At 64.9% G+C, this 56177-nt stretch carries 56 protein-coding genes and 3 pseudogenes (2 of these 59 cut by a window edge); 38 read left to right on the top strand and 21 right to left on the bottom strand.

All coding sequences use genetic code 11. From position 1 onward, the window contains the following. Positions 1-930, top strand: partial view of an acyl-CoA dehydrogenase family protein gene (locus tag MRBLWH7_RS17030; protein ID WP_341996649.1) — the 3' portion only. 300 nt of this gene lie to the left of the window's left edge; the window shows 930 of its 1230 coding nt (coding positions 301-1230); its start codon lies off the left edge, out of view; the stop codon is at positions 928-930. A 63-nt stretch (positions 931-993) separates the two neighbouring features. On the opposite strand, the gene MRBLWH7_RS17035 is transcribed toward MRBLWH7_RS17030, so the two are convergent. Next, on the bottom strand, positions 994-1161 hold the full coding sequence (locus tag MRBLWH7_RS17035) for a hypothetical protein (RefSeq protein ID WP_341996650.1): 168 nt from the start codon (positions 1159-1161) through the stop codon (positions 994-996). Between the two features lie 486 nt (positions 1162-1647). Between MRBLWH7_RS17035 and MRBLWH7_RS17040 the strand changes: the two genes are divergently transcribed. Next, complete coding sequence (locus MRBLWH7_RS17040) at positions 1648-2034, top strand: RidA family protein (protein ID WP_341996651.1); 387 nt, start codon at positions 1648-1650, stop codon at positions 2032-2034. An 85-nt stretch (positions 2035-2119) separates the two neighbouring features. Here MRBLWH7_RS17040 and MRBLWH7_RS17045 read toward each other — a convergent pair whose 3' ends face one another. The 4 genes from MRBLWH7_RS17045 to MRBLWH7_RS17060 form a co-directional block, all read right to left on the bottom strand. Further along, on the bottom strand, positions 2120-2725 hold the full coding sequence (locus MRBLWH7_RS17045) for an SDR family oxidoreductase (protein WP_342002108.1): 606 nt from the start codon (positions 2723-2725) through the stop codon (positions 2120-2122). After that, a complete protein-coding gene (locus MRBLWH7_RS17050) occupies positions 2623-2904 on the bottom strand; it encodes an SDR family NAD(P)-dependent oxidoreductase (protein WP_341996654.1) in 282 nt (93 codons plus the stop codon). The genes MRBLWH7_RS17045 and MRBLWH7_RS17050 overlap by 103 nt, the downstream gene beginning before the upstream one ends. Then, positions 2808-3707, bottom strand: a complete 900-nt coding sequence (locus tag MRBLWH7_RS17055; protein WP_341996655.1) for an N-acyl homoserine lactonase family protein — start codon at positions 3705-3707, stop codon at positions 2808-2810. The genes MRBLWH7_RS17050 and MRBLWH7_RS17055 overlap by 97 nt, the downstream gene beginning before the upstream one ends. 197 nt (positions 3708-3904) lie before the next feature. Then, complete coding sequence (locus MRBLWH7_RS17060; protein WP_342002199.1) at positions 3905-4213, bottom strand: hypothetical protein; 309 nt, start codon at positions 4211-4213, stop codon at positions 3905-3907. Between MRBLWH7_RS17060 and MRBLWH7_RS17065 the strand changes: the two are divergent. The 3 genes and pseudogenes from MRBLWH7_RS17065 (at position 4095) to MRBLWH7_RS17075 (ending at position 6276) form a co-directional block, all read left to right on the top strand. Then, positions 4095-4740 (top strand): annotated as a pseudogene (locus MRBLWH7_RS17065) (tripartite tricarboxylate transporter permease). The gene MRBLWH7_RS17060 and the pseudogene MRBLWH7_RS17065 overlap by 119 nt on opposite strands. Beyond that, complete coding sequence (locus MRBLWH7_RS17070; protein ID WP_341996657.1) at positions 4734-5207, top strand: tripartite tricarboxylate transporter permease; 474 nt, start codon at positions 4734-4736, stop codon at positions 5205-5207. Before MRBLWH7_RS17065 ends, MRBLWH7_RS17070 begins: the two are co-directional and overlap by 7 nt. A 16-nt stretch (positions 5208-5223) precedes the next feature. Beyond that, positions 5224-6276 (top strand): isocitrate/isopropylmalate family dehydrogenase, encoded by a 1053-nt coding sequence (locus MRBLWH7_RS17075; RefSeq protein WP_341996659.1) that lies wholly within the window; start codon positions 5224-5226, stop codon positions 6274-6276. Positions 6277-6333: 57 nt separating this feature from the next. Here MRBLWH7_RS17075 and MRBLWH7_RS17080 read toward each other — a convergent pair whose 3' ends face one another. Further along, entirely contained in the window at positions 6334-6525 is a 192-nt protein-coding gene (locus MRBLWH7_RS17080; protein WP_341996661.1) for a hypothetical protein, read from the bottom strand. Here MRBLWH7_RS17080 and MRBLWH7_RS17085 point away from each other — a divergent pair. From MRBLWH7_RS17085 to MRBLWH7_RS17120, 8 genes and pseudogenes are all read left to right on the top strand, one after another. Continuing rightward, positions 6492-7214: a cupin domain-containing protein gene (locus MRBLWH7_RS17085; protein WP_341996663.1), complete on the top strand. Its 723-nt coding sequence runs from the start codon at positions 6492-6494 to the stop codon at positions 7212-7214. The two genes, MRBLWH7_RS17080 and MRBLWH7_RS17085, sit on opposite strands and share 34 nt — an antisense overlap. A gap of 503 nt (positions 7215-7717) precedes the next feature. Beyond that, positions 7718-9862, top strand: a complete 2145-nt coding sequence (locus MRBLWH7_RS17090) for an acetate--CoA ligase family protein (RefSeq protein ID WP_341996664.1) — start codon at positions 7718-7720, stop codon at positions 9860-9862. A gap of 154 nt (positions 9863-10016) precedes the next feature. After that, positions 10017-10816 (top strand): annotated as a pseudogene (locus tag MRBLWH7_RS17095) (leucine zipper domain-containing protein); the annotation flags it as partial. 577 nt (positions 10817-11393) lie between these two features. Then, on the top strand, positions 11394-12881 hold the full coding sequence (locus tag MRBLWH7_RS17100; RefSeq protein WP_341996667.1) for an ABC transporter substrate-binding protein: 1488 nt from the start codon (positions 11394-11396) through the stop codon (positions 12879-12881). 38 nt (positions 12882-12919) lie between these two features. Next, the gene (locus tag MRBLWH7_RS17105) at positions 12920-14605 is read left to right on the top strand and encodes an amidohydrolase family protein (protein WP_341996669.1); all 1686 of its coding nucleotides are present in this window, start codon (positions 12920-12922) and stop codon (positions 14603-14605) included. Positions 14606-14694: 89 nt separating this feature from the next. Then, positions 14695-15159, top strand: a complete 465-nt coding sequence (locus MRBLWH7_RS17110; RefSeq protein WP_341996671.1) for a DUF3237 domain-containing protein — start codon at positions 14695-14697, stop codon at positions 15157-15159. 125 nt (positions 15160-15284) lie between these two features. Further along, entirely contained in the window at positions 15285-15875 is a 591-nt protein-coding gene (locus tag MRBLWH7_RS17115; protein ID WP_341996673.1) for a TetR family transcriptional regulator C-terminal domain-containing protein, read from the top strand. Between the two features lie 174 nt (positions 15876-16049). Beyond that, positions 16050-16577: a hypothetical protein gene (locus MRBLWH7_RS17120; protein WP_341996675.1), complete on the top strand. Its 528-nt coding sequence runs from the start codon at positions 16050-16052 to the stop codon at positions 16575-16577. Between the two features lie 116 nt (positions 16578-16693). Here the strand turns inward: MRBLWH7_RS17120 and MRBLWH7_RS17125 are convergent, their stop codons facing one another. From MRBLWH7_RS17125 to MRBLWH7_RS17170, 10 genes are all read right to left on the bottom strand, one after another. After that, positions 16694-17530 (bottom strand): ABC transporter ATP-binding protein, encoded by an 837-nt coding sequence (locus MRBLWH7_RS17125; RefSeq protein ID WP_341996677.1) that lies wholly within the window; start codon positions 17528-17530, stop codon positions 16694-16696. After that, a complete protein-coding gene (locus tag MRBLWH7_RS17130) occupies positions 17527-18540 on the bottom strand; it encodes an ABC transporter ATP-binding protein (RefSeq protein ID WP_341996679.1) in 1014 nt (337 codons plus the stop codon). Before MRBLWH7_RS17130 ends, MRBLWH7_RS17125 begins: the two co-directional genes overlap by 4 nt. Then, on the bottom strand, positions 18537-19400 hold the full coding sequence (locus MRBLWH7_RS17135) for an ABC transporter permease (protein ID WP_341996682.1): 864 nt from the start codon (positions 19398-19400) through the stop codon (positions 18537-18539). Before MRBLWH7_RS17135 ends, MRBLWH7_RS17130 begins: the two co-directional genes overlap by 4 nt. Further along, a complete protein-coding gene (locus tag MRBLWH7_RS17140) occupies positions 19397-20404 on the bottom strand; it encodes an ABC transporter permease (protein WP_341996684.1) in 1008 nt (335 codons plus the stop codon). The genes MRBLWH7_RS17135 and MRBLWH7_RS17140 overlap by 4 nt, the downstream gene beginning before the upstream one ends. Then, a complete protein-coding gene (locus MRBLWH7_RS17145) occupies positions 20401-21813 on the bottom strand; it encodes an amidase (protein WP_341996686.1) in 1413 nt (470 codons plus the stop codon). The genes MRBLWH7_RS17140 and MRBLWH7_RS17145 overlap by 4 nt, the downstream gene beginning before the upstream one ends. After that, complete coding sequence (locus MRBLWH7_RS17150) at positions 21803-22282, bottom strand: hypothetical protein (protein ID WP_341996688.1); 480 nt, start codon at positions 22280-22282, stop codon at positions 21803-21805. Before MRBLWH7_RS17150 ends, MRBLWH7_RS17145 begins: the two co-directional genes overlap by 11 nt. A gap of 103 nt (positions 22283-22385) precedes the next feature. Beyond that, entirely contained in the window at positions 22386-24101 is a 1716-nt protein-coding gene (locus tag MRBLWH7_RS17155; RefSeq protein WP_341996689.1) for an ABC transporter substrate-binding protein, read from the bottom strand. 145 nt (positions 24102-24246) lie between these two features. After that, on the bottom strand, positions 24247-24957 hold the full coding sequence (locus MRBLWH7_RS17160) for a helix-turn-helix domain-containing protein (RefSeq protein ID WP_341996691.1): 711 nt from the start codon (positions 24955-24957) through the stop codon (positions 24247-24249). Beyond that, a complete protein-coding gene (locus tag MRBLWH7_RS17165) occupies positions 24954-25448 on the bottom strand; it encodes a flavin reductase family protein (RefSeq protein WP_341996693.1) in 495 nt (164 codons plus the stop codon). The genes MRBLWH7_RS17160 and MRBLWH7_RS17165 overlap by 4 nt, the downstream gene beginning before the upstream one ends. Further along, a complete protein-coding gene (locus tag MRBLWH7_RS17170; protein ID WP_341996695.1) occupies positions 25445-26692 on the bottom strand; it encodes an acyl-CoA dehydrogenase family protein in 1248 nt (415 codons plus the stop codon). The genes MRBLWH7_RS17165 and MRBLWH7_RS17170 overlap by 4 nt, the downstream gene beginning before the upstream one ends. 631 nt (positions 26693-27323) lie before the next feature. Here MRBLWH7_RS17170 and MRBLWH7_RS17175 point away from each other — a divergent pair. Then, the gene (locus MRBLWH7_RS17175; protein WP_341994761.1) at positions 27324-28592 is read left to right on the top strand and encodes an IS256 family transposase; all 1269 of its coding nucleotides are present in this window, start codon (positions 27324-27326) and stop codon (positions 28590-28592) included. 98 nt (positions 28593-28690) lie between these two features. Further along, positions 28691-29092 (top strand): L-rhamnose mutarotase, encoded by a 402-nt coding sequence (locus tag MRBLWH7_RS17180; protein ID WP_341996696.1) that lies wholly within the window; start codon positions 28691-28693, stop codon positions 29090-29092. 364 nt (positions 29093-29456) lie between these two features. Here MRBLWH7_RS17180 and MRBLWH7_RS17185 read toward each other — a convergent pair whose 3' ends face one another. Continuing rightward, on the bottom strand, positions 29457-30080 hold the full coding sequence (locus tag MRBLWH7_RS17185; protein ID WP_341996698.1) for an NADPH-dependent F420 reductase: 624 nt from the start codon (positions 30078-30080) through the stop codon (positions 29457-29459). A gap of 123 nt (positions 30081-30203) precedes the next feature. On the opposite strand from MRBLWH7_RS17185, the gene MRBLWH7_RS17190 reads away from it, so the two are divergent. After that, entirely contained in the window at positions 30204-30746 is a 543-nt protein-coding gene (locus MRBLWH7_RS17190; RefSeq protein WP_341996700.1) for a MarR family transcriptional regulator, read from the top strand. Between the two features lie 2 nt (positions 30747-30748). On the opposite strand, the gene MRBLWH7_RS17195 is transcribed toward MRBLWH7_RS17190, so the two are convergent. Further along, positions 30749-31321: a hypothetical protein gene (locus MRBLWH7_RS17195; protein ID WP_341996702.1), complete on the bottom strand. Its 573-nt coding sequence runs from the start codon at positions 31319-31321 to the stop codon at positions 30749-30751. A 412-nt stretch (positions 31322-31733) separates the two neighbouring features. On the opposite strand from MRBLWH7_RS17195, the gene MRBLWH7_RS17200 reads away from it, so the two are divergent. From MRBLWH7_RS17200 to MRBLWH7_RS17210, 3 genes are all read left to right on the top strand, one after another. Continuing rightward, positions 31734-32540, top strand: a complete 807-nt coding sequence (locus tag MRBLWH7_RS17200; protein ID WP_342002110.1) for a sulfite exporter TauE/SafE family protein — start codon at positions 31734-31736, stop codon at positions 32538-32540. 504 nt (positions 32541-33044) lie between these two features. After that, positions 33045-33713 carry a GntR family transcriptional regulator gene (locus MRBLWH7_RS17205; protein WP_342002112.1) on the top strand — a complete coding sequence of 223 codons (669 nt, stop codon included), beginning with the start codon at positions 33045-33047 and terminating at the stop codon, positions 33711-33713. Between the two features lie 13 nt (positions 33714-33726). Continuing rightward, the gene (locus MRBLWH7_RS17210) at positions 33727-35028 is read left to right on the top strand and encodes an aldehyde dehydrogenase family protein (protein ID WP_341996704.1); all 1302 of its coding nucleotides are present in this window, start codon (positions 33727-33729) and stop codon (positions 35026-35028) included. A gap of 282 nt (positions 35029-35310) precedes the next feature. On the opposite strand, the pseudogene MRBLWH7_RS17215 reads toward MRBLWH7_RS17210, so the two are convergent. After that, positions 35311-35431, bottom strand: a pseudogene (locus MRBLWH7_RS17215) (DDE-type integrase/transposase/recombinase); the annotation flags it as partial. A 358-nt stretch (positions 35432-35789) separates the two neighbouring features. Here MRBLWH7_RS17215 and MRBLWH7_RS17220 point away from each other — a divergent pair. Genes MRBLWH7_RS17220 through MRBLWH7_RS17240 form a run of 5 tightly spaced genes read left to right on the top strand, consistent with a single transcriptional unit; the run spans position 35790 to position 40175 of the window. Beyond that, positions 35790-36647 carry a sugar ABC transporter substrate-binding protein gene (locus MRBLWH7_RS17220; RefSeq protein WP_341996706.1) on the top strand — a complete coding sequence of 286 codons (858 nt, stop codon included), beginning with the start codon at positions 35790-35792 and terminating at the stop codon, positions 36645-36647. Next, the gene (locus MRBLWH7_RS17225; protein WP_341996708.1) at positions 36644-38137 is read left to right on the top strand and encodes a sugar ABC transporter ATP-binding protein; all 1494 of its coding nucleotides are present in this window, start codon (positions 36644-36646) and stop codon (positions 38135-38137) included. Before MRBLWH7_RS17220 ends, MRBLWH7_RS17225 begins: the two co-directional genes overlap by 4 nt. A gap of 12 nt (positions 38138-38149) precedes the next feature. Continuing rightward, on the top strand, positions 38150-39142 hold the full coding sequence (locus tag MRBLWH7_RS17230) for an ABC transporter permease (RefSeq protein WP_341996710.1): 993 nt from the start codon (positions 38150-38152) through the stop codon (positions 39140-39142). 21 nt (positions 39143-39163) lie between these two features. Then, the gene (locus MRBLWH7_RS17235; protein WP_341996713.1) at positions 39164-39484 is read left to right on the top strand and encodes a Dabb family protein; all 321 of its coding nucleotides are present in this window, start codon (positions 39164-39166) and stop codon (positions 39482-39484) included. Next, positions 39474-40175: an enoyl-CoA hydratase/isomerase family protein gene (locus MRBLWH7_RS17240; protein ID WP_341996714.1), complete on the top strand. Its 702-nt coding sequence runs from the start codon at positions 39474-39476 to the stop codon at positions 40173-40175. Before MRBLWH7_RS17235 ends, MRBLWH7_RS17240 begins: the two co-directional genes overlap by 11 nt. A 20-nt stretch (positions 40176-40195) precedes the next feature. Here the strand turns inward: MRBLWH7_RS17240 and MRBLWH7_RS17245 are convergent, their stop codons facing one another. Further along, positions 40196-40936 (bottom strand): FCD domain-containing protein, encoded by a 741-nt coding sequence (locus MRBLWH7_RS17245; protein ID WP_341996716.1) that lies wholly within the window; start codon positions 40934-40936, stop codon positions 40196-40198. A 174-nt stretch (positions 40937-41110) separates the two neighbouring features. Between MRBLWH7_RS17245 and MRBLWH7_RS17250 the strand changes: the two genes are divergently transcribed. The 4 genes from MRBLWH7_RS17250 to MRBLWH7_RS17265 all read left to right on the top strand — a co-directional run bounded on the left by MRBLWH7_RS17250 (position 41111) and on the right by MRBLWH7_RS17265 (position 45462). Continuing rightward, on the top strand, positions 41111-41875 hold the full coding sequence (locus tag MRBLWH7_RS17250; protein ID WP_341996718.1) for a 1-deoxy-D-xylulose-5-phosphate synthase N-terminal domain-containing protein: 765 nt from the start codon (positions 41111-41113) through the stop codon (positions 41873-41875). Beyond that, on the top strand, positions 41868-42872 hold the full coding sequence (locus MRBLWH7_RS17255; RefSeq protein ID WP_341996720.1) for a transketolase C-terminal domain-containing protein: 1005 nt from the start codon (positions 41868-41870) through the stop codon (positions 42870-42872). The genes MRBLWH7_RS17250 and MRBLWH7_RS17255 overlap by 8 nt, the downstream gene beginning before the upstream one ends. A gap of 42 nt (positions 42873-42914) precedes the next feature. Beyond that, positions 42915-44231, top strand: coding sequence for a Xaa-Pro peptidase family protein (locus MRBLWH7_RS17260; RefSeq protein ID WP_341996723.1), 1317 nt, complete (start codon positions 42915-42917; stop codon positions 44229-44231). A gap of 526 nt (positions 44232-44757) precedes the next feature. Then, the gene (locus MRBLWH7_RS17265; protein ID WP_342002114.1) at positions 44758-45462 is read left to right on the top strand and encodes an alpha/beta hydrolase; all 705 of its coding nucleotides are present in this window, start codon (positions 44758-44760) and stop codon (positions 45460-45462) included. On the opposite strand, the gene MRBLWH7_RS17270 is transcribed toward MRBLWH7_RS17265, so the two are convergent. Continuing rightward, the gene (locus tag MRBLWH7_RS17270) at positions 45457-45828 is read right to left on the bottom strand and encodes a RidA family protein (protein WP_341996725.1); all 372 of its coding nucleotides are present in this window, start codon (positions 45826-45828) and stop codon (positions 45457-45459) included. The two genes, MRBLWH7_RS17265 and MRBLWH7_RS17270, sit on opposite strands and share 6 nt — an antisense overlap. Positions 45829-45964: 136 nt before the next feature. Between MRBLWH7_RS17270 and MRBLWH7_RS17275 the strand changes: the two genes are divergently transcribed. From MRBLWH7_RS17275 to mftD, 10 genes are all read left to right on the top strand, one after another. Beyond that, on the top strand, positions 45965-47194 hold the full coding sequence (locus MRBLWH7_RS17275) for an acyl-CoA dehydrogenase family protein (RefSeq protein WP_341996727.1): 1230 nt from the start codon (positions 45965-45967) through the stop codon (positions 47192-47194). Positions 47195-47240: 46 nt separating this feature from the next. After that, positions 47241-47627, top strand: coding sequence for a RidA family protein (locus MRBLWH7_RS17280; protein WP_341996729.1), 387 nt, complete (start codon positions 47241-47243; stop codon positions 47625-47627). 255 nt (positions 47628-47882) lie between these two features. Further along, on the top strand, positions 47883-48629 hold the full coding sequence (locus MRBLWH7_RS17285; protein ID WP_341996731.1) for an MBL fold metallo-hydrolase: 747 nt from the start codon (positions 47883-47885) through the stop codon (positions 48627-48629). 343 nt (positions 48630-48972) lie between these two features. After that, a complete protein-coding gene (locus MRBLWH7_RS17290) occupies positions 48973-49989 on the top strand; it encodes a Gfo/Idh/MocA family oxidoreductase (RefSeq protein ID WP_341996732.1) in 1017 nt (338 codons plus the stop codon). 492 nt (positions 49990-50481) lie between these two features. Then, entirely contained in the window at positions 50482-51687 is a 1206-nt protein-coding gene (locus MRBLWH7_RS17295; RefSeq protein ID WP_341996733.1) for an ABC transporter substrate-binding protein, read from the top strand. Beyond that, a complete protein-coding gene (locus MRBLWH7_RS17300; protein WP_341996735.1) occupies positions 51680-52471 on the top strand; it encodes an ATP-binding cassette domain-containing protein in 792 nt (263 codons plus the stop codon). Before MRBLWH7_RS17295 ends, MRBLWH7_RS17300 begins: the two co-directional genes overlap by 8 nt. After that, positions 52458-53186, top strand: a complete 729-nt coding sequence (locus MRBLWH7_RS17305; protein ID WP_341996737.1) for an ATP-binding cassette domain-containing protein — start codon at positions 52458-52460, stop codon at positions 53184-53186. Before MRBLWH7_RS17300 ends, MRBLWH7_RS17305 begins: the two co-directional genes overlap by 14 nt. After that, positions 53183-54067 carry a branched-chain amino acid ABC transporter permease gene (locus tag MRBLWH7_RS17310; protein WP_341996740.1) on the top strand — a complete coding sequence of 295 codons (885 nt, stop codon included), beginning with the start codon at positions 53183-53185 and terminating at the stop codon, positions 54065-54067. The genes MRBLWH7_RS17305 and MRBLWH7_RS17310 overlap by 4 nt, the downstream gene beginning before the upstream one ends. Then, on the top strand, positions 54064-55203 hold the full coding sequence (locus MRBLWH7_RS17315; protein ID WP_342002116.1) for a branched-chain amino acid ABC transporter permease: 1140 nt from the start codon (positions 54064-54066) through the stop codon (positions 55201-55203). The genes MRBLWH7_RS17310 and MRBLWH7_RS17315 overlap by 4 nt, the downstream gene beginning before the upstream one ends. Before the next feature lie 20 nt (positions 55204-55223). Next, a protein-coding gene (gene mftD / locus MRBLWH7_RS17320) for a pre-mycofactocin synthase MftD (RefSeq protein ID WP_341996742.1) crosses the window boundary here: on the top strand, positions 55224-56177 show its 5' portion. It continues 252 nt past the right edge of the window; only the first 954 of its 1206 coding nucleotides appear in the window; its start codon is at positions 55224-55226; its stop codon lies off the right edge, out of view.

Here is a 56177-nt window from a genome sequence, read left to right on the forward strand (position 1 = left end):
TCAGGTGCCTGGGTTACCGGCCTGATGGATGAGCGGGCGCAGGAGGACGTCTGGGGGGCCGCCGGCGGTATCGACTCCCTCATCTCGATCGTTCTCGCGACGACCTCCGACGCCGTCCCGGTCGAAGGTGGGTATCGGGTCACCGGCAAGTGGGCCTACGGCACCGGAAGCATGCATGCCACGTGGTCTCTGCTGGGCATCCCGATCAAGAACGGCGCCGGAGAAGTCGTCGACGCAGGTCTCGCTCTGATCCCTACCTCGGAGCTGAGCTACGACGATAACTGGTACGTGGCAGGAATGAAGTCAACCGCGAGCGTCACGCAGATCGCCGAGGACGTCTTCGTGCCCCACCACCGTGTATTTCCGCTCACCGCGGCCGTCGAAGGCGGGTACCTCGGCGACAACCCCGAGGCCTCGTACCGCACGGTCTTCATCCCCTCGCTGTTCATGAAGCTGGTGGGACCGCATCTCGGCATGGGCCGCGCCGCAATCGACTTCGTCTCGTCCATGTCGGAGCGCAAGGCGATCGCATACACGGGTTATGAGAAGCAGGCGGACTCCGCGATATTCCAGTCCGTCATTGCAAAGGCGAACGTGGAGCTGAATGCTGCCGAACTCGTCGCCCAGCAGATCGCCGACGAGATCTACGCGGCCGCCGTAGACGATTACTACGCCCCCTACGCCAAGCGCATCGAGATGCGGGCGAAGGCGGGATGGATCGTCGACACCATCGCCAACATGATCAAGGACCTGATCAGTGCCCATGGCTCCGGCGGGTTCGCCGACATGTCACCGCTGCAGCGTATCTGGCGAGACCAGGCCACGGCCGCAAGCCACGGCCACATTCTGGCCGCAAGCGGCTACGAGGCGTACGGCAAGATCTTGCTCGGCCGGGAACACGACGCCCGGTTCGTGCTGCCCATCGTGTAGGTGTCCTCCTTGAGGATCAAGAACGGGAGCCGCTGATGTCGTTCATGCCCGAGAAGTCGGGGATCACAGCTGACCAGTTCCGGTTCGCATTCCGATCCCATCCCGCGGGCGTCGCGTCATCACGGCGGATACCGGCGATGGACCGGTTGCGATGACGGTGAGATCGGTGGCGTCCATCGCCATCGATCCGCCGACGCTCATGTTCTCGGCGTCAGCGATATCGTCCGGCACGCCGACCATCCTCAGGGCCGAGACCGTCGTCGTCCATCTGCTCGCCCTCCGACCAGGTCGCGCTCGCCAAGCTGCGAGCCCGCCCCGGTGCGCAGCGTTTCGGACACGACGTCGATTGGGGCGCCTCCCGACCGGGGAGCCCTACTATCCGGCGGCAACCTGGTTGCGCGGACGCGTTGTGCAGCGAGTCGACATCCATGGGTCGACTTTGATCATCGTGGAAGCGATTGAAGGGAAACCTCGAGACGGGGCCGACCACGTCGACCCGTCACCGTTGTCTACCACAACCGGTGGTGGCACGTCCTTAGCAGCAACTCGGCTCTCCCCGAAGCCAGTGCTCCGTTCTACATCGTGTACGGACGCGACGAATAAGTAGGTGCGTCGAGCACGATGACCCACCACCGCGCGGTGTGCCCTGGTGTGGCCGAGTGTGCCACGCCAGAGACCCAAACCCCGGTGCGCTCGCATCCGACCTAGGAAAAGTTCATGGCCAACGAACGAATCAGCCGGATCCCGGCCCCCGCTGTCCCGGGAATCGCTGACAGCACGCGTGTCACGGCCGGTGACCTTGTATTCATCTCCGGCCAGGTGGGTTTCGAGTCTGACGGTTCCGCGCCGACGGACTTCGCGCGCGCCGTCGAGTTGACTTTCGGCGAGGTAGAGCGCGCCCTCCGCGCCGCGGGGGCGACCTACGAGGATCTGGTTCGCGTGAACGTCTATGTCACTGATCTCGACCAGGAGAAGCTCGCCATCTACCGTGAGACGCGCGATGCCATCGTCAAGGTTGCGGGGCTGGTGGCAAGCTCTCTGATCGGCGTCCACTCGCTCTACAACGGCGCGACGATCGAGATCGACGTGGTCGCTGCGGTGTAGCCATTCGGTGAGACGCACGAAGCCGACAACGCGGAGCGCCCGCCCCTGCCGAGCAGCGGGCGGGCGCTTCATGCGACGACGAGGATCAGCTGATCCGCCACCCGCGGTCGATGTTCAGGTTATGTGCGGACACGCCCCTATTGAAGAGCAGGAACTTGGTCGCGTCGACGATGTCTTCCATCGTCGCCAGCTCACGGCCGGACGTGCGCGTCCGGTACCCGTCGAGCACGGAGTCCGACTTCGACGCCCAGAAGGGACTGTCGCCGATGATCCCGGGGTGAAGGGAGTTCACCCGGATCGGGGCCAGCTCGAGCGCCAGGGTGTTCATCAGACCATCCACGCCGCCGTTGATGGTCGAAACCGTGGTCGATCCAGGATACGGGGCATCCTTCGCGCGCCCTCCGAACAGGACGATCCCCGTCGCGACGGATGGTTCGAGTCGATCCAGGAGGGCATGGATCGTCTCGGTGTAGCCGAGAAGCTTGAGGGTGACGAGCCGCCGTGCGCGCGCGATGTCGAACTCTCGGATCGTGTTGGCGTCCCGTTCGATCGCGCTGAGGACGACACCGTCGAGACGCCCGACATCCTTCAGCTGGTTCGCGATGCCTTCCGGCTCGGGGAGACGTCTAGAGCGAAGCCCTGGGCGCCGTTGCCGAGTTCGTCCGACGTGCGCTCGGCCGACGCGATCGATCGACTGGTGACGATCACCTTGTCGCCGCCCGCGCTCAGGTCCTTCGCCAGCTCGAGTCCGATTCCGCTCGAGCCGCCGACGATCAGGTCAGGAGCGTGCCGCCCTGTGCGGGCGCTCGAGATGCCTCGCCCTCGAGGCGATTGACCTCGATCACGTAGTTGCCGCTCTCGGTCACCCACGACTTGCGACGCTGCACGATGTCGATGTCGTGCCCCGGTATGATTCGGCTCGTCTCGCCCTTCAGCTCGTCCTTGAGGGTCTTGTAGAGGCGGATGAGGTTGAAGTTGTTGCCCTGACCGTAGCCGGGGGTCCACATCTGCTCCACGTTGGAGTACCAGTACACGGTGTCACCGGCGACGACGAACGGCCCGTTCTGGGTCTCCACCTTGAACCACTGCGATCCAAACGTGTGCGAGTCGCGAGCCAGACGCGCGGTCACACCCGGGAGAAGTTCGGCGTCGCCATTGACGAAGCGGATGCGGCCGTCGGCAATTCCCTTCGACGCGCGTGCGAGGTCGGTGGGATCGAACGACGAGAAGATCCAGGCGCGGTCCGCGTCGGTGGGCATCTGGTTGGCGTAGTCCACTGCCTGAGACCATCCGACGTACTCGTCGAACTGGACATACAGCTGTGCGTTGGGGAACGCCTCAAAGTTGCCCATGTGATCGAAGTGCATATGCGACACGAGAATGACGTCGATGTCCTCGGGGGTGAGATCGACCTTCGCGAGAACCTCTGCCGGGCTCTCCCAGCTCTGGAACGGGTAGCGGTCGAGCCAGTAGTCGTTCCTGAACCCGCAGTCCACGAGCGCGACGTGCTGCTTGCCCCCCACCTCGCCGCCGATCAGCAGGGTGTACAGCATCGGGATGCGGATGGTGCCCTGGTTGCTAAAGGGGCCGGACCCACCGAAGAAGTCGTGAGGCATCGTTCCTTGACAGAACTCGAGGGAGTAGATCGCGTAATCGGTCTTGCGTTCGCTCATGATCGGGCCGGCCTTTTCTCGGGTTGTCGGGCTATGCAATCGTTTGCATAAGCAAACCACTGCCTATGCGTGCAGTAATGCTATACGTGCTCCGGGTGGTTGGCAACGCCTGATCTGGCGGCCTCACTCCGCCTGCGGCGGCCGCATCGGGAGTGGAATGCACCCAGTCGTCGTGTAGGCTGCACGTCCACTCCTCCTTAACGGTTCAGGCCGAACACTAGTGCCGCATGTCTGCCGGCACGATCGCCACCGCTGCGCTTGCATTCGCCGCCCGATACGTGGTCGACGTCGCCATCCTGCTCGGACCTGCGGACTACCTCGCGCTCATCATCGTCGCCTTCATGACCGTCGGCGCCCTGCTTCGGCGCGTCCGCCTCGCGCGGCTTCGTGAGTGTCGGCCTCGGCCTCGTCATCGGCCTCATCGGCTTCGACGCCCATAGCGGTGCGGCACGCTTCACGTTCGGCATCCCGCGGCTCCTGGACGGCGTCGACACGGTGGTCATCATCGTCGCACTCTTCGCCATGGGAGAGGCGATCTACCTCGCAGCGAAGATGCCAGGGCAAGCCGCAGGTCATGGCCATCAACAAGGGCAAGCATCGGATGTCGCGCGAGGACTGGAAGCGGTCCTGGCCGGCGTGGCTTCGTGGCACGGCGATCGGCTGGCCTCTCGGGGCGGTCCCGGTCGGCGGCGCGGAGGTGCCGACGTTCCTCTCCTACGCGGCGGAGAAGAAGCTGTCCAAGAACAAGGAAGAGTTCGGGCACGGTGCGATCCAAGGCGTCGCTGGTCCCGACGCCGCGGACAACGCCAACGCCGCCGGCGCCCTGATGCCGCTCCTCGCGCTGGGCCTTCCGACCTCGGCAACTGCTGCCGTGATCCTCGTCGCGTTCCAGCAGTACGGCATCCAGCCGGGCCCTCGTCTCCTGGACACGCAGCCTGAACTGGTGTGGGGTCTGGTCGCCGCGCTGCTGATCGGCAACCTGATGCTGCTCGTGATCAACCTGCCGCTCGTAGGCATGGGGCCAAGGTGCTGAAGATTCCGACGCCTTATCTGTACGCCGGTGTCATCACGTTCGCCCTGCTGGGCGCGTACAGCATCAACGGCTCTGTGTTCGACGTGTGGATCCTGCTCATCGTCGGCACCCTCGGCTACTTCATGCGCCAGTACGGCTTCCCGATCGCGCCGCTCATCATCGGCGTGATCCTCGGGCCGGTCGCCGAGCAGCAGCTGCGCCGCGCATTGGCCATCTCCGACGGCGATCCGTCCGCGCTGATCGCATCACCGTTTTCGATCGCCTGCTACCTGATCGTCATCGCCGTCGCGATCATCCCGCGCTTCCTCAAGCGGTGGGAGCGTCGGGTGGAGGCCGAGGTCGGTGTGGAGGAGATCGATACCGGCTTTGCAACGGCGACGTTGCGAACCGTCGACAAGCGCACCGTGCGACGCGAAGCCAAGGCCGACGCCAAGCCCAGCACTCCCGAGCAGTCAGACGACGAGTAAGGAGGACACCCTGGACATGGTTCTACCCGGCGACGGGATCGGCCCCGAGATCACTACCGCAGCACTGGAAGTTCTCCGCGCAGTCGACTCGAAGCACGAGCTCGCACTGAACATCGAAATCGCCGACATCGGACTGAAGACCTTCGCTGAGGTCGGCCCTACCCTCCCCGAGTCGGTGCTGACCCAGCTCAGATACACCAGCGGGGTGATCCTCGGCCCCGTCTCGCACCACGAATACCCACCGAAAGCAGAGGGCGGATACAACCCATCCGCGGAGCTGCGCGTGCAACTCGACCTCTTCGCCAACGTGCGGCCCTGCCGGTCACGATTCGACATGTCGATCCTGCGTGCCCCGATGGATCTGGTCATCGTGCGCGAGAACACCGAAGGCTTCTACTCCGACCGGAACATGTACGCGGGGTCGGGGGAGTTCATGCCCGACCGGGACAGTGCGTTCAGCATCCGCAAGGTCACCGCCCGCGCCTCCGCACGGGTCGCCCGGGCGGCCTTCGAGCTCGCCCGGGACCGACGCAAGAAGGTCACGGCGGTGCACAAGGCCAACGTCGTGAAACTGTCCGATGGGCTGTTCCTGCGCGAGGTGAGGCGCGTGGCGGAGGAATACCCCGACGTCGAGCTGCATGAGCTCATCGTGGATGCTGCTGCCGCCGCCCTGATCCGTCGGCCGGACTCGTTCGAAGTCATCGTCACCACGAACATGTTCGGCGACATCCTCTCGGACGAGGCGTCCGAGCTGTCCGGCAGCCTCGGTCTGGGCGGGTCGCTGAACGTCGGCGACGACCTGGCGATGGCGCAGGCGCAGCACGGCTCTGCGCCCGACATTGTCGGCCGTGGCATCGCGAACCCGACATCACTCCTCTTGTCGACTGCGATGCTGTTGGACTGGCGCGGACGCCGGGACGACAACGCGTCCCTCACTGCGGCGGCGGCCGACATCGAGTCCGCGGTGGAGGCGACGCTGGCCGATCCCTCGACCCGTACCGGCGACCTCGACGGGCCGCTGTCAACGCGCGAGTTCAGCGAGCAGGTGGTGCGCGCGCTCCATGACTGAGCGCGCGAAGGGTGGCCCCCGCCGTCTGGCGGGGGGCCACCCTTCTTGACTGACCGATCAGAACGGAGCTGGAACGCCTTGTTCGGCCGCGACGCGCTGCAGATCGACGATCGTCTGCTCCGGCAGGACGATCCCGCCTTCCTGCAGGGTGCGCTCAGCCGTGCGGTCTTCGAGCTCTCCGGGGTAGAAGATTTTGTCGAAACCCTGCGCGAGAGGTGTCGCCTTCACCTCGGAGACGAGGGTCGCCACCCGGGCCTCGTAGTCGGCTGGGAGGGGCGCGCACCATCCCGCTCGTTACGGCCGCGCGGGGTGCGACGACCTACCTCAACGGCATCACGATCTTCGGACCGGGTGCGCAGATCGCCCATCATGTCCACAACGTCGCCGAACCGGTGATGGTGATCCAGGGGAACGCCGTCGTCGACATCGACGGGGAACGCACTGCGCTGCGCACGTTCGACACCACCTTCGTGCCCGCCAACGTCGCCCACCACTTTGAGAACGCGTCAGAAGCCGAGGACATGCGGATCTTCTGGACCTACGGATCCCTGGACGCCACCCGCACCATCGTCGAAACCGGCGAACACGGCCGCGTCGACGGCGAGGGGACCGCCGAGCTGACCAGCAACGTCCCGCGAGTGGTGCGAGAGATTGCCGTCATCAACGTCAAGGCCGGGCACGAGGACGCGTTCGAGAACGCCGTCGCCGAGGCCGCCCCGCTGTTTCAAACCGCCGGCGGGGCTCGCACCTTCTCCCTGGACCGCTCCGAGGAGCACCCCACCCGCTACCGGCTCACCGTCGCCTGGAACAGCATCGAGGGCCACATCGTGGGATTCCGCAACTCGCCCGCGTTCACCCGCTGGCGTGAACTCATCGGCGACCACATCGACGGCACCCCCACCGTCGAGCACACCCGCCATGTCCTGACCGCCTTCTGACACCCCTCAAGGAGAGGGAGTATCCCCAGGACGCACGTCTTGGGGCGATCGACGAGCCCGGGTTGGGCGCGCGCATCGTCATTGACGGCGAACGTGCGGTCGCCGCCGAGGCGTGCTCGACTGCGACTAACGAGGTGGAGATGTTCAGCGCCGACCACATCGTAGTGGCGAGGGACCGTGAGCATGGGCAACCGGCGTACCAGCACGAGCTCCATCCGGGTGTTCGCGGCAGTGGGGGACGACCGGCGTCCGGTACCGGCGCCTCACCGGCATCCGCCTGATCTACACGGGGCCGCGCAGCACGCGCATCGTCGTAGGGTATACGGCGGATCCGCGCACGCCCGACCAGCGCCTTGCTACCATCGCGTGTCTTCTCGTAGACGAGCCGGCGGCACGCGGTGCGTATCGCCGTTCGGAACCGATGCGTCCCGTTTTTTTTATAGCAGATGATGTAAAAACACGGCATAATCAAGAGATCGTTGTTCACTCTCGAAAGGTCTTCTGTGGCCGAGCACACATGTGCCCTCCCGATTTCGCTTGCGGCAGTCGCAAAGCCCGCAAGCGTCGCGATCATCGGTGCGTCCAGTTCACGTTCGTACGCAACCGGTAACCAGGTCATCCGCAACCTGCGCGCCAGCAGGTACCCCGGTCGGATCGTTGTCATCAACCCGGCGGGGGGGTCCATCGAGGGTGTGGACGCGGTGACAACGGCGAGGGCAGCCGGGCCGGTGGACCTGGTCGTCGTCGCGGTGGGTCCGCGCGCGGTGGTCGCCGCAGTGCGTGACGCGCGCGAAGCTGGAGCACGAGCGGCCCTCGTGATGAGCGTGGGAATGACTGCGGGTGACCTGCTCGAACTCGCGTCGTTCGCGCGTGACTCCGGCATGCCGGTGCACGGGCCGAATTGCATGGGCTTGATAAACGTCGGTGACGACGTGATGCTGTGGGCCGATGAGGGAATTCTCGCAGGGCTTCCTGCCGGTCCGGTCGCTCTGATCTCGCAGTCTGGCTCCGGCGCCATCTTCGTGGCGCGCTCGATGACCGGCGTGGGATTCACGCACGTGGTGTCCACGGGCAGCGAGGCGTGCATCACCACCGCCGAATACATCGACTACCTCGTCGACGATGAAGCGACAGGCGTCATCGGCCTCATCATCGAGTCTGTGGGCGCGCCCGAGCGCTTCGCGCGGGCCGTCGCCAGGGCTCGCGAGGCAGGTAAGCCGATCGTGGCTCTGAAGGTGGGTCGAAGCCAAGCGGGCGCCCGCGCGACGGTCGCGCATACCGGTGCGATGATGTCCGAGGACGGCGTCGTCGCGGCCTACTTCGATGGCATCGGCGTGCCGCTTGTCAAGGATTACGACGCGCTCGCCGCCACATTGGAGTTGCTCGCGCATCATCGCGACAAGCCCTTTGGAAGCGCGCGAGTTGCGGCGATCACGATTTCCGGTGGTCAAGCCGCCCTCACGGCCGATTTGGCGGACTCTGCGGGGGTGACTCTCGCTCCCTTGAGCGCTGAAACACGAATGAGACTTCAGGAAGCATTACCGGGCGCAGGGGTCAACAACCCCCTCGACGCAGGCGGCAGCGAGGCCGCTGAGGACGAGTGGTACGGCCGCTGTCTCGATCTGCTCGCTGATGACCCGACGGTCGATGTCGTGCTCGTTGTCACCGACTCCCAGGCTAGCTTGAACGATGTCGAGATCAGCTACGAGGATGACATCGTGGCTGACGCACGCGCGGCAGCTCTGCGGCACGCCAAGCCGTTCGTCTTTGCTTCGAGTTCGTCTCTTTCCATCCATCCGAGCCGCATCGCTTCTACGGACGATCCGTCTCCTCACATTCGAGGGATCGGCAACGCCCTCACGGCGATCGCCGCCGCGGCTGCAGCCCTTGCGCCGGCATCCAAAGAAGCGTCGAGGCCGGCGGGTATCCCGCACGGTCGGGAACTCGAGGAACTCCGAGATCTCGTACGTTCTTCCGGCGGCAGAATCGCCAACGACGTCGGCGAGAGGCTGCTGTTCGCATACGGCATCAAGACGGCGGAGTCGTTGAGGACGAGTTCACTCGAAGAAGCCGTGGATTGGGCGGACGCGGCCGGATACCCCGTCGTCTTGAAAGTCGACTCGCCGGACATCCCACACCGCACGGATGTCCGGGGAGTGGTTGTCGGGATCGCAAGCTCCGCAGCGCTGCGAACCGAGTGGGCTGAAATGTTCGAGCGAATCCGCAAGTCAAGGCCTGACGCAGCGCTGATCGGTGCCGAGATCCAACGCCAATTGCCAGCCGGCATCGAGGCTATCGTCGGTGCCGTAAGAGATCCGGCCATAGGCGCGACGGTCGGCGTGGGGCTCGGCGGTGTCCTTGTCGAGCTTCTCCGCGATGCCGAATCGGTATTCGCTCCTGCCTCGCCCGGCGCTGTGAAGGCGGCCCTCGGCAAGACCCGGCTCGGCCGGCTGCTCGATGGTTACCGCGGCATCACTCCGACCATCGACCACGGGCCGTTGATCGACACCGTCGTGCGAGTGTCCTGGCTCATGCAGGATTTCAGCGGACTGATCGCCGAGCTGGAGGCCAATCCCGTCCTCATCGATCCGGAAACCGGCAGAGCGTTCGCTGTGGACGTGTTGCTCGTGCCTACGCCGCGCGCTTGAGGCGACCCGGACGCCTAGACGGTACGCCGTCTAGGCGTACTGCCCAGGGACGTTGGTTGATCTGCGACGACTCGCTGTAGTCGTTCGGGTGTGAAGAGGGCCTCCTGCGTTGGAGTGGAGCTGCTTAGGTTCCGTTCCGACGAGGAGGCCCTCGATGTCCCACGCTAGGGCCGCCCTGACTCCGATCCAACGCTTGCGGATCGGAAGGCTGATCGTCGACGAGGGGTGGCCTGTCGCGCACGCGGCGGTGTTCTTCCACGTCTCATGGCCGACCGCGAACCGCTGGGCTCAGCGGGGTGCGGCGATGGGTGCCGCGGGGATGCAGGACAGGTCTTCGCGCCCGCACCGGTCCCCGAACCGGGCGTCTGCGCAGACGGTGCGGCGGATCGTGCATCTGCGTCGGAAGAAGCGGCTCGGTCTGGTCGGAATCGGCGGCGTGCTCGGCATGCCGGCCTCGACCGTCCATGCGGTTCTCGTCCGGGGTCGGCTGCACCGGTTGCGGCACGTCGATGTGCGCAGGGGAGCCGATCCGCCGTTACGAGCATGCCTATCCGGGCGCGATGATCCACGTTGACGTGAAAAATCTCGGCAACATCCCTGACGGCGGCGGCTGGCGGATGGTCGGAAAGCAGCAGGGCGATCGGAACCGATCCGCCACACCGGGCAAGGAGCGCAGCCCCAGACACAGTGGCGTGCTGATGCGGCATGCGTTCGTGCACACCGTGATCGACGACAACTCCCGCCTCGCCTACGCGAAGATTCATGACGACGAGACCGCGGCGACTGCTGTCGGGGTGCTTCGCCGGGCGACGTCATGGTTCGCCAGCCGCGGCGTGATCGTCGAACGGGTGCTCTCCGACAACGGTGCCGCCTACAGATCGCACGCCTGGCGCGACGCCTGCAACGAGCTCGGCATCCGGCCTAAGAAGACCCGTTCCTACCGGCCGCAGACGAGGCCACCCCCTCCGCGCCACCCCTCGACAAGGTGCAGCAGTCCATCGATAGGGCCGAATCGCTCCCGCAGGGGTCCGCGAGCGCGAACACTTCTTCTTCCTCGGTCAAGTCCGCCTGCGCAGTGGCGATCCGCGGGTCCAGGGACTTGGCCTTGACAAGTTTCTCGGCGTCGCGACCCATCACGACGACACGAGCGCCCGCGGCCGCGAGCGCAGTTGCAGCGAAGAATCCGGCGTCGCTGGTTCCCCCGGCCAGCACGACCGTTCGACCGTGAACACCGGTGCTGCTGCTACTGCTCATGGAGTTCAGCGTAGGGCGACTGGTTGCGTTTTACATAGCAACTGTTCTATAAAAGTGACCAACGCAAACGACGAAGGTGGGCGGGAAGATGGAGCGAGAGATGTGGCGGCATCAACCGCGTCGGCGTAGTACCGCGCACCGCGGATCGGCCGCGCTCCTGCTGTGCGGGATGGTAGCCCTCGCTTCGGCGGCATGCGCGCCCGGAGCACCACAGACCACCACAGAGGTTCCGGTGCTCAGCCGAATGCCTGCGGGGCAGGAATCAGTCTCTCAAATAGTGTGGAATCTTCCCGAAGGCGAGCCACCCACGCTGGATCCGAAGGACGCGGCGACGTACTCGGGAGCGACGGTGGTCTCAAATCTTTGCGATCCCCTCCTCGCAATTGACGAGGACTACAACCTGCGTCCCAATCTCGTCAGTTTCGCGGCACCGGACCCGCTCACGCTCATCTACACGCTGGAACCAGAGGCGACCTTCTGGAATGGCAGCCCCGTCACGGTTGACGACATCGTTTTCAGTCTGACGCGAGCCGCTGACCCCGCTTCGATCACGTCGTTTCTCTTCGCCAACGTGGCGAACATCGAGGCGACGACAGAACGTGAGGTGCGGGTGACGTTCTCTCGGCCCGACGTCATGTTCAATGCCGAGATGGCGACGTTCGCCGGCTCGGTCGTGGAACGTGAATACGCCGAAACCGTCGGATCGGCGTTCGGAACACCCACGGGCGGAATCATGTGCAGCGGCCCGTATTCGCTCGCCTCCTGGGAACCCGGCGACAGCATCGTCCTGGAAAGGAATCCCGCGTACTGGAACAAGGAGATTCCGTCGCTCGTAGAGCGAGCGAAGTTCACTTTCGTCACCGACAGCACGGCGTCGACGCAAGCTCTTTCCACAGGCGAGATCGACGGCTCGTACCAGATCGATCCGTCCGCGATCCCGGTTCTCAAGGACGCCTCCGCAGGCAGTCTCGTCTTCGGGCCTTCGATGGAAAGTCTGCAGCTCTACGTTGCGCGCCCCGACGGACCCCTCGCCGAGGTCGACCTGCGGCGGGCACTGCAACAGAGCATCGATCGCGCGGCGCTTGCAGCGACGGTCTACAACGGTGCCGCCGAGCCGCTGTACACCGTGCTCACGCCGCGCACCTGGCCCAACGCGCAGCGCGAGACCTATTCCGGGGCGTACGCCAAGTGGGCGGAGCAACGTCAGTATGATCCGGACAGGGCTCAGTCGCTGGTTGACGAGTCGTCCTACAGTGGCGATCCCCTTGTGCTGGGCATTCCAGCGGGTCAGGCGACGATCTCGAGTGTCGCTCAACTCCTTCAGCAGCAGTCGAAGGCAGTTGGTATCAACATCAATATCAAAGACATTCAGCCGCTCGACTACGCCACCGCGGCGTACGACGAACCGACGCGTACGCGGCTCGGGTTGGATCTGATGATCGGGACCTCCTTCAACGCCGCCGCTGAGCCGCTCGAGCCGCTCGGGTTCACCTTGTCCGAGGGTGCTCCGTACAACTACACAAACTTCAGCGATGCTTCGGTGTCGGCGCTTCTCGAGGAGGCGCGCGGGACGCTCGACGCGGATCGTCGAGCAGAGCTCATCGTCGAAGCTCAGGACATCGCGGAGGATTCCTCCGCCACCGTCCCGCTGTTGAGTCTTTCCACCACGACGTTTGTGAATTCTCGTCTGGGGGGAGCGATCACCTCGTTCGCTTACATGTCAATGCCCGCGATCGCGTATCTCGGCGGGGTGACGGCGCAATGAGGACCGTTCCCACATCGAATCCTTCGAGTGCTCGCCCGATGGTGAACCACGTTCTCACCAACGGCATAGTTCGAACCTCCGACGAGGCCGTGCCCCACGGCGACACTCTCATCGTCCGCAACGGCCGTGTCGACTGGGTGGGAGAGCGCGCCGATTCTCCCGATTGGGGGGAACTTCCGGTTGTGGACCTGGGCGGGAAGACAATCATTCCTGGAATGATCGATGCGCACTCGCACCCTGCGCTGGTGGCCATGAGCCAATGGCACATCGCGCTCCCGCGCACGGATGATCTGGACGAGCTCCTCGGGTTCATCCGTCACTACGGTCAGCTCCATCCGAAGGAGGAGTGGCCGTACCTGTACTTCGAGTATTACTCGCCGGCAGTGTTCGGTGAAGGGGCTCCCACTAAGGAGCTGCTCGACCAGGCGATCTCGGATCGTCCGGTGCTGTGTCAAGACGCCGGGGACCACGCGAGCTGGGTGAACAGTCGGATGCTCGAGATGCTCGGGATCGACAAGGGGACGCCCGATCCCGAACCCGCTGGCCTTGAACGATTCGTCCGCAGCGAGTCGGGGGAGCCGACTGGTTTGGTCCTCGAAAACGCGCACATCCCCCTTCTGCCCGTCATGTACGAGGCGCTCGGTTGGTCGCCGCCCGAGTATCCCACGCCTGAGACGATCACTCCGGTCCTCGAGTTCCTCTCGAGCAAGGGAGTGGTGGCGATCTTCGACGCGCTGATTGAAAGCCCAGAAGTCATCGACGCGATGGTGGAGATCGACCGGCGGGGCGATCTTCCAATGCACTATGAGGGAGCGATCCGATTCCGATCGCTCGCCGACCTCCCGGACGCCTTGAAGTCGGTGCGTCACCTCGACGCGAAGCGGGTGTCAGAGCGGACACGGATCCGCACCGTGAAACTGTTCTTGGACGGCACGAACGAACTGGGGAGCGGCGCGGTTCTCGAGCCGCTGCTCAGCGACGACAACTCGGGCGAGTTCGGCGCGATCCAAATGGAGACGGACGAACTCAGCGAGTGCCTCGAGCTGTGCAACCGCGCCGGAGTGGATCTTCATATCCACATGGTGGGAGACCGCGCCTTCCGGACGGCGTGCGATGCGGTCGAACGGGCGCAGCGATCACCAGCACGCACTGACCATCCGTGGAATATCCAGGTCACCTTCGCCCATTGCGAGCTGATCGATCCGTCGGACATGCGTCGCCCCGCTGAACTCGGGATCATCATCAACTGGACGAATCATTGGTCGGGCGGGTACTTCGGCGACGAAGCGATCCACCACCTCGGTGAAGCGCGCTGGAACCGTATGTACGACTTCAAGGTTGTCGCGGACGCCGGCGCGACGCTGACGTTCTCCAGCGACGTCGTCTCCAGTGCCGAACTTCATCGGGCAGACCCGTTCTTCGGAATGCAGGTCGCGGCCACCCGCGTGGATCCCGAAACACCGTTAGATCCCTCCCGATGGCCCGCGGCGGCACGCCCTCAAGCCGGTTCCGCCCTCGGCATCGAGAGACTCCTTCGGGGCTACACGTCAGACGCCGCGCAGCAGCTTCGGATCACGAAGGAGTTCGGCACAATTTCGCCCGGGAAGCCTGCGCACCTCGTCGTCCTCGACCGCGACCCGTTCTCGACGCCCTCCCTCGAACTCGCTCAGGTCACACCGACCGCCGTGGTCTTCGACGGACGCGTCGTCTCGGGATCCCTGTGACATTCGCGATCGCAACGCGGACGCTGCGGTGACTTGTCGCGCGTCCTCCCCGTCAACCTCTGATTCTGCACCCCACTCAAGGAGTTCCCGTGACCAGTGTTCCCAGTCCCGCTCTGGAGTTCGTCTTCGAACTCTTCATCGATGTCGAGGAAGGCTGGCACATCGGACGTGGCCCTGATGAGAAGCTGTGGTTCACACCGGTGACCGGTGGGCGCATCTGCGGCCCCCGGCTCTCAGGATCCGTGGTGCCCGGCGGTGGCGATTGGTCGACCAAGCGCCTGGACACTACGCAGGTCGAAGCACGCTATCTCATCCGCGCTGAGGACGGCTCTATCATCGACATCGTCAATCGTGGCTACTTCCGGGCCAGCCCGGATGTTGAACGGCGGCTGGATGCGGGGGAACGAGTCGACGAGAACGAGTACTACTTCCGCACAGCGTTCACGTTTCGTACTGATGCGCCAGCGCATCGGTGGTTGGCAGAGAGTCAGTTCGTGGGTTTCGCACGCGATGAGGAAGGCCAGATCCGTATCCGCGTCTACCTGCTCGCTTAGCTGCAGAGCGGTTCCGAGCATCTTCGAGACGCATCGCCGCTAGCATTGGGCCGCCGGGCGGCCAGCGGTCGCTCATGGAACGGCGAGCGGCAGCATCAGGACTTCGAACGGAGGACCCGACCGAAATGCCCAAGATCGTGGACCACAAGGAGCGGAAGCACGAGATCAGTGTCGCGGCGATGCGTGTGCTCGCCCGGAGCGGACCCGATGGTCTGACGTTGCGGGCGCTTGCACGCGAGCTGAATGGCTCGATCACGTTGGTCACACATTTCTACGCAGACCGTCAGACGCTCCTTGAGGGAATCATCGACGAGCTCTCCACGAACTACGACGAAGATCTGGCATCGATTCCGGCGGGCAGCAACAAGATCGAGGATCTCCGTGCTTATCTGCTCTGGATGGTCCCCCAGACCCCTGAGGAGGTCGATGTGGAGCGCTGCCGAGTCGCGCTCGTTCACTCGGCCGACAATCCTGCTATCGCGCGGTTCTTCGCATCTATGGAGGCGAAGGCGCGCGCGGCATTCGAGGAGCGGCTCGAGGGGCTCGTTGCCCCAGCTGAGATTCGCGGGGCGATTGATTTCCTCCGTGCCCTTGTCAACGGTGCTGTGCTCTCTGCCGTCGAGCACCCCGAGATCTGGACTCCGGAACGGCAACTCCACGTCGTCGACTTGGGACTGAGCGCGCTTGGCCTGATGCGCATGAGGGCGCAGGGGTAGACGGTAGGTAGTGGCCGCCTTCTGGTGAGGGCTGCGACGGGCCCCGTCACAGGCTCGGGGGTCAACGGGCAGAGGTGGTCCGCCAGCCCTTCCGACAATCGTGAGAGGCACGTGCTCACTGAGCGCACGTGTGTGGAGCTGATGTGCGAGCCTCCTAGCAAAACGAGCGCACCGTTGTCCGACGCGCTCGAGGTTGCCCCGGGCGAAATCGCGATGGAGACTGAAGTGGAGTCGCCACTGACCGCGGATCACCAAGCACCCCCCAACGCAAGGTTGCCCGATAAAGCCCCGATGGAAGGAGTTCGCGACATGTCGTATGCGCAGGTTCTGCAGACATACATGGATGCGCTTGGCCGGAGTGACTATGTCACTATTGCTGGGCTATTCACTGCGGCTGGAAAGGTGCGCTCTCCCTTCTTGGGCGAGATGGCCGCCGAACCGTTCTTCGATCGCCTTGCGCAGGCATCCGAAACGAACGTGATCACGCCGATCGACATCTTCCTCAGCGAGAGTGGGGCGCCCAACGCTGTCGCCTACTTCCAGTACGACTGGACTGTGAGGGACGGCACATTGATCAGCTTCAAAGTCATGGATCTGTTTCACTTCGCTCCTGAGAGCGATCGGATCACGTACCTCGACATCGTCTACGACACGTTTCCGATTCGTGACTCCCATGGGAACAAGTACGAGTCGCCGATGTGAGATGACGGGCGGCGCCCCGGTCGGGACCGGTTGTTCACCGGCCTTTGGTCCACGGTAGATCACGCTAGTTGTGCCGACCCTGCGCGCCGAGATCGATCGCCCGGGCCCAACACTTGTCAGACACGCCCTCGCTCTGGGGACGCGTCGCGTCGCGCGACCCGCATCCGCTCCGGCGGACGCCAGCCCCGGCTGGGAACAGACGCCACAAGCCGTTGCGTGTATGGGTGTGAGGGGGAGGTGAGCACGGCCTCGACGTCGCCCTCCTCGACGATCTCACCGTGGCGCATCACGATCACCCGATCGCAGACTTGTCGCACAACCGCGAGGTCGTGTGAGACGAAGAGGTATGACACGTCACTCTGCTGCCGCAGTTCGACCAAGAGATTGAGGATCTGTGCCTGGACACTGACATCGAGCGCGGAGACTGCCTCATCGAGAATGACGAGCTCCGGGCTCGGCGCGAGCGCGCGGGCGATGGCAAAGCGCTGGCGTTGGCCCCCCGACAGCGCGCGAGGGTAGGAATGTGAATGCCGTTCTTCCAGCCCGACCCGCTCTAACAGCTGAGCAACGTACTCCGCGCGGGACAAGCCGGCGGGGGCGCCGTTCACCGCGATGACCTCCCCGAGGCAGTTGCCCAGCCGCTGACGCGGGTCCAGTGAGCCGAACGGATCTTGGAATACCATTTGCGCACGTCTTGCCTGGACACGACGACTAGCCAGGTTGCGTGGCGGTCGCACAGGAGTACCTCGGAACAGGATCTCGCCCGAGGTGGGCGGTTCCAGCCCCGCAATCATTCGCGCCGTCGTCGACTTCCCTGACCCCGACTCGCCCACCAGGCCGAGCGACTCGCCCGGAAAGATGGTTAACGAGACGGAGTCGACTGCTCTCACCGATCCTGAAGCCGTGTGAAAACTCTTCGTCAGGCGTTCAGCCGTCACGAGTGCGTCGGTCATGTGTTCACTCCCTCGATCGCTGGCGACAATTCGTGAGAACGAATGCAGGCGCTGACTTGCTGCGTCGCCGCCTCGGTGAGCGGTGGGTCTGTGGCGTAGCAGCTCGAGATGGTGAACGCGCATCGGTCTGCGAACGCGCAGCCGTGGCCGGCCGTTGCCGCGGACGCCGGGACGCCGGGGATACTCAGCGGGAGTCTGCGCACCTTGGCGCTCGGGCGGGAAGAGAGAAGCGCGGCCGTGTATGGATGCCGGGGATGCTCTGTCACCCGCTCGGACGGACCCTCCTCCACGATTCTCCCTGCGTACATCACCGCTATCCGATCCGTGGCGGCGGCCGCGAGGTCGAGGTCGTGAGTGATGAACACCAAACCCACGCCATGAGTCTTCGTGATGTCGGCGAATATGCTCATCACCTCGGCTTGCACCGTGACGTCGAGAGCGGTAGTCGGCTCGTCGGCAAGGATGAGCTGGGGCTCGGTCATGAGGGCTGCAACGATCATGACTCGTTGCAGCAGGCCGCCGGATAGCTGGCTCGGGTACTGCGACATACGACGTGCGGGATCCTGCACCCCCACCTCTGCAAGGAGTTCAAGCGCCCGTGCGGTCGCAGCGCGTCGAGGCATTGCCCGCGTCGCCACCACCGCCTCTACGAGAAAGTCGCCCACGGTCCAGAGAGGGTTGATGTGCGCTCGCGGATCCTGATGGATCATCGCTACACGCCGTGCCCGGAAGTCGACGAGTTGGCGACGATCCATTTCGAAGATGCTCTGATTGCGGAAGTCAGCGCGACCCGAGGCGACCATCCCAGCCGGCAGCTGCCGCATGATGGCGCGCATGGTCATCGACTTTCCAGAGCCGGACTCGCCGACGATCCCGAGAGCCTCGCCGGGCTTCACGTCGATGTTGACGCCCCGCAGTATCGGGGTGGTGTTGCCCTTGGCTCGCATTTCTACGCGCAGATCGCGCACCGACAACAGGGACTCCGCGCCACGGGCCAGAGAGATCGTCATGCCGCCCTCCCGACGACGCGGGCGAGTCGATCGCCCAGCAAAGTGAACGCGACCACGGAGATCACGATCATCGCTCCGGCCGCGAACGTCTGCTGCATGTTTCCGGATAGCAGCTCGGACCTTCCGGCTACGACCATCGCACCCCACTCTGCGGTTGGAGCCTGAATACCGAGTCCGATGAACGAGAGCGCCCCGAACTCGAGCAGGGCGACCCCGAAGCTGAACGTGGCCTGGGCCAGGATCAGGGAGCTCAGCCCGCGCACGATGTGCATATTGATCCGAGCCGACGAGACGCCTGAGAGCGTGAGCGCCTCGATGTAGGGTTTCCGTCGCTCCACCAAGGCAGACGACCGGATGATGCGGGCAACATACGGGGCGCTCGCTATCGACATAGCGATGACCGGGGCCCAGAACCCAGTGCCGAGGATAGTCACAGCTATGAGGGCGACAAGGATGCCGGGCACGGCGATCATCACGTTGAGCGTTCCGCCCACCCCGGCGTCAACGGCCCCGCCGAACCAGGCCGAGAGCACCGCGAGGGCGCAGCCGCTGAGCATGCTGAAGACGACGATGAGCGCAGCCGCCGCGTAGCTGATGCGCGCGCCCCACAGCAAACGAGAGAAGATATCGCGCCCGAGAGAGTCCGTTCCGAGGACGTGAGCGGGGGAGGGGCTTTGATTGGCTGCCAGGATGTCGGTGGCGTCCGGCGGATAGGGCGCGATCCAAGGACCCAGGATCGCGACGCTGAGAAGAGCCACACAGAAGAGGATCAGGATCAACAGGTAAGGATCTGCGGCGCGCAGCCGCAGTCTGGTGTGCGCCAGCGTTGGAGTCGCCGGGGTCGTGATAACCGGGTTCATGTGGCGCGCCTTCCTCGTCGAGCGGTTGGATCGATCGCGAAGTGAATGAGGTCGACGAGAGTCATCATCGCGACGAAGACCGCAACGATCAGCACGCTGATTGCGGCCACCACGGGTACGTCCTTGCTCGAGACGCTCCGCACGAGCAGCGACCCGACTCCGTCGATGGTGAACGCGCTCTCCACCACGACGCTGCCGGCGACGAGCGCCGCGAGCGTCAACCCGGCTGCGGTGACTATGGGGATTCCGGCGTTGCGAAGGATGTGCTTACGGATGATCAGCGAACGCGGGAGACCGCGACCCTCCGCGGTACGGACGTGCTCGTTCGTACGCTGCTCACTGACCGCTGCCATCGAGATCTGCGCCATGTACGCGATCCATGCGATCGACAACGCTATTGCGGGCAATGTGAGGTGCCAGATGCGGTCCGGACCCGGCGCACCCGCTCCATAGGTCGGGAACAAGCGCAGATTGACCGCGAACACGCCAAGAAGGGCCGTGGCGGCGACGTAACTGGGAATCGAGATGAGAACGGCGATCAGAACCACCATGACGGGTTTGATCTTGGTGCTGAGCCCTCCGACCAGGCCGAGCGCGATCCCGACGATCAGGATGAGGATCCCGGCATAGACCACGAGAGAAGCCGTCGTCTCGATGCGGGGGAGCAGTACCGTACCGACTGCATCTTTGTACGTGTAAGAGGTTCCCAGATCTCCCGTCAGGAATCCCCCGAGCCAATTCGCGTAACGCACGATGAGCGGATCGTCCAGCCCGAGCTGCTCCCGCAGTTGGGCCCGCTGCTCGGCGGAAGCCTTACCCCCGAGGATCTGTGTCACCGGGTCACCGGGGGTGAGTGTGAGCGCGGCGAACACCACGAACGAGGTAAGCAAGATGGTGGTGATCGGCCCGATGATCCATCGCCACGCGTTTGACAGGATCGTCCTCCCACGGTCGATTCCGGACCTCTTCTCGGCGGCCTGCACGCGGCTCGTCACCGTGGTCACGGCAGGAACTCCGGGTGAATGTCTCGCCAAGGAGCGATCTGCTCCCAAGCCCGCGCAAGACGCAGCAGCTCGAGATCCTGGTGCTGAGGGGCGTGCAGCTGCATGCCGATCGGCAATCCTTCCGCGCCGAATCCGGCTGGCACAGTGATCGCAGGAATGCCCGCATGGGACGCTGACTCGGTCAATCGGTGAAAGTCGATGGCAGGATAGCGCACTGCGATCTCGTCGACGTGAGTCGCCCCTCCCCGCGCGCCGGGGTGCGCGAAGGGCGCTACCGGACTCGTGGGCGTGATGAGGAAATGATGATCTCGGAAGACGTCGTTGTAGGTGCGCGTGATCTGGCCGCGTGTCACGGTGCACGCGTGCAAGTAGCTTTCGAGCGTTACTCGGCGTGCTGCATCACGGACTTCTCGCATCGCCGGATGTGGCAAGGGTGCATCCTCAGCGAGGAAGAAGGGGCCCCAGAAGTCGATGAAGTACTCGACTGGATCGGGAAGATCCAGTCCGATCTCCGACACGATGGCGCCGGCGTCGGCGAGGCGAGCGACTGCCATTGACACAGCTTCTCGGACCTCCGCAGCCACCGGGCCGGCGGAGGGAGTCAGTGCGACGGCGATCCGCACCCCAGACAGGTCCGGTTGAGCCGATAAGGTCGCCGCAACGAAATCCTTCCGCGCAATCGGTGTCGAATGCGGGGATCGTGGATCGAATCCTGCGGTCACCTCGAGCATCAGCGCGATGTCGGCGACCGTTCGCGACAAGGGCCCGTCCGTCACAGCCGTATCCCAGGGCTGATCGCCCGGGATCCAGCGCATGGAAGGCTTCAGCCCGACGACACCGCAGTAGGAGGCCGGAATCCGAATCGAGCCACCACCGTCCGAGCCCCACGCGAGCGGAGCCATACCCGCGGCTATCGCCGCAGCGGCGCCGCCGCTCGAGCCGCCCGCCGTGTAGCCGAGCCTCCAGGGATTGTTGGTCACACCCGTCAACGCGCTTTCGGTCACGCCCAGCATCCCGAACTCGGGTGTGGTCGTCTTACCGATGAGAATGGCGCCAGCACCGCGCAGGCGGCCCACGGAGATGGAGTCTTCCTCGGGCACATGGTCCGCGAAGGCGGTGCTGCCGAACGTCGTGCGCACGCCAGCGGTTGGCGCGAGGTCTTTGACGGTGAGCGGGACGCCGAACAGCGGCGGCAATTCGTGCGCGTCGACCTGCATCACGCGCCTGTCCGCCCGTTCGGCGGCGCTCATCGCCCTCTCGAAGATGACTGTGACGAAGGCGTTGACTTGTGACTCGTGGTTCGAGATCTGCGCCAGCGACGCGGCGACGGCCTCACTGGGCTTGATCTCGCGCTCGCGTATCAGTGTGGCGATCTCGTGCCCGTCGAGCCAGGCGAGTTCATTCGCCACGGCCGGCCTCCCGTTCGTCGACTCTCCAGAGGACCTTCCAGGTCGCCACCAGCGCCGGCTTCGATACTCCTTCGACTTCCATCTGACAGTCGTAGGTGACGAGCACCGCCGAACCGCGATCGTCCAACCCGCTGATCTCTCCCTGAACCCTCACGCGATCCGCTGTCGTGACGGGATGAGTGAATCGAACATGGTCGAGGCCATAGTTCCAACCCTCCCAACGATCTGATTCGATGAAGGACACCTGGCCTACCAGATAGTCGAGGAGCGCGAGAAGGTGGAACCCCTCGACTAGTCCTTCCGGGTAAGCCGAAAGGTCGAACTTCGCATCTTCCTGGGCGAGGTAGGCGGCCTGTTCGAAGTGCTCGATAGCCGCTTCGGACACGCCGATCCAGGAGCTGACGAATCTCTTGCCGACCAACTTCGCAACGTCGCGCCACTCGGCGCTCGCGGTCTGAATTGTCGTCACCCACGGCCCATCTTTGTGTGTCGAATGCTATTCAACTCTCCGGTGGTCCGGAGGCGCGACCACCGGAGAGCTGGAATGGATGTCGGGATCAATGCCGGGGGGATCAGCGCCCGCCGACGAAGGCGAGCGAAGGAAGGTTGGTGTATACCCAAGAGGTGATCACGCCCCCGATGCGGTCGTTCACGAAGTTGACCTGGTAAGGATTCACGATCGCGATCGTGCCTCCGTGTGCTTCGTAGACCGACTGAATCTCGAGTGTCCGCTCTACTCGCTCGGCGGGATCAGCTGTCGTGATCGCCTCCTCGAAGAGCGTGGAGAGGTCATCGTCCGCGAAGCCGTCCCAGTTGTACAGACCATCCGGCAGGTAGTAGTAGCGGATCGACGTCAGCGGCTCCTGAATCACGTCGCCGCTTACCCCGAGAAGCAAGTCACTTCCCGCGCGGGCCGCGGGGTCGTACATCGCCTGCGCGTACTCGAGCGGCTGCAATGAGTTGATCGACAGGTCGAGCCCGACGGACTTGGCCTGCTCCTGGAGAAGCTGTGCGATCTTCGACGCCGTCTCATCGCCGCTCGCGACGATGACCTCCAGCTTTTCCCCCGTCGCGCCCGCCTCTTCGACGAGGTCTCCAGCCTTCTCCGGGTCGTAGGAGCGATCGCCGGCTATCGTGCTGTACGTCTCGAGTGCCTGCTCACTTTCTGCGGCCGGCCACGAGTTGGGGCTGATGGCTGTTGCCCACGGCTGCGCGGCTCCGGAGAACACGACGCTCGCGATCGCATCGCGATCGACCAGGTGCTGGAAAGCCTCGCGAAGCTTCGGTTCGTTTGCGAGCACACTCGACGGGTCGGCTACGCGAAGGCTCCACACCGAGGTGGTGTCGCCGAAGTACAGGGCGCCGACCTCGGTGTTCGTGAGAGCCGGCACCGCGGTGCTCGGAATCTCCCAGCCGCCGTCGACCTCCCCCGTCGCGAACGCCTGGGTCATCGCCGACGTATCGGTGATGAATGTCATGCGCACGCTCTCGACAAGGGGCGCCCGCTCCGCGTCCCAGTAGTTTTCGTTCTTGGTGATCGTGATGTCTGTACCGGGGTTCCATCGACCGAGCTCGAAGGGGCCGGAACACATCAGTCCGACGCTGGGAGTGCCGACGTTCTCGCCGGCTGCCTCCGTGAAGGCCCGTTGCATGATCGCGCCGCCCACTCCCGCCATGGTGGGCAGGAACCCGGCATCCGGTGCACTGAAGTCGACGGCCACCTCGGTCGGCGAAAGCGCCGTGATCGATGCGACGCTGGCGTAGGTGGGAGCGAGGTACGAGGCAGGAGAGGCGGCGAGATTCATGCTGAAGACGATGTCCTCAGAGGTGAGAGGTGTGCCGTCCCAGAAGGTGGGTTCGCCGCGAAGGGCGAAGACTGCACGGGTGGGCGTCTCCATCTCCACGGTAGCCAAGCCAGGGATGATCGCTCCCTGCTCATCGACCGAGAGGAGGGAATCGCAAAGGTTGGAGACGAGTGCCATCCCCGAGTATGTGGGGACGTTGGGCGGGTTCAAGGTGGCGGGTTCCCCGGAACCCATGTTCCACGTCAACGACTCGACCGGTTCCGAGCCGCTCGGAGACTGGGGCATCGTTTTCACGTCTGTGCTCGCCTCCGGAGCGGGCGTTGCGGCGCATGCGGTTGCGGCGAATCCGATACAGGCGAGGGTGACCGTCGCCAGGACTCCCGCCCGTGTGGTTGCGTGTCGACTCTTCATGACTCTCCTATGGGGGAAACGGCGCGACGCAGCGAGTTTGATGTGGTGCCGATGTGGAGATTCGCCGCTCACGTTCTCTACTTCGAGAACCTCGGTCGCGTAGTCGGGTTTGGTGTTGGTCCGATTCGGGAATCGGTCTATTGATAGCTTGCGCCAGCAACGCCTTGATGTAAAGACTGATGTATAAACCGCGATGTAAAATCTTTATTTCGTGATATCAGATCGCCGCGTCAAGATGCCGCGCGGCTTCCTCGAGGTGCTGCTCCGCAATACGAGGATCGAGCTGACCGACTGACATCACGGCGACGAAGGCATCGGTGCCAATGATGGGGATGCGCACGAGCTTCGCCGCGGTGAACCCATGAGCGGATCCGTCTCCAATTCCGAGCGGTGGACGATCCTCACGCGAGGTGGCCTCACTGGCGCTCTCACGAGCGCGGATCGCCTGCACAGCCGTTCGCACGCTCGAAGATCCGTCGTGGACGAATCCAGTTGGGACGGAGAGGTGGATACCTGGCACCGCCGGTTGCGCGCTGGCCACCGTTACGAGAATGCCGTCTGTGTCCGCGACCAGCACGGCCGTCGAGCCGGAGGCGTCCGCGAGGCGCTGAAGGGGAAGTCGGACGATGCTTTCCAAGGGCTCTGCCACGGCTCGAGCCAGTGCCGTGATCCCGAAGCCGAGATAGTAGCGCTTCCGGGTGTCGCGACGGATGAACTGCTCACGGAGGAAAGGGCGTAGAAGCCGGTACAACGCGGTCCGTTGAGTATCAAGTCGCGCCGCGAGTTCGGAAGCGGTGAGTCCCTCGGGCTCGGCGTACAGCTGCCAAAGAAGCGCCAGTGCGCGTTCCAGCGTGCTCGACGAGTCGCTCTGTTGCATTCGACTCATCTCTCCGCCTTCGGTCCCGGCGCGAGCGAACAGAGTTGTCATCCGTTCAGCGCCGTCAGCTGGCCCCCGTAGAACAGCAATGGGGATCCGTCGCGGGAACCACAGCGCTGCACTTCGCCCAGAACAATCGTATGATCGCCGGCCTCATGGCGTGCCCATGGCGCGCAATGGAACCAGCCGATGGCATCCGTGACGAGCGGAACACCTATTGAGCGATCCCACTCTGGCGCTCCGTCGCGAGACTTCGATGCGAATGCGCGAGCGACGTCCGAATGGTCGGCCGAGAGCACGCTGACAGTGAACGGCCGGTCCAAGAGGGCCGCATGAGAGCGCGAGTTCTTCTGGATCGAGACAAGCAGCAACGGCGGGTCAAGCGAGATCGAGGTGAGAGAGTTGACGGTCAAGCCGTGCGTGCCTGCGTCGTCTTCGTACGCGACGACGGCGACTCCCGTAGCGAATCGGGCGAAGGTCGCGCGCAATTCCGTGGCGATCTGCGGGGGCTCCAAGCGGACGGCCTCCATGACGGCGTTCACTTCTTCCTCGTCGGGAGGTCGACTCGGATGTTCGCACGATCTGCGAACTGCGGATGCGGCGGGTAGATCGCCGACATCTCGATGTTTTCGATGAAGGGCCCGCCCTCCATGTCTTTGGTCATCCAGTACGCGCCAACCGATGGCTGCTGGTTCTGAGCGATGATGATGTGATTCGCGGCGGTGGACATGTCGCGGTAGATCCGACCCAGCCGCGATCCCTTGAAGACGCCTCCGACACCGCTTTCGAGAAAGAGCGAGTTCACCACCTCCCGCATCTCGTGCACGATGAAGGTGTTCATCTCCGCCATCAGCACGCGCAACTCGTAGTCGATGTATCGGTTTTCCTGCGCACTGGCGAAAGCCCGGGTGAGCACATCGTTCTGGAAGAGGCGGCACGAGCGGATCCGAGCATCCGCAGTCGCGATCTTGATGTGCAGGTTCTCGTCGGTAGCGAAGCGAAGTTGTCGGTAGGATCCGCGCCGGGCCTTCAGATGCGTCTGCTTGATGAGTTCTTCCATCGCGGCGGTAGCGAGCCCGATGGCGTGCGCAGAGTGGGCTGCCTGAATGAACGGGCCCTTTTCGTGAGGAGTTCCGTAGGTGATTCCCCAGATGCCTCGTTCGTCGACCATCTCAGCCGGAACGAAGACGTTGTCCACGGAGAAATCTCCGCTGCCCGTGCCCCGAAGACCCAGTCCGTCCCACGTGTCATAGAGGGTGACGTCCTCCCGGCGGAAGTAGGGCACCACAAACCAGGGCGCGCCGTCCTTCGGTGAAAGCACCTCTTTGCCGTCGTCGTCATGTAGAACGCACAGACCGAATAGGTGGGTCGCCTCAGGGGATCCGCTCGAGAAGGGCCACCGCCCCGAAACCCAGTAGCCTCCCTCGACGGCCCTAGCCACGCCGCCCGCACGCCCGCCATTGCCGGCGATGATCCAACGCTCGTCCGCGAGGATCCGCTTCATGGCGTCTCTGGAGGCCCAGGTCTGCCCTGTGTGGAGCATGCAGAGCCATCCGACCGAACCGTTGATGTGGGAAAGCGCCTCGACCGCTTCCAACCAATCGACTGGGTGACTCTCGAGTCCGCCGAGTTCCTTCGGGAGGAACGCGCGGTACATCCCGCATTCGTAGAGCGCATCCGTGATCTCATCCGGCACGCGGCGCTCGTTCTCGATCACGTCCTCGGCGTCACGGACGAGATCGAAGAACGGTGTCACCCGCTCAAGCATCGAAGATTTCGTGGGCATTGCTGCTCCTCCTGTTGCAATAGTGATACACACGGGCCTGGATGTATCACTATAGCGACACCGACTGTTCGCGCAAGGGTCAATTCTCGTTGCGCGCGCACGACGTTCCGGGCTCTCAAGCACGCCCTCGAACTAATCACCGGTGCGATGGCGCGGCGGAGTGGCTGGACGGCGGGGTGTCCACCCGAGCGCGAGCACGCGTCGCAATCGGCGAGTCACTGTCACGGTTGTGGGCGCGATTCCGACCCTGGCTCACGTTCTCGTTCGTCCACGGCCGCAGAAGGCCCGCGCAATGAGATCGAGCCTTCGCGTCGTGATCGGACTACGGCCCGGCCCCTTCGGAACACGGCAAGACGACATACAAGTACCTCCTTCGAGCGGGTCCTTGTTGCGGTTCGTCACCGGAAGCCACCAGGTCGCAACGGCCTCTTTCTCGACCGTCGCCGACACACGCCACCGACGCTCTCGGTCAGGGGTCTGCTCGATATAGTGGGGCGATCCCCCCGGATCGTCGGGGGTGAGTCCCATAGCGTGGTGTCACTTCCCGCGGGGCCCTCGTTGTCGTAGACGATGAAGGGCCATCGTGGGATGACCAGTTGTTTCCGGCAAGAAGCAAAGCAGAGATCCCACGATGACCCACCACCAGTCTGCCCTGACGACCCTGATCGGCGAAGTCCTCGCCGATCCCGACCTGGCCCACTCCGACGTCTTCCGGCGGATGCTGCAGGCCGGCCTGCAGGATCTGATCAACGCGGAAGCGACCATGAAGATCGGTGCCGCCCCACACGAACGCACCCCGGAGCGCACCACCCGCCGCAACGGCACGCGTCCGAAGACCCTCGCGACCCCGGCCGGCGAGGTCGACCTGCAGATCCCGAAGCTGCGGGAGGGGTCGTTCTTCCCGTCGCTGCTCAGCCCCCGCCGCCGGGTGGACAAGGCGCTCTACGCGGTGATCTGTCAGGCCTGGATCGACGGGGTGAGCACTCGGAAGGTCGACCAGCTGATCCGCGCGTTGGGCAACGACACCGGCATCTCGAGGTCGACGGTCTCTCGGATCTGCGCCGAGATCGACGAGGCGGTGCAGGAGTTCCTGCACCGTCGGATCGACCACACCTGGTTCCCGTATCTGTTCCTGGACGCCACCTACCTCGACGTCCGCCACCGCGGCCGCGTCGTCTCGCAAGCCCTCGTCGTCGCGACCGGCGTCTCCGGCGATGGGCGGCGGGAGATCCTGGGCATGAGCCTTGGGGACGCGGAGACCACCGACTTCTGGACCGAGTTCCTCCGCGGCCTCCGCGACCGCGGCCTGAAGGTCGCCACCGACGCCGACCCGGAAGGCGTCGCCCTGGTCACGTCCGACGCGCACGCTGGCCTGAAGGCCGCGGTCAAAGCGATCCTGCCCGGAGCCGGGTGGCAGCGCTGCCGGGTCCACTTCGCCCGCAACGTCACCCAACGCCTGGGCTCGGCCCGCTCCAAGCCGGTCAACGCGCTGATCACCACGATCTTCGCGCAGACCACCCCGGAGGCCGTGCTCGCCCAGTACCAGCAAGTCACCGACAGCCTGCGCTCCTCATTCCCCGAGATCGCCGCCATGCTCGAAGCCGCCGAACCCGACCTCACCGGGTTCGCGGCGATGCCCCGCGAGCACTGGCAGAAGATCTGGTCGAACAACCCCATCGAACGCCTCAACCGCGAGATCAAACGCCGCGCCGACGTCGTGCAGATCTTCCCCGACCGCGACTCCGTGACCCGGCTCATCGGCGCCGTCCTGCAGGAACAGCACGAGGAATGGCAATACGGCGAACGCCGCTACTTCTCCGACATCTCCATGCGCAAACTCGTCCACACCCTCCACGCGCACACCGAACCCGCCCGCCCCGAGCTCTACCTCACCGCCTGACCCCCACCCATCAAGGAGCAAACGGAGTGACACCACTCAACGGGACTTGACCATCGTCGGTGCTCAACCGGAGATCCGCGAACGGGCGTGGAGTCAACGTGGCCCAAGCGGAACGTCGAATTGCCCGAGCGTGGCAGATCGCAGTTGTCGTCGGCACCAGCTCGAACGAGCGGGACGGCACGGATATCCAGCGCATCTGCTTCACACTGCAGCTCAAGCCCGACCGCGTCGACGACTATCTCGAAGCACACGCGCGGGTCTGGGCGGAAATGCGCAGTGCACTCTCCGAGAGCGGGTATAAGAAATTCAGCCTCTTCGTCCGGCGCGACGACGGGCTGATAGTGGCCTACATAGAGACAGAGGACTACCAGCGGGCAACCGCGAACATGGCGCTCAGGGAAGTGAACACCCTCTGGCAGGAGAGTATGGACGAGTACTTCGAGCAAGGCCGGCCCGACCACCGGGCCGAGCCCCTCGAGCAGTACTTCCACCTCCCTTGAGCGACCGCAAAGGACAAGCATCACCTCTCCGTCGCGGAGCCGAATCCCCGCGAGCCTCGTCCCGTCGGGGCCCCGCCTCTCGCGGGCTTCAGATGCCCTGGCGAACATCGCACTCGTGCTGGTGCATCGCGGCGAGGTAGCGCGCGGAACGCAGCTTCTGTGGGATCCGGCCCCTCAAAGACCGGTCCGAACCACCCTCAGAATGTCCGGAATTGACAGCACGCTATGGGACTCACCCTCGGACCGCGCTCGCCGAGCGCGGTCCGACCCTGGGACGCGAACACGACCGCAGCCCCGACATCCTGATTCAGCCATCCCGCTGTCGTGAGACACCGGGGCGAGACGAACGCGCCCGACGGTCGCTCTAATTGCGGAGCGCGAAGCCGCCATCCCAGCCGACGATTCCCTGGGCGGCGAGAGTGATCTGTAGGAAGGCGAACGCTTCCAGTTCCCGGGCACGCTTGAGTGAGCCGATCGACGCAGCTCTGACCCCCGCGGCTGTAATGAGGTCGATCAACGCCTGCTTCGCCGAGTCATCGTCGCCGGCGACGAGCACCGTGGTAGGCAGGTCGCCGATCTGCCCCGTTGCGATCGTCCCTGCGAAGTTCGTGTTGAACGCCTTGACGACATGCGCGCCCGGAAGCTGCTTCTGGAGCTCGGCCGCTGCCGACGAGTCGGCGGGAACGGTCAGCTCATCGAACGTGGCGAAATTGACCGGGTTGGTCACGTCAACGACCACCTTCCCGTCGAACTGGTCGCGATACTGCTCCGTGAGTTCCGCGAGCGCGGCGTATGGCACTGCGAGCACGACGATGTCTCCCGTGAGGGCGTCGCCGACCGCACCGGCGATCGCCCCGACACCCGCGGCGACACCCGCGGTCTTTTCCGAGTCGCGGCCCAGCAGCTGCACCGAGGCGCCGCCCCTCGCTGCGACCGCAGCCACAGCTGATCCGATGTTGCCCGTGCCGATCACGGTCACATTCGTCATCGTAGATCCTTTCAAGCGATCAGAGAGGCGCATTCGCTGCTCCGGGCAACGATCCTACCGAGACTTTGTTGCCTAGGCAAATAGATTGAGTACTCTGCTTTCATGGGTATGGTCGTTCCGCGGATGAATGCGACCCAAGCACGCGCGTGGATCGCGCTCGTTTCCCTGGCTGAGTCGCTGCCTCAGGCGCTGGACACGCAGCTGATGACGGACGCCGGGCTCATCAACTTCGAGTACGGGATCCTCAGCGTCTTGATCGCCGCGCCCCACCGGACGCTGCGGATGGGCGATGTGGCTTCCGCGCTCGGGTCACCGGCGCCCAAGCTCTCCAAGGCCGTCACACGTCTCGAGCGGCGAGATCTCGTCGAGCGCCTTGCCTGCCCGGATGACGGCAGGGCGATCAACGTGCACCTCACGCGCGAGGGCCGCCGGGCCTGGCTCGCTGCCACCCCGTCTCACGTCCTTCTCGCACGTGACACACTCCTCGCCGACCTCGACCACGACGACCTGTCTCAACTCGCGGCCCTCCTCGAACGAGTCCTCCACCGGCTTGATCCGGATTGGGAGCTCGGGCAGGTGCCCATCCAGGTGCAACCCAGATCAAGGAATAAGGAAGAGATCCTTGTGGGCGACCAGCCTCCCGAAGAGAGTGCCGGCTACGTGTGAGGTCAGTCGGGACGGAGCCGCGGTCGCCCGTGGAAGGGCGGATCTCTCACCGAGTATGTGCAATTCGCGGTTGTGGTACGGGAGTGGCTTCGGCTCACCGCTCGTGTCGATGCTCGTGCGCGGGCGGGATCGACGGCCCTGCCGTGAGCCGACGCGTTATACCTCGACGGATTCATCGACCGCGAGCTTGACGACCGGGCGACGTCGGCGACGAGGTTCAAGAAGTACATCGCGTACTCCTGACCGGCCTCACTGAGCTCGAGCTCGTGGACCTGGTAGGCGCGTGTCGGATCGATGCCGCGGAGGAAGTCGATTCCCTGCCGGACGGAGGTCCACGGACCGCTCGTCGGCATGAGAAGCGTCTCGACCGGGACTCCGGGGAGCTCGTACGAATCGCCGGGGTGGTAGACCTTTCCGTCGATCAGGTAGGAGATGTTCGCCATCTCCGGCATATCGGGGTGGATGGCCGCGTGGATGCCACCGAACGTCTCGATCGCGAACGGGCCGATGGTGAACGACTGACCCGATGTCACCTCGGTGAATCGATCGACGTGGTCGCCGACGAGCTCGGCCACGCTGGACGGTCCGTAGACCCGCAGCCGGGGATTGCCGGCGAGCCCTGCCCGCAGGGCGCCGCGCCGAACGAGCCCGGCACCACCGCCGCAAGGTGTCCCGCAGCGGAGGCCAGCCAATGCGTCGAGGCGACCATGCCGAAGGTCCCGACGAGTTCCGGACGGGTAGTGAACTGCATACGGTGATCCGTTTCGATTCCTCGAGCGCGCCCGGTCGCGCGTGTCTGGAGGCGCCGGAGCAGGTGATTCTGGGGACCGCGATCTGAGCTTGGACGGGATCGTATACTAAACCTGCTGACATATACGACGCCACCGTGCGCAGCGGAGTTGAGTGAGATCGGTGGCGGGCACTGGGCGACGCGATATTTCTGCTGTGCGTCAGGCTGTCGACGTGACGTGTGGGAGGGCCATCACTGTGAGCAAGCGACGCAGAGGCGAGGACAAGTCGCCGAGAGGCGTGCGCTACTTCGTAGTGTGCGCGGGGATCGGCTTGCTCGCCGGAGCCTTGTCCGGGATGTTCGGCGTCGGGGGAGGAACAGTGATCGTGCCTATGCTGGTCCTGCTCCTGGGCTTTGACCAGCGGCGCGCGGCAGGTACCTCGTTGGCGGCCATCGTGCTGACTGCGCCCGTCGGGGTCGTCGCGTACGCGCTGAACGGCTCGGTGAACTGGGTCGCGGGCCTCATCCTCGCCGCGGGCGCCGTCGTAGGCGCCCAGATCGGCACGTGGCTGCTGCCGAAGGTGTCGCAGACGGCGCTGCGGTGGGCCTTCGTCGCCTTCCTCCTCGGTGTGATCGTGAGCCTGTTCCTGGTCGTCCCCTCCCGTGAGGCCACCCTTGAACTCTCGTGGCTCAGCGGTGCGGGACTGATCGTTTTGGGCCTGGGAACCGGGATCGTCGCCGGTCTGATCGGGGTGGGCGGTGGCATCGTCGTGGTGCCGACGTTGATGCTCGCGTTTGGGATGAGTGATCTGACTGCTCGGGGCACCTCCCTTCTCATGATGATTCCGACCGCCGTGTCGGGGACCGCAGGGAATCTGCGGAGAGGCAACGTGGATCTCTACGCCGCCGCGACGGTCGGCGTCGCGGCGTGCGCGACAACGGCCCTGGGTGCATGGGTTGCGACATTGCTGGCCCCGCAGGTCGCGAATGCGCTCTTCGCCGTCTTCCTCGCATTCATCGCCATTCAGATGGCGGTGCGAGCCGTCCGCGGCGCGAGGGCCTGAGCAGCTGAGCACGGGTGATCGCCATGGCAGGCGATCCGAGAAGTCGCACCGATCGCCGGCGGAGAATTCATAGGATGGTGGCCGCTCTCACACGCCCATTGGGGAGAAGCGCTGTCCGTCGCGGGTGCGCCGATCTCTTGTCGAAAACTGAGTCGAAGCGCGAACTTAGCCAGCAACCTCTTGTCGCTGTCCCCGTGGACCACTACATTGGTCAAAAGCGCATGCCGTATACGAATCGCAGCAACTCAGGCGGTTCGTTGCGACTGGCCGGATCTGCCGCGGTCATTGTCCTCGTCTGCGATATCTCTAGCGCGGGTGCGCTCGTTGCGGAAGAGGCGGACATCCTCAACGTCTCGTCGTGCGTCCGCGAGACTGACTACGAACCTCAGAAGGATCTCACATCGGATTTCTCCCCGGTGACCCGCCCGGGTTCCTGATCGAGCACGGGCGGGCGAGGAGCGCCTAGAGTGAGCTGTCGGTCGTACGGAAGGGGTCGACGTGACGATGTCGGCGATTCGCGGCCGGACGTTGGTCGAAGCCATCCGAGAAATGGTTATCGCCGGCGAGCTGGCTCCGGGGTCGCGAGTCACCGAACCGCTCCTCGCGAAACGCTTCGGCGTCTCGCGCGTGCCGGTGAGAGAGGCGTTGAGGGTACTCGCGGCGGAGGGCTTCATCGACCTGCGACCGTATGGTTCCCCGACTGTCCAGGTTCTGACCGACGACGTCGTTCGAGAGGTCAACGACGCGCGCAACCTTCTGGAGCCGAACGTGGCGCGGGAGGCTGCACTGCACCGCAGGGACGCGGATTTGGTGACGATTCGGTCGATCCTGACCGAGGGAGACGAGGCGATCGCTGAGAGAGAGCTTCACCGACTGAACCGCATGAACTCGCGCTTCCACAACGCTGTCGCCTCGGCGTGCGGCAATTCCGTCCTCGGGGCCTTTGTCCACGTATTGTCCAACCGCTCCGAGTGGATCAATGTCGCGACGATCGCTCAGACCTCGGAGCTTCTCTGGGCAGATCACCGTGAGATCTATGCCGCGATCGCCCGGGGCGACGCGCCGCTCGCCGAGGCCTTGATGGCCGCGCACGTGCGGCGAGCTACCTCGGTAGATCTGCGAACAGAGCCGGCAGTGCTCGCTCCTTCCGCTGAGGAATCTACGCAGATGTGACGGTTGCGTGTGCATGTCCCGGAGGGTGGAGCCTTGGTCGGGCGTCGCTTTCGCCGCATTGGGGTGGGATGGCCGCGCACGTCTGATGCGTGCCGCCGCCGATCTCATCGAGTCCGAGATCGAAGAGCTGGCGGGTGTGATCACCGCCGAGATGGGCAAGCCGATCGAGCAGTCTCGCGCGGAGGTCGCCAAGTCCGCCTACACGATGCGCTTCTACGCCGAGAACGCCGAGGAGTTCCTCAGCGGGCGCGAGCTCGATGACCCGGCGAAGGTCTCGGCATCGGCGGCGCGCACGCGATTCGAGCCGTTCGGCGTCGTTCTCGCCGTCATGCCGTGGAACTACCCGATCTGGCAGGTGGTCCGCTTCGCGGCGCCCGCGCTGATGGCGGGCAACGCCGGTGTGCTCAAGCACGCTTCCAACGTTCCGCAGTCGGCGGTGTACATCGGCGAGCTGTTCGCACGAGCCGGGTTCCCTCAGGGGGCCTTCTCGACGCTGCTGATCGGGTCGCGCCGTGTCGAGGCAGTGATCCGTGATCCCCGCGTCGCCGCAGTGACGCTGACCGGTTCCGAAGGCGCCGGCCGCGCGATCGGCGCGACCGCGGGCGATGTGCTGAAGAAGGCCGTCCTCGAGCTCGGAGGCTCGGATCCGTTCATCGTGATGCCGTCGGCGAAGCTCGACGATGCCGTGGCCACGGCTGTCAAGGCGCGCACGAGCAACAACGGCCAGGCCTGCATCAACGCCAAGCGGTTCATCGTGCACGAAGACATCTACGACGATTTCGCCCGCCTTTTCGCCGAGCGGATGGCTGCGCTGGTGGTGGGGAACCCGGCCGATCCGGCCACCCAGATCGGCCCCCTTGCGACCGAGTCCGGTCGTGAGGACATCGAGGTCCTCGTCGAGGATGCCCGCGACAAGGGCGCATCTATCCTGACGGGCGGACGACGTGGCGATCGGGAGGCGGGCTGGTTCTATGAGCCCACGGTGATCGCTGACATCACGCCGGAGATGCGCCTCTATCAGGAGGAGGCCTTCGGTCCGGTCGCGTCGCTCTACAAGGTTTCGTCGCTCGACGATGCGCTGCAGGTCGCGAACAACAGTCCGTTCGGGCTGGGATCCGCGTTCTGGAGCAACGACGAATCCGAGATCGCGCGCGCAGAGCGTGAGCTCGAGGCGGGCGCGGTGTTCGTCAACGGCATGACGATCTCATACGCCGAATTGCCGTTCGGCGGCATCAAGCGCTCCGGCTACGGTCGCGAACTGTCGGTCGAAGGCATCCGCGAGTTCTGCAATCTGAAGACCGTCTGGGTCGCCTGACGACCCCGTCTCGCCGCCATGTGCCCATCTGCACATGTGATCGGGGTGTGAAGCACAACTCCGAGACCCTGAATCGGCCTGGCTGCCGTTCCTGTCGGATTGCTTGTCCGGCAGCTGCCGGTTGGGCTGATCCAGGGTCAGCGTAGTTCGCGTTCTCGACCTCGATCGGGGTGCGGATGTCGAGCTCGCCGTCGAGGCGCTGGTTGTTCCACCACACCCACTCGAGGTCCACGAGCTCGACCTGCCCCGGTCGCGCCTGCGTGGGCAGATCGCGGACCGCAGCGTCGAGGCGACGTTCCACCCCACGAAACGGCGTGAGTATGCGTCGATGACGAGCGCGACGTAGGCGAACCCGAACCATGTCGCGACGTAGGTCACGTCATACCCAGAGCGGCCGCGGCGCGGCCGCCACCGCGTTCCACTTTGCTCGCGCCCGTGTTTCATCGGCCCGCACCACCGGCGGCAACCGCTCCACTCTTACGCCTGAGCCCGTGCTCAACACGACCCCTGCGGTTCTGGATCACAGCGCCGCGGGGCCCGGATCTCGCCCACCCGACGATGTTGACACCGCGAACACCGATCGCTTACGTTCATGAGGCTAGGCCACCTGGCCACTTGGCCAAAATCGATGAGGAGTCCCCGCGATGAAGCGCACCTCGAAAGTAGCTGCTCTGGTTGCCACCGCAGCCGCCGTTGCACTCACGCTCGCCGGATGCGCCGGAGGCTCAGCACCCTCCGCGTCATCCGGAAGCGAGGAGCCGTTGAAGGTCACGTATGCGAGCTTCGGCGAGAGCGTCGGCTTCGTCGCTACGGTGACGCACTCGATCCAGGATGCCGCTGACGAGGCGGGCGTTGAACTGAGCGTGCTCGACAATCAGAACGACGCGGCCACTGCGGTGGACAACGCTCGTCAGGCGGCCACTACCCAGCCGGACGTCTTCATTGAGTACAGCGGCAACGCCGACAGCAATTCCCGCATCGCGTCGCTGATGGCCGATGCGGACATCCCTGTCATCGCCGTTCAGTACCCCATCGAGGGCGCCCCGCTGTTCGCCATCGACAACACCCGGGTCGGACAGGTGGGCGGGGAGTACCTCGCGGACGCGGCGCAGGATAAGTTCGGTGATGCCACTCCCGCCGCACTCATCGTGACGCTCCCGCAGGGCGGACCGATTCAGCTGGACCGCAGCGACGGCGCGAAGGAAGCCATCTCCGAGGTCTACCCCGACATCGAGTTCTCCGAGGTCGACAGCCGGAGCGACGCCGCCGTCGGCCGTCAGCTCGCAGCCGACTTCCTTACCTCGCACCCCGACGAGCCCGTCATCATCTGGACCCACGTGGACTCGGTCGCGCTCGGTGTCGTGGCCGCTGTCGAGGCGTCCGGACGCGACGACGTCCTTGTGATGAGCACGGGTGGTGACGCGGCGGCGTTCCCTGAGATCCGTAAGGCGGGCACTCCGCTGGTCGGAACGGTGGGACTGTTCCCGGAGACGTGGGGTCCGGTGCTCATCGACCTCGCCGAGCGTGTCGCCGCAGGTGACGACGTGCCTGATGTCACGCGCCCCGAGAAGATCGAGGTCATCTCCGCGGACAATATCGACGAGCTGTACCCGGAATGACCGAGCAGGAAGGCGCCCGGCTCCGGGCGCGAGGGATCCGCAAGAGCTATGGCGGCGTGCACGCGCTCAAGGACGTCAGCATCACCCTCGCGCCCGGTCGGGTTCACGCCCTGCTCGGGGAGAACGGTGCCGGCAAATCCACTCTCGTGAACATCCTCTCCGGCACCATCCGCCCTGACGATGGTGACATCCAGGTCGATGGGCAGACCGTGCAGCTGGGCGGCCCACAAGCCGCGCAGCGTCTCGGGATCCGAACGGTACATCAGGAGCTGGAACTGGCTGGTCCGCTCGCCACGGCAGAGAACATCTACCTGGGTCGGTTGCCTCGCAAGGGACCAGTCGTCAGCTTCTCCCGGCTTGCCAGCGACACCGTCCGGGTCCTGCGGACGCTCGGGAGTGAGATCGGGCCGCAGGCCCGCGTCGACGCTCTCCCGGTCGCCGAGCAGCAAGTGGTAGAGATCGCCCGTGCCCTGTCCGCACACCCTGCGGTGCTGATCCTGGACGAACCGACCGCCGCGCTGCCTCCGCGCGAGATTGACCAGTTGCTCGAGCGAATCCGCGCTCTTGCAGCGTCTGGTGTCGCCGTCCTATACATCAGCCACCGGCTCGACGAGGTCATGCAGGTCAGCGATGACGTCACCGTGCTTCGCGATGGTCGGGTGGCTCTCCACGCGCCAGTGACTGGGCTGACGAAGGCGGACGTCGTCCGGGCGATGCTGGGAGTCGATGTCGGCGCCTTCGCCGCCCCGGAAGCACGAGACTTCGGCAACGTCGCCGTCTCCGTCCGCGGTCTGAGCGCACCAGGCGCCCGACTTGAGGAACTTGATCTCGTGGTCGGTCAGGAAGAAATCGTGGGAGTCTTCGGACTTCCCGGGAGCGGACACGATGCGGTAGCCAGTGCACTGTATGGCACGCTGCCGGCGACGGCCGGGCAGGTCGATCTTCTCGGCGCGAGCAAGTTGCCGAGCAGCCCCCGCGACGCAATCGCCCGCGGCATCGGACTGGTGCCGGCTGACCGCAAGAACGAGGGCCTCGCGCTGAAGCTGAGCGTCCTGGAGAACCTGATGATGGTGCTGCAGCCGCGGCACGCCGGCGGGGTGCTCGTGGATCGTAAGCGCGCACGTTCCCTGGCGAACGCGCTCGCCGACGACTACCGCATCAAGATCGCCGACCTGTCCGCACCGGTCGGCTCTCTCAGCGGCGGAAACCAGCAAAAGGTGGTGCTCGCCCGGTGGGCGGCTACCGGCGCTGTCCGTCTCCTGCTGTTGTGCGAGCCGACCCGCGGCGTCGACGTCGGTGCCAAGACCGAGATTCACCGCTTGCTGCGCAGCCAGGCTGCCGCAGGCACACCTGCCCTTCTCGTCTCCTCCGACCCTGAGGAGACCATCGCGCTGTGCGACCGGATCTACGTCGTACATGCCGGCCGAGTGGCCGCCGAGTTCGCCGCGGGCCAGGCGACTCCCGCGCTTCTGACTGCGGCCGCGCTCTGAGAGGACTCGACCATGCACACAGCCACCAACGTGGAACCAGCCCCCACCGCCACCCGCCGAGGAGTCTCCGGGCTGCTACGGCAGCAGGACACCGCACTGCTGCTGGTCCTGCTTCTGCTGATTGTCGCGTTCTCGCTCGCGTCGCCTTACTTCTTCAGCGCACGCAACTTGTCCAACGTGCTGCTGAGCGCATCCATCATCGGCACGATGTCTGCGGTAGCGACCCTGGTCGTCGTCAGCGGCGCGCTGGACCTCTCGATCGGTTCGATTGTCGCCCTCACCTCGGTGTCGGCAGCGCTGCTCACCTATGACCTGCAATGGCCTCCCGGTCTGGCCATCCTCGCCGCACTCGTGATCGGTGCACTTGCCGGAGCACTCAACGGTGTGCTGGTTACGGTGCTGCGCATAAATCCCATCATCGCGACCATCGGCACACTCTCCGTGTTCCGTGGCCTCGCGTTCGTGTTCAGCAACGGCCGTGACATCCCGGTGCTGGATCCCATCTCGGACTATCTCGGGTTCGAACGCATCCTCGGCATCCCCGTCTCGGTCCTCATTATGATTGCGGTCTTCATCGTGACGTGGTGGGTGGCGAAGTACACCCCGTGGGGACGGAATGTCTACGCCGTCGGCGCCAATCCGCGGGCAGCCAGGCTCGCTGGCGTGGGAGTCGGCGGGATTCGCATGGGCGTGCTCGTAGCCAGCGGCCTGGTCGCCGCCATCGCGGGCATCCTCCTGAACGGTCAGGCCGGCTCCGCCACCCCCAGCGCCGGGGTCGGTTACGAGCTGCAGGTGCTCACGGCAGTGCTTCTGGGTGGCGCCAGCCTTACGGGCGGGGAAGGGCGCGTCACCCGGACATTCATCGGCGTGCTCATCATCAGCGTCATCAACAACGGGATGACACTGCTGTCGGTTCCGTCGTACTACCAGACCATCGCCAACGGGGCCCTCCTCTTGGTGGCGGTTGCAATCGACCAGTTCCGAACCAAAGCCGGATACCGATAGACCGACCGTTGGAGGCTGCCCATGCTTGAGCACATCCTCATCATCAGCGCCGGCGACCTGCCGCGAGAACCCTTGGAAGACGCGCTGAACCGCTTCGCCCGCGACATCCACGACTGCCCAGGCCTGGTATCCATCAGCTGGGGACGAAACGTGAACCCGACCGGTCTGCAACGCGGGTGCGACTACGTCTGCTCGGCCCTGCTCGACAGCATCGATACGCTGCAGACCGACTACTGGAACCACCCCGCCCACCACGTCCTTCTCGAGGAGCTCCCGGCGCTATGTGCGGAGCGATTCGCGCTGGACTTCGACGTCGCGGAAGGTGAAACCCATGGCCGCTGAGACTCTGACCGTCACTCGAGAGGGAAAAGTCGCCTGGCTCGCTCTCGACCGTGGGGAGCGGAACCTGCTGGACGCGGAGCTCGCTCGCGCCCTTGCGGACGCGGTTGCCGACCTCGATGCGGAAGAGGTCGAAGCGCTTGTGCTGACCGGCGCCGGCAACGTGTTCTGCGGGGGCGCGGACGGCCCACACCTGCGCTCCACTGGTACGGCGCGCGAGTTCGCTGACGCCGCGGTAGACCTGTTCACGCTGCTGTCTGAGGTGAAGGCGCCAGTGGTGGCGGCGGTCAACGGGGACGCCCTGGCCGGCGGGTTCGGACTCGCGTGTGCGGCGGACATCGTCTTGGCCGTCGAGGGGGCTTCGCTGGGAACCATCGAGGCGAAGCTGGGCACCTGGCCGATGATTGCGCAGGTGCCCGCCAGCCGGCGTGTGCCGGTGAAGGCGGGGTTGCGCAACGCTCTCACCGGGGTTCCGTTCACCACCCGGGAGGCGAAGGACCTCGGCATCATCGACGAGATCGTGCCTGATGGCGACCTGCTCCGTGCGCGGGTGACGCAGATCGTCCGCGAGGCCACGGTGGGCGGAGATGCGGCCCGCCGCGGCAAGCCGATGCTCGTCGGCCTGTATGCGGGCAACTATCGCGCAGACCTGCAGGCAGCCGCCGACGCGTTCGTCGACGTGTTCGGAGCCTGAGCCCTTCTTGCTGGGCTCCGCTATCGCACGTGCAGGTGCGCGAGCATGGCGGAGTGGTGCGAGTGCACGCACTCGCGCATGGCCATCGCGTCGCGGTTCTCTAGCGCCTCGAGCATCGCGATATGCACCTCGTCGGGTCGATCCGCCCCTGACAGGAGCCAGTCAGGCGTCTCACCAGACTCGATCCAGGCGCGGTATGTGTTACTCACGGCAGCGTTGTGCACCGCCTCGAACATCATCGCCATGTACTTGTTCTGACCGGCCCGGACAATCGCGGCATGGAACAGCGCGTCGGCGGCGACCCAGCTCGCCGCCGACCCGGCGGCCGTCATGCGCTCCAGCGCGCCGCGCACCCGCGCGACGTCTTCGGCGGTCGAGTTTGACGTGGCCAGGCTGGTTCCGCGGTCTTCCAGCAGCAGCCGCAAGTCCAGGAGATGGTCGAGCGAGTCGTCGTTGACTTCCATCATCAGCTGCATCGACTGCGCGATGAGGTGTTCGGGTCGACGCATGACGTACGCCCCGGACCCCGGACGGATGTCCACTAGACCCATCATCGACAGCGTCCGCAGCGCCTGAGCCACGATGGGCCGGCTGGCGCCGAGCTGCGATGCCAGTTCCCGCTCGGACGGCAAGCGGGTGCCTTCCTGAAGGTCGTTCTTGAGGATGATTGACCGGATCTGCTCCACCACCTCATCCGCGAGTCGGCTGGCCGAGACCGGGCGAACTGCAGGAAAAACGGGCAACGCGTTGGTGTCCGCCATCTGCTTCCTTTCTTGTGGCCAATCGGTGGGGTCTGACCATTTTACTGGCCGTAACTCTCCGACGGATTGACAGTGGAGGGCTACAGGTCTATTGTCAAGTGGCATAGCCACCTAGCCACTAGAATGGGAGTAGCTATGACGACGACGTCGACACCGGTGAGAGACACGGTCTCGTTGGCCCGTGGCATCCGCCGACGTGCGGTGGAGATGGTTGCTCCGCAAGGATTCGGCTACCTGGGGCAGGCGCTGTCCAGTGCAGAGACGGTCGCCGCTCTCTACGGCAGCTATTTGCGCCCCGGAGTGGACCGCTTCATCTGCTCTCCGGGGCACTACATCATCGCGGCGTACGCCGCCGCCGCGGAGGTCGGTCTCCTCAGCGAGGAGCAGCTGCTCACCTACGGGCAAGACGGCTCCGAGCTCGAGGCCATCGGCACGGAGCGGACCCCGCTGGTCGACCTGACGTGCGGTTCACTCGCCCAGGGACTTTCAGGCGCTGCGGGATTCGCGTACGCCGACCGGCTCCTTTCGCGAACCGGAGGACGTGTCTACGCCCTCATCAGCGACGGTGAGCTGGAGGAAGGTCAGGTGTGGGAGGCGGCCATGTTCGCCGCTCACCACCGACTGGCCAGCCTCGTGGTCATCCTCGACGCGAACAACTCCCAGGTGGACGGTCCGGTCGACACCATCACGACCATCGAGCCGATTGCCGACAAGTGGACGGCATTCGGATGGCATGCCATCGACATCGACGGGCACGACGTGGATGCGGTGCACGCGGCGTTCGAGAGTGCGCTGAACGATGAGCGCCCGTCGATCATCATCGCCCGCACCTCCACCGTTCACGGACTTGATGTGCTGCCGCCGGACGCGGATGGTCATTTCATCAAGCTGCCAGCCGAGTTGGCCGCTGCAGCCCGAGAGGAACTCGCTGATGCATAAGCCGCCCTACGCGACCGAAGTCAAGCCGTACGGTCGAGCTCTGGTCGAGCTCGCCGAGCGGCGCGACGACGTCATCTGCCTCTCCGGTGACCTCACCCGCCAGACGGAGATCGACCTGTTCCAGGAACGGTTCCCGGAGCGCTTCGTGCACGCCGGTATGGCCGAGGCGAACATGATCAGCATGGCCGGGGCGATGGCGCGCGAGGGGCTGCAGCCTTTCGTGCACACTTTCGGTGTGTTCGCCACGCGGCGTCCCTACGACCAGATCGTCAACGCGGTCGCGTACCCGAACCTTCCGGTGCGACTCGTGGGCTTCATGCCTGGCATCTCCAGCCCGGGCGGCCCCAGTCACCAGGCCATCGAGGACGTTGCCATCATGCGTGCTCTGCCGAACTTCACAGTCATCGACGTAGCAGACGCGGTCGAGATCGCGCAGGTCGTGCCTCAGCTGGCCACAATCCCCGGACCCGTGTACTTGCGGCTCAAGCGTGGCGAGATCCCGGTGATCTTCGAGGAGGACCACAAGTTCCGCCTCGACGAGGCGCACGTTCTCACCGAGGGGGATGACGTCGCTCTGGTCACGAACGGGATGATGCTGGCGGCGAGCCTGGATGCTGCCCGGACGCTGGCAGACGCCGGCATCGGGGTACGGATCGTGCATGTGCCGGTGGTGAAGCCTCTGGATGCGGCAACGATTCGCCAGGCGGTGGAGCAGACCCGTGTGGTGGTCACCGCGGAGAACCACTCCGTGATCGGTGGCCTGGGGTCCGCCGTCGCCGAAGTGGTCGCCGAAGCCGGCCTTGGTCGCCCGCTTCGCCGGGTCGGGATGCAGGACACCTTCGCTGAGGGCTCACGCACCGCACCGTACCTGTTCGAGAAGTACGGCCTCTCCACGCAGGCGCTCATCGACGCGATCTGGGCGCACCTGCGCCGCGACGGCGCGGCGCCCATCGCCGAACGCCACGAGCTCGCCGTAGGCGAGTACCAGCCGGTCTAACCCCGGCGCCCGACTGCCTCTTGGATGAAGGAACCGAACGATATGACCACCACTCATCTTCAGACGCCTGTCTCCTCTCCCGGCGCGATCATGGGCGTCGACTGGGAGGAGCGGGTCAATTTCGCTCGCCTCCGTGACGAGCGCCTCGCCCGTGCTCAGGCTGAGCTGGAGCGCTCCTCGCTCGGTGCGCTGATCCTGTTCGATATGAACAACGTCCGATACACCACCGCCACCCACATCGGGAACTGGGCGCGGGACAAGCTGTTCCGGTGCGTGCTGCTGATGCGCGGCCACGACCCCATCCTGTGGGACATCGGCTCGGCGGCCCGCCAGCACAAGATGCACGCACCGTGGCTGGACGAGGAGAACTGGCGCGCCGGCCTGTCGACGTGGCGCGGCTCCATCCCCGAGGAAGTGGGCGTTGAGGTCGGGAACGCCAAGCGGATCGCCGACATCCTGCGCGAGAACGGTCTGCAGAACGATCCCATCGGAATCGACGTCGTGGAGATCCCGGTGTTGCGTGCGTTCGAGGGCGAGGGCCTGCACATCGTCAACGGCCAGGACCTCATGCAGCGGGCTCGGCGCATCAAGACCGTGGACGAGATCGCCCTCCTCTCGCACGCCGCGGGCATGGTGGACGCCGCCTACGACGAGCTCTACCGGTTCCTGCACGTCGGCGTCCGCGAGAACGACGCGGTGGCGCTGGTCAACCGTGTGCTCTACGAGCTCGGCTCGGAAGAGGTCGAGGCCGTCAACGCCATCGCCGGCGAACGCTGCTCCCCCCACCCGCACGTATTCTCCGACCGGATGATGCGCCCCGGCGACACGGCGTACTTCGACATCATCCACTCCTTCAACGGCTACCGCACCTGCTACTACCGCACGCTCAACATCGGCAGCGCGAACGCCAATCAGCGCGACGCCTACACCCGTGCCCGCGAGGCAATCGACGCCGCCATCGACCAGGTCAAGCCCGGCGCATCCAGTGCCGACATCGCTCGCGCCTTCCCATCGGCAGCCGACCTCGGCTACCACAGCGAGGAAGAGGCGTTCGGTCTGCAATACTGCCACGGCATCGGCCTCTCACTGTGGGAGCAGCCGCTCATCAGCCGGTACCACTCGCTCGAGCACCCGGTGGAGATCGAAGAGGGCATGGTGTTCGCCCTCGAGACGTACTGGCCTACCAAGGACGGCTCGTCCGCGGCCAGAATCGAAGAAGAGGTCGTCGTGACCAGCGAGGGCTGCAAGGTCATCACGCGCTTCCCGGCCGATGAACTCCTCGTCGCAGGCACCCGCTACTGGAACGGTCACTCGTTCAACACGAACAACCTCGGAACGGGCATCCGTCAGAACGTGTGACGAGCCACGCTGCGCTCCGCTCGACGTGAGCGAACGCGCCGGGCGAGGCTCGCGAGTGTGTACTAGAGCTGAACATGGTGCGAGCCTCGCTTACGCTGAGAACACAGTCGGCGTCAAGAACATCGTCACGAAGTCTCGCTCGGGGAGTCCGCGGACGGCCGCCCGTTCGTCGAGCAACATCCGAGGAGACACCGCATGAGCTCGAAGGCACCGGTTAAGGCCGAGGCGGCCGCGTTCTCGCACTCGTCAAGGACAACCCTCCCCTCGACACGCAGACCGCGACGAAGAACCGGGCGGATCTGGTGCACGCGTTGCCGCTGACGGGCCGTCGGTCCCGCCGTGGCACAGGTGGTGGACACGCAGATCGTCGGCGTCGGGGTCAGGGTGTATGCCGTGTCGGACTTACCCGACCAGCCGTGCGTGGTCTACTTCGACGGCGGAGGATGGGTGCTCGGAGATGTCGAGCTGGCTGACTCCACCGCGCGACCCGCGGCTCGAGGAGGCCCGATGGTCACGCCCCACGTTGGTGGTCGTCATCCACGGCGGCGGCTGGGAGTCCAGCTACACTTCGGACTACGTCGCGCGGCTCGCCGAAGCCGTCACGGCGCTGGGAGCCGCGACCTGGAACCTCGAGTTCCGCCGCCTCAACAACCCCGGGAGCGAGTTTCCGGGGATGTTCCTCGACATCTCGCGCGGAGTGGACTTCGCACGCGAACTAGCGCGGGAGTACCCGATCGATCTGGACCGAGTACTTCTGCTGGGGCACTCCTCTGGCGGTCATCTCGCGACGTGGGCGGCGGGCCGGAAGAACCTTTCTCCGGACAGCTCGCTGTACGTGAAGGACCCGCTGCTGGTGCGGGGCGTCATCGAACTGGCCGGGGTCCTCGATCTCGAGCACGCCCACAGCGCGGGTCGAACTGACGTCCTCCAAGTGGTTCGCGCAGGTGAGCCTGCGGGGCTGCCGGCCAGGGCGCGCGACGCGTCCGCGATCCGGCTACTTCCCTTCGGTGTGCCGCAGACTCTCATCATCGGGACGAAGGACAACCCATGGCGCATCGAGAGCCACCGGCGCTACCTCGATGTAGGCGCGGCACTGGGCGACGATATCGACCTGATCGAGCTGGAAGGTGCTAATCACTTCGACGTGGTCGACCCGAGCAGTCCGGCGTGGGAGAAGATCGCGAGCGCCGTCCGCGAGTACGCCGGCCTTCGACCCTGCGACGTGTCATAGGACCGCTATGGCGTCGATCTCGATCGTGGCCTCGTTGTACAGGGAGTGAACGCCGACGAGGGTGCTGGCCGGCATCTGGTCGGAACTGATAATCGAGTCGCGCACACGGCGATAGGTCTGCAACTTGTCTTCGTCGAGGTGCTTCACGTAGATGTTCACTCGGACGAGGTTGTCCAGGTTCGTTCCCGCACGGACAAGGGCCTCTTCCAGCGCGCGGAAAGTGAGCTCAGTGGAGCGAGCGAAGTCGTCCGGCACGGGAACGTAGACGCCCGATACATAGACCAATCCGGTCGCCGTGTCGATCACGCTGTCAGAAATACCCGGTACCACGGGGGCGGGGATTCGAGTCAAACGCTGAGCGGTCATCGGCCATCTCCTATTAAGTGATAGTGGACTAATGAAGTGGTAGTGGACGCTGATGAAGCCTACATGATAGCTTGACGCTGACCCGACCACCATGGGCTGGCGTCACCCGAAAGCCGTATCGACCCCGGAGGAAATCATGACGATCGACACTCTTGTTCCGGCACCACGCGAAGCGATCGGGGTCGACCCTGCGCACACGCCCGTCGATGACGAGCTGGTTGCTCGTGCGACCAGTCTTGTGCCGCTCATTCGAGAGCATGCCGCAGAGGGTGCCGCAGCGGAGCAGGTCTCTCAGGTGGTCATCGATGCACTCATCTCCGAGGGTCTGCTGAGCTTGTTCGTGCCTCGTCGCCTCGGCGGCCAGGAGACCACGGCCCGCACGGCTCTCGAGGTGCTGGCAGAGATCAGCCGCGGGGACGGTGCGACGGGATGGATCTCGGCCCTCGTCGGTGTGTCGACCTGGTTCGGAACCACGTACGGGGAGCAGACCCAGCAGGAGATCTGGGGCGACAACCCGAATTCGGTCATCTCGGCTGTCTTCACACCCGGCAGCACGATGGAGCGCGTCGAGGGCGGCTACCTGGTGAGCGGCCGCTGGCCGTGGGCGAGCGGCAGCTATGCAACGAACTGGGCGTGCCTCGGCATCGCCCTCGACGTTCCCGAGGGTGAGGACCCGCGCGGTCTCGCGCTGTTCTCGCGCGACCAGTACTCGATCGAGAAGTCGTGGTTCGTCACGGGTATGAAGGGCACCGCCTCCAATACCGTCGTGATGGAGAACCAGTTCGTCCCTGACCACCGCGTGCAGGGCTTTGCCGCGATGCGCGACGCCGAGTATCTCACCCCGTTCACCGAAGAGCTGACCTCGCAGATGGCGTTCGTCCCGCTCGCCGCCATCATCCTCATCGCTCCGCAGCTGGGCTTGGCGCGCCACGCGCTGGAGCTGACCCTCCAGAAGCTGCCCAGCAAGGGTGTCGCCTACACGCGCTACACGGAGGCACGCAACTCGCCGTCGCATCAGCTCGGCATCGCCGAGGCCACGACCAAGATCCGTCTCGCTGAGCTCCTGGCCGCCAACATGGCCGACCTCATCGACAGCAGCGCTGCCGCGCATGAACTCCAGCCGCTGGAGACGCGCGCACAGATCCGCAACGACGTCGGTGTGGTCGCCGACCTGTGCAAGGAGGCCATCGACATCCTGATGTCCCTCAACGGTGCAGGTTCGTTCGCGGAGCCGAACGTCCTTTCCCGGATCTGGCGAGACTCGGAGATCGCCGCTCGTCACGCGTACGTGACCTCCGCAGTGGGTAAGGAGAACTACGGCCGGGTCCTCCTCGGCACGGACGACCCCATCGTCATGGACGTCTGATCCTCCCCGATATCTACCTCGTGTTCCCAGTAAAGAAGAGAGAAACATGTCGCAAGAACGCTTCACCCGTATCCCGGCGCCCGTTGTCCCCGGTATCGCCGACAGTGTGAAGGTCACCGCAGGAGATCTTCTGTTCGTTTCCGGCGCCGTTGGATTCGAGCAGGACGGATCGGTGCCCGCCGACTTCGCGCGCGCAACGGAACTGACCCTTCGCGAGCTGGAGCGCGCGTTGAAGGCCGGGGGAGCCGACTTCTCCTCCGTCGTTCGCTTCAACGTCTACGTCACCGACCTGAACAAGGAGAAGCTCGGCATCTACCGTCGTGTGCGCGACGAGATCGTCGGCACCGACAACCTGATCGCCAGCACCCTGCTGGGTGTGGCAGCGCTGTTCAACGACTCGACGATCGAGATCGACGCGATCGCCGCTGTCTAGTGGGTTGAAGAAGAGGTGGGCACCGTCGGTGCCCACCTCTTTTCGTTGCCTGCTCGCGCGGTCAGGGGTGCCGGTGGGGCCTTCCGTTCAAGCCCTGACCAGCCGACTGACTGCAGCATGGGCGTACAAGGAGGACACGCACGCGTTAAGCAAGGATTGACATCCTCCCCCGCGACTGTGACGATATGACGATCGCATTGCGGAAGCCGCGGGCGAGGGTGTCCGGACGGGTGCGGAAGCGGAAGGGGCGAGCTCGTGACGATCAGCATCGACATGACAAGACTTGGACACGCGTGCGTGCGGCTGGAGAAGGACGGTCGTCGGATCGTCATAGATCCGGGCGAGTATTCCGATCCAGCCAGTGCTCTTGAAGGCGCCGAGCACATTCTGATCACGCACCAGCATCCCGACCACCTCGACGAGGTAGCCGTCCTCCAGTACCTCGCCGCGCACGCCGATGCCACGGTCCGTGCACCTCAGGTCCCCTCCGCTCGGCTCCTCGCCCAGGCCGAGGCGGCGGGAGTCGGCGAGGATCAGATCATCGCCACCGGCGCAGGCGAGAAGTTCGACAGCGCTGGATTCTCGGTGCGGTCGGTCGGCGGCCAGCATGCCGTGATCCACAGCTTCATTCCGGTCGTCGCGAATACCGGCTACATCATCGACGGGTTGGTGTACCACCCGGGCGACAGTTTCATCGTCCCTGCCGGGCCGGCGCCAGACACGCTCCTCTTCCCGCTTAACGGTCCCTGGAACAAGATGTCGGAGATGGTCGACTTCATCATTGCCGTGCGGCCACGACAGGCCGTGCCCGTGCACGACATACTCCTGAATGAACTCGGGCGCGACCTCTATGTGAATCGGGCGCAGATGTTCGCAGATCGGCACGGTGTGACTCTCACCGATCTCGTCGTGGGCCAGACGATTCTGATCGAAGGGCCTGAGCCGGTGGATGTCGATCCGGCTGCGGACGCCGGTTTCGTCGACAGGCTGGACATCAGGTAGTTCACGGGTGAGGGGAAGTCCCTGAGGGGCGACCCGTCTGCGGGGCGGCGGAGCCGATCAAAGTCGGTTGCCCAACAGTTAAACTAGGATTGACATTTTTCAGTTCCGCTGTACAGTCGGTCCTATGAAAGAGCAACGATGCTCGATCACCCGAATTCGACCTCACACCCACAAGGTGTCACCTGGGCCACCGACGCCCGATCCTTACCGGCAGTACCCCGCTCAACCCGCGGGTCCTGTGATCCGACACTCAGCAGCGAGTGTCAGACGAAGCGCAGGAGGTGCAGCGTCCACCCGACGCCCCAAGGGCCACAGCGAGTCCCGAGCATCTTGGAGAAGCAGAGTGAAGAGAATCCGCATCGGCGCAATCGGCCTGGGGATGGTCGGATCCGCTCAGGTGAAGACGATCGCGAGCTCCGTAGGGGCGGGGGACCTCGTGGCCGTCGCCGACGCCAACCTCGACCGTGCACAGGCAGTCGCGGCGACCTTGCCCGGCGACGTTCGCGTATTCGCCAGCGCGGAGGAACTCATCGCATCGGCTGACGTCGACGCGATCACGATCGCGTCGAGCGCAGAGTCTCATCTCGCCCTGGTGCTGGCGTGCATCGAGCACCGGAAGCCGGTCTTCTGCGAGAAGCCGTTGGCCATGACCGCAGCGGACTGCGGGCTGATCCTCGACGCGGAGATCCGGGCCGGGAGGCGCTTTGTTCAGGTGGGCTTCATGCGTCGCTACGACGCGGCGTTCGTGGATCTCAAAGCGGCGGTGGATACGGGAGAGCTGGGGGAGATCGTGTCGCTGCAGTTCGTGCATCGGGCCGCGGACGTTCCCCCCTCCGTCACCTCGTCGGCCCACACCACGGAAGCGGTGGTGCACGAGGTGGACAGCACACGCTGGCTCCTCGACGACGACATCGTCGAAGTCCGCGTGGCGGGAAACGGCGGAAAGACCGGATTGGAAGACTGGCTGGACCCGCAGTTCTTCTATTTCCGCACCGCGGCCGGTGTGATGATCTATTCGGAGGTCTTCCTCAAGGCCTCCTACGGCTACGAGATAGGCTGCGACGTCATCGGACGTTCGGGCATGGCCCGACTGACCAACGCGACGCCGGTGGCCGTGAGCCTGGACTTCCGTGTCTTCGGTGCGCGAGAGAAGGACTTCACGGTCCGCTTCGGCGATGCGTACCGCCGCGAGCTTGTGGCGTGGGCGCTGGACGCGGTAGAGGGAGTGGTCACAGGCCCCAACGCATGGGACGGTTACTGCGCCGCTCTCGTGACGGACGCCTGTCTTGATTCCCTCCGCAGCGGCGACTCCGTCCAGGTTCACTCCCGTGATCGCCCCGAATTGTACGGCGCAGAGTGAGATCGTGCCTCGTGCCCTCGATGCTGAACGTGCATAGAGGTGATCCCTCGTGGCGCACGGTCGCACGACCCTCGGGGTTGGAACCGCCCTAGTTCACGCCCTCCATCATGATCGTATACTTCGAAGCGATTCCACGTGACTCGCGTGCATCAATCGCGCATGCCTCAAGGGTGAGCAGCGCGCGAGCGGTGTCGTGCGTCTGCGGCGTTGGCTGCCGCGTAGGAACGCCCAAAACAGCCGCAGAATCAACGGTTATCGCCCCCTCAGACCGTCACAACGCTGTGTAAATTCTGCGTTCCAAGAACGCAACGTGGTCTTAATAGTTGCACTCTTGTCGCCAGGCACTGCCCCCGGCTACTGTTGCCGCACCGGCTCTTCGTATACGACAACGACCTACTAGTTCCCGCTTACGCCTTCTACGCGGCGGGTGTGCACACCTGATCTTGTTTGCCGGTCCACAGCAGTACCCGAAAGAAAGTGAGTAAGCGAACCATGAGATTCTCATCACGAACGGTCGCCGCCCTCGGCGTTGCGACCTTGTCGGCGATCGCCCTGACCGGGTGCGTCGCCAGTGCTTCCCAGCCGAGCGGCTCGTCCGCCGGGGACGACTCCGACACGATCATCCTTGGCGCGGCGATGGCCGAGACCGGTTTCATGTCGGTCCCCGACGTCCCCGCGATCAACTCCATGAGGATGGCGATCGATGACCTCAACGAGGCGGGCGGCATCGGCGGGAAGCAGGTCGAACTCCGCGTCGTCGACACCGGCTCCAAGCTGGAGCAGTATGCGCCGGTGACCCAGCAGCTGATCGACGACGGAGCCGAGGTGATTCTGTTCACCTGCGACTTCGATCTCTCGAGCCCCGGAGCCCTCGTCGCCGAGCAGGCCAACGTCTTGAGCGTCTCCCCGTGCATCAACGAGGCTCTCTTCGGTCCGAAGGGTGGGCTCAATCTCAGCTTCTCGTACGGTAACTCCACCATCGGCGAGGGCGTCGTGATGTCGGAGTTCGCCAACAGCAAGGGCTGGAAGAGCGCCGCATTCTTGACCGACACGACTCTCAAGTACACCCAGAGCCAGTGCCAGTATGCCCGTGAGCGCTTCACCGAGCTCGGCGGCACGGACGTGGGCGACTACGAATACGTCCAGGGAGACAGCATCCCGGAGATCGTCTCGAAGATCGCGGGCGGAACTGCGCCCGACGTCATCTTCAACTGCGGGTACCTTCCCGGCGGCGCCCAGGTGGCCAAAGACCTTCGCGACGGGGGCATCACCGCCCCCGTCGTCTCGGGCTTCGGTATGGACGGAACCACCTGGGTCGACGCCATCCCTGGGCTCAAGGACTACTACACCGTCGGACCAGTCTCGCTCACCGGGGACGACCCCGACCCCGCCGTCAATGACTTCCTCGAGCGGTACACGGCCGAGTACGGTGCTCCCGCCATGGGCACGTTCGTGATGGGGCCGTCGGTGATCGATGGGATCGCGAAGGCGTATGACATCGCCGGCACCTGGGACGGAGCCGAGATCGCGGACGCCATGGCGAGCTTCACAGATGAAGAATTCCTCGTCGGTGAGACCACCTTCACGCCGGAGTTCCACATCGCCCTCGAGCGCCCGCAGGCCGTGCGCGTCGTCGAGGACGGAACGCTCAAGTTCGTCGAGCGACGAGCTCCCGAGAAGATCAACGCCAATGGCTGATGTACGCACTCTCCCTGGAGCCGGGCGCGACAGCGTCCGGCTCCGGGGCGGCGGCATCACGCGGTCGTACCGCGGCGTCAAAGCTCTCAACGACGTGCACATCGAGATTCCCCGTGGTCGGGTGACCGGCTTGATCGGCGCCAACGGAGCGGGGAAGTCAACGCTCGTCAACATCCTGAGCGGCTTCGACCGCCCCGACGAGGGCATCGTCGAGATCGACGGCGAGGCTCTCCCGAAGGAGCCTGCGCAGCGTAGGACCCACCGAGGGATCGCGCGTACGTTCCAGCACGGTCACCTCTATCCGCTGCTCACCGTCCTCGAGAACGTCGAGGTCACCGCTCTGGCATGCGGGCTGCATCGTCGCACGGCGCGCGCCCTCTCCCTGGAACTCCTGGCGGAGTTGAATCTCGAAGAGTGGGCACTTCACAGCGCCGACCACCTGCCGCACGGCGTCGAGCGGCGTCTGGGTGTGGCGCGGGCGCTCGCGACGCAACCCAGCTGGGTGCTGTTCGACGAGCCGGCGGCCGGCCTGAACGAGGGGGAGGCGCAGCACTTCCGCGACACGATGCGTACGCTCGCGGAGCGCGGAATCGGAGTGCTCCTGATCGATCACAACATGCCGCTCGTGTTCGGCAGCTGCGACCACATTTTCGTTCTCGGTGCCGGCCGAAACGTCCTGGACGGGTCGCCCGACGAGATTCGGCACGACGAACGCCTCGCCACGTCGTACCTCGGCAACGCGGCCCGACAGATCGCGGAAGGGGGTCAAGATGTCACGCTCTGACACGAACCGTGTACTGACGGTCGACAAACTCAACGTCGCGTACCGTGGGATCCCCGCCGTGCGGGACCTGACTTTCCACGTGGACGCCGGCGAGCTGGTGGGAATCATCGGCCCAAACGGCGCCGGGAAGTCCTCGACCCTTCTCGGCATCGTCAACGCCGTGGCATCCCAGTCCACCGAGACAAGCCTGCAAGGCATCGATCTGCGTCGAATGCCGCCCGAGCGCGTGGCTCGGAGTGGGCTGGCGCTGGTGACGGAGGGGCATCACATCTTCGGTCGGCTGAGCGTGCGTGACAACCTCCGGCTGGGATCCACCGCCCGTCGCGACCGCGCCGGGCTGGAGGAAGACCTCGAGTGGGTCCACGACCTGTTCCCCATCCTGAAGGAGTTCTCCGACCGCCCTGCAGGGCTGCTGTCCGGCGGGCAGCAGCAGCAGCTCGCGATCGGACGCGCGCTACTTGCCGCACCGACCCTCCTGGCTCTGGATGAGCCCTCGCTCGGTCTGTCACCGACGGCGGTCGACACTGTCTTCAGCGCCATCGAAAGCATCTGCGCACGGGGCACAGCGGTGCTGATCGTCGAGCAACGCGCGCAGCAGACGGTCGCCGCGGCCACCCGGACATACGTCCTGAGCGAAGGGCGCATGGCGATGACACTCTCCCCGACCGACGCGGACGACCCCGCGCTCCTCATGAAGGCGTACCTCGGATCGTGATCCCTTTCATTCAGTCACTCATCGACGCGACGTCCGCGGGTGCCGTCTATGCGCTCGCCGCTCTGGGTATCGGACTCGTGTTCGGCGTGCTGCGCCTGGCGAACTTCGCCAACGGCGAGATCATCACGGGCGCCGCCTACGCACTCCTCCTTCTGTGGCCGGTCTCCTGGCCGCTCGCACTCGTCGCCTCCGTCATGGTCGCGATCGCGCTTTCACTGCTGATGGACCTCGCGGTCTTCCGGTGGATGAGGTCGCAATCGCCCGCGGCGCTTCTCATCGCCAGCTTCGGGGTGAGCATCCTGCTGCAGCGCTTCTATGAGGGGGTCTTCGGTGCCAGGGTACGCAGCGGCTCCGTCGCCCCGGCGTTGACGCAATCCGTCAATGTCGGTGGGTTCCGGCTCAGCCTTCTCGCTCTCGTCGCGATCGTTCTCGCGGGGATCCTCCTCCTCGCCGTGCATCTGTTCCTCAGCCGCTCTCGTATGGGACTGCAGGTGCAGGCCGCTGCGGCGGACTTCCGAGTGGCCCGCATTCTGGGCATCCGATCGGGAGTCGTGATCGCCGTGACTCTGGGCATGAGCGGGGTGTTGGCAGCCGCCGTGGCCTTCATCCTCACTGCGCAGTCGGGCGCCGTGGATCCGACCTTCGGCGTTCAGGCGACGGTGTTCGGGCTCATCGGGGCCGTGATCGGCGGGCTGAATCGCGTCGGCGGTGCGGTCGTCGGCGGTTTCGCCGTCGGCTTCACCCTCTCGCTGTTCACCTCTTGGCTGCCGTCCGGATTCGACGACTTCCGCATCGCATTCGTCTACCTACTCGTCATCGTCGTCCTCTTGATCGTCCCGAACGGGATCTTCGCCGGACGCACCGCCAAGGAGCGCACATGACCTCCTCACCTTCTTCCCGCGCTACCCGCTTCGGCTGGGCGGTGCCCAGTTCGGTGCTGTCCCTGTGGACGCTCGCCGTACCACTCGTGGCCGTGTGGCTGTTCACGGCGCTTGGGAGCAACCTGTCGTCCTCCGCGGCGATCGATCTCGGCTATGCACTGGCGAACCTGATCGTCGTCGTGGCGATGTGGACCTTCATCGGCAACAGCGGCGTCCTGTCGTTCGGGCATCTTGCCTTCGTCGCCGCGGGTGCGTGGACGATGTCTCTGCTCACCATCAGTCCCCTCGTCAAATCGTCGATCATGCCGGACCTCGCGCCCTTCCTGGCGGACGCGTCCGTCGCGCCCTTCGTCGCCCTGATCATCGCGGGTGTGGTCGGCGGGCTGACAGCACTCATCAGCGGCTTCGCGCTCATGCGCCTGCACGGGCTCGAGGCTGGAATCGCCACCTTCGCTCTCCTGATGCTGGTCGTTCAGGTCCTGACCTACTGGAGCGCCATCGGCCCGAAGTCCGGTCAGTCGATGACGGGCGTCCCGCGCAGCTTCGATCTGCAGAGCACGATGCTCGTCGCGCTCATCGTGATCGTGATCGCCTGGGGCTATGGACAGAGCCGCAGTGCCCGGATGCTTCGCGCATCCCGCGAGAACGCGCAGGCCGCCCCGGCATCCGGCATCAACACCACCCGCCATCGGATCATCGCGTTCGCGGTGTCCGGTGCGCTCGCAGGCGTCGGGGGCGCGATCTGGGCACAGACCAACCGCGTGGTCCAGGCCTCGCAGTTCGGTCTGGATTTCACCTTCACCACGATCGCCATGCTCATTATCGGCGGGATGCTATCGCTCTGGGGAGCGATTGTCGGCACGCTTGTCATCGCCACGCTGAACCACATGCTCGGTGTCGTCGAGAAGGGTGTGCAGATCGGAGGAGTGATCGTCTCGCTTCCTTCCGGCAGTCGTCTCGTCGTCGTCGCAGTGCTGATGGTGCTGATCATCATTCTGCGACCGTCGGGGATCACCGGGGGACGCGAGGCCCGCTGGCCGTTCCGGCCGCGAGACCCTTTCCCCGCCGCGGTGGGCCGGAACCGGGTTCAACCACCGTCTGAGAACAAGCCAGCTGCTGCCGGAGCAGCGGTCTAAGAGAAGGAATCGATCAAAACATGGGCTTTTTGTCTCACAAGCCGATTGAGAGCGTGGCGGAGGCTCGCACGCGCGCAAAGCGGTTGCTCCCCAAGGATGTCTTCACAGCGATGGAGGCCGGAAGCGACAGCGGAGCCACGATGCGTGAGAATCTGCGTGCGTTCGAACAGATCGGGATGATCCCACGTGTCGGAGTGGACATTCCGACGCGGCCCGATCTGAAGACGCGCTTCATGGGGATGGACATCGACCTGCCCGTCGTCATCGCCCCCGCAGCCGCGCAGGCGATGCACCCCGACGGCGAGGTGGGTGTCGCACGGGCTGCGAGTCGGGCGGGCACCGTGATGGGTCTGTCCAACTTCGCCTCGATGCCCGTAGAATCCGTCGCCAGCGCGAACTCGAACCTCGTCGGCCACCTGTATCTGTCTGGCGATCGCGACACGATGGCCGATCGTGTCGAGCGCTTTCGTCGGGCCGGCGTGAAGGGGTTGATCTTCACGCTCGACCTCTCCGCCAGCCGGGTCGTGCACCAGCCACGAGACTGGGGTTCGCCCGTCTACCCGGACGGGCTCGGTCTCGACACGCTCCTCAAGTACGCACCGACGGCAGCGCTCCATCCTCGATGGACGTTGCGCTACTTACGGCGCGGATCGGTCCCGGGCCTCTACGCGCCGAACATGAGCACGAAGGGTGGACCCGTGCCGACCCTCATCGGAGGGCTGAACGAGTGGATCGGCACGCACATCCCGACCTGGGAGGACATGGCATGGCTGAGCGACCTGTGGGGCGGACCGTTCATGATCAAGGGCCTGGTCGCTCCTGACGACGCACGACGCGCGATCGACGTCGGTGCGACAGCGATCGGCGTCTCCAACCACGGCGGCAACAATCTCGACACGACGCCGTCTCCACTGCGATTCCTCCCCGCCGTGGTGAAGGCGGTCGGCGATCAGGCAGAAGTGACATACGACAGC

The sequence above is a fragment of the Microbacterium sp. LWH7-1.2 genome (assembly GCF_038397755.1).
GTDB lineage: Bacteria > Actinomycetota > Actinomycetes > Actinomycetales > Microbacteriaceae > Microbacterium.

What these genes read in the sequence shown, in the direction of transcription:
- MRBLWH7_RS17040 (WP_341996651.1), top strand. Translation starts at nt 1,648, where the DNA reads ATGGCCAACGAACGAATCAGCCGGATCCCGGCCCCCGCTGTCCCGGGA.
- MRBLWH7_RS17055 (WP_341996655.1), bottom strand. Translation starts at nt 3,707, where the DNA reads ATGAGCGAACGCAAGACCGATTACGCGATCTACTCCCTCGAGTTCTGT.
- MRBLWH7_RS17060 (WP_342002199.1), bottom strand. Translation starts at nt 4,213, where the DNA reads ATGATGACCACCGTGTCGACGCCGTCCAGGAGCCGCGGGATGCCGAAC.
- MRBLWH7_RS17075 (WP_341996659.1), top strand. Translation starts at nt 5,224, where the DNA reads ATGGTTCTACCCGGCGACGGGATCGGCCCCGAGATCACTACCGCAGCA.
- MRBLWH7_RS17105 (WP_341996669.1), top strand. Translation starts at nt 12,920, where the DNA reads ATGGTGAACCACGTTCTCACCAACGGCATAGTTCGAACCTCCGACGAG.
- MRBLWH7_RS17115 (WP_341996673.1), top strand. Translation starts at nt 15,285, where the DNA reads ATGCCCAAGATCGTGGACCACAAGGAGCGGAAGCACGAGATCAGTGTC.
- MRBLWH7_RS17125 (WP_341996677.1), bottom strand. Translation starts at nt 17,530, where the DNA reads ATGACCGACGCACTCGTGACGGCTGAACGCCTGACGAAGAGTTTTCAC.
- MRBLWH7_RS17130 (WP_341996679.1), bottom strand. Translation starts at nt 18,540, where the DNA reads ATGACGATCTCTCTGGCCCGTGGCGCGGAGTCCCTGTTGTCGGTGCGC.
- MRBLWH7_RS17135 (WP_341996682.1), bottom strand. Translation starts at nt 19,400, where the DNA reads ATGAACCCGGTTATCACGACCCCGGCGACTCCAACGCTGGCGCACACC.
- MRBLWH7_RS17160 (WP_341996691.1), bottom strand. Translation starts at nt 24,957, where the DNA reads ATGACAACTCTGTTCGCTCGCGCCGGGACCGAAGGCGGAGAGATGAGT.
- MRBLWH7_RS17170 (WP_341996695.1), bottom strand. Translation starts at nt 26,692, where the DNA reads ATGCCCACGAAATCTTCGATGCTTGAGCGGGTGACACCGTTCTTCGAT.
- MRBLWH7_RS17175 (WP_341994761.1), top strand. Translation starts at nt 27,324, where the DNA reads ATGACCCACCACCAGTCTGCCCTGACGACCCTGATCGGCGAAGTCCTC.
- MRBLWH7_RS17185 (WP_341996698.1), bottom strand. Translation starts at nt 30,080, where the DNA reads ATGACGAATGTGACCGTGATCGGCACGGGCAACATCGGATCAGCTGTG.
- MRBLWH7_RS17190 (WP_341996700.1), top strand. Translation starts at nt 30,204, where the DNA reads ATGAATGCGACCCAAGCACGCGCGTGGATCGCGCTCGTTTCCCTGGCT.
- MRBLWH7_RS17205 (WP_342002112.1), top strand. Translation starts at nt 33,045, where the DNA reads ATGTCGGCGATTCGCGGCCGGACGTTGGTCGAAGCCATCCGAGAAATG.
- MRBLWH7_RS17210 (WP_341996704.1), top strand. Translation starts at nt 33,727, where the DNA reads ATGTCCCGGAGGGTGGAGCCTTGGTCGGGCGTCGCTTTCGCCGCATTG.
- MRBLWH7_RS17225 (WP_341996708.1), top strand. Translation starts at nt 36,644, where the DNA reads ATGACCGAGCAGGAAGGCGCCCGGCTCCGGGCGCGAGGGATCCGCAAG.
- MRBLWH7_RS17230 (WP_341996710.1), top strand. Translation starts at nt 38,150, where the DNA reads ATGCACACAGCCACCAACGTGGAACCAGCCCCCACCGCCACCCGCCGA.
- MRBLWH7_RS17235 (WP_341996713.1), top strand. Translation starts at nt 39,164, where the DNA reads ATGCTTGAGCACATCCTCATCATCAGCGCCGGCGACCTGCCGCGAGAA.
- MRBLWH7_RS17240 (WP_341996714.1), top strand. Translation starts at nt 39,474, where the DNA reads ATGGCCGCTGAGACTCTGACCGTCACTCGAGAGGGAAAAGTCGCCTGG.
- MRBLWH7_RS17245 (WP_341996716.1), bottom strand. Translation starts at nt 40,936, where the DNA reads ATGGCGGACACCAACGCGTTGCCCGTTTTTCCTGCAGTTCGCCCGGTC.
- MRBLWH7_RS17255 (WP_341996720.1), top strand. Translation starts at nt 41,868, where the DNA reads ATGCATAAGCCGCCCTACGCGACCGAAGTCAAGCCGTACGGTCGAGCT.
- MRBLWH7_RS17260 (WP_341996723.1), top strand. Translation starts at nt 42,915, where the DNA reads ATGACCACCACTCATCTTCAGACGCCTGTCTCCTCTCCCGGCGCGATC.
- MRBLWH7_RS17270 (WP_341996725.1), bottom strand. Translation starts at nt 45,828, where the DNA reads ATGACCGCTCAGCGTTTGACTCGAATCCCCGCCCCCGTGGTACCGGGT.
- MRBLWH7_RS17275 (WP_341996727.1), top strand. Translation starts at nt 45,965, where the DNA reads ATGACGATCGACACTCTTGTTCCGGCACCACGCGAAGCGATCGGGGTC.
- MRBLWH7_RS17280 (WP_341996729.1), top strand. Translation starts at nt 47,241, where the DNA reads ATGTCGCAAGAACGCTTCACCCGTATCCCGGCGCCCGTTGTCCCCGGT.
- MRBLWH7_RS17295 (WP_341996733.1), top strand. Translation starts at nt 50,482, where the DNA reads ATGAGATTCTCATCACGAACGGTCGCCGCCCTCGGCGTTGCGACCTTG.
- MRBLWH7_RS17300 (WP_341996735.1), top strand. Translation starts at nt 51,680, where the DNA reads ATGGCTGATGTACGCACTCTCCCTGGAGCCGGGCGCGACAGCGTCCGG.
- MRBLWH7_RS17305 (WP_341996737.1), top strand. Translation starts at nt 52,458, where the DNA reads ATGTCACGCTCTGACACGAACCGTGTACTGACGGTCGACAAACTCAAC.
- MRBLWH7_RS17315 (WP_342002116.1), top strand. Translation starts at nt 54,064, where the DNA reads ATGACCTCCTCACCTTCTTCCCGCGCTACCCGCTTCGGCTGGGCGGTG.